Source organism: Falsiroseomonas sp., assembly GCF_041690465.1.
GTDB lineage: Bacteria > Pseudomonadota > Alphaproteobacteria > Acetobacterales > Acetobacteraceae > Falsiroseomonas.
In genome coordinates this window covers 110727-166025 of the sequence record NZ_JAWLHG010000002.1, presented here as the reverse complement: position 1 = coordinate 166025, position 55299 = coordinate 110727, and the positions used below count along the sequence as shown (strand labels likewise).

The window sequence follows — 55299 nt, the reverse complement described above, 5'->3', positions numbered from 1 at the left end:
AGCCCTGCCATCCCGCGCCCTCGCGCCGGCGCAGCACGAACCCCATGCTCTCGATCTTCGCCGGATCGAGCCGCGGCCGCCCCGGCAGGTCGCAGCATGCTTCCAGCAGGATCAGCTGGAAGCGGCGATGCACGGGCTGATGCAGTTCCAGCACACGATCCGCGCCCCGCCGCCGCCCCCGCCGCGCCGCCAGCCGCGCGCGCGCATCCGGCGCCGCCGCATCCGCCAGCATGGCGTCGAGGAAGCTCTCCTCGCTGGCGGTGAGGATCAGCGCAGCCTCGCCCTCGCCGCCCCAGGGGCGCAGCAGCACGTCATGCGGCGCCTCCGGCTCCCCCTGCGGCAGGATGCGGCGGCGGACCGCCGGATGCAGCGTGACGGCGCTCACCAGATGTTCCCCGCGCCCGGCGTGTAGCTGGTGGAGACGACGCTGTTGGTGATCAGCGTGTCGCATTGCACCACGCCGCTGAACTGGCTCATGCCCGCATTCACCTTCACCATGCCGGCCGAGACCTCGACCTGCGCGGCGCTCACCTTCACCTTCGCCGCGGCCTCCACCGTCACGCCCTGCGTGTCCATCGTGACGGTGTTGCCGGCGGCCTCCAGCCTGATGCTGCCGCCCGATGCATCGGTCAGCGTCGCCTTCACGCCGCCAGGCGTCTCGATCTCCACCTTCTCCTGGCCGCTCGATTCCTCGACGATGGCGATGCGCGTGCCGGCCTTGCCGGTGATGGTCCATCGGTCCACCGCATCGCCCGGCAGCGTCTCGGGCGGTGCCTGCGCGCCGTTCCACAGCCCGCCGATGACGATCGGGGCACGCGCCGCGCCGCCGGCGAAGACCACCAGCACCTCGTCATCCACATCCGGGATGAAGAAGGCGCCGCGGTTGTTGCCGGCGAACGGCGCCGCCACGCGCGCCCAGAGCAGCGCCTCCGCCTCCGCATCGGGCGAGAGCACCTGCACCTGCACGCGCGCCAGCCCTTCGGGATCCTGCACCGAAGCCACACGAGCCAAATGCGCGCCGTGCAGCCACCAGGCAGGCGTGGCGAAGGGGCCGATCGCGTTCATGCCGGCACCCCGAGATAGGCGCCCTCGGCCATGAAATCCGTCAGATAGCCGGTCGCCTGGTCGAAGCGGTGCGTCGCCTCCACCACCGTGTAGTCGTTCTCGAAGAACGGATTGACGCCCGAGATCGTCACCTGCGTGCCGACGCGGATCGCGGGATCGCCGCTGGCCGTCGCGTCCACGCGCACGAAGCGCCGCGCGCGACGGCCGTACTCCGCTTCCGCCAGCGTCTGCGCTTCCTGCTGCGTCATCGGGCCGTGATGCCCGAGATGCTCGCGCACCTCCCCGGCCACGTCGCGGAGGAGCGCCGCGCCATCGCGCCCGGCACCGGGACCCATGCGGCCGCTGGATGCCTCCGCCGAGACCGCCTCGCCGCTCGCCGGATCATGGCTGCCGAGGCGCAGCGCGGTGACCTGCTCCGCCAGGTCGGCGGTGAGGCGCGCGCGCAGCAGCGTGCGGCCGAGCGTCAGCGCCACCGTCGCGCGCGGCGCATCGGCCACCGGCCCGGCCTGCAGCCGCTCGCCCACGACCAGCAGGTCCGCATCGAGCGGTGCCAGGATGCGGCGCAGGAAGCCGAGGTCGCTCTCGTTCATCTGCACCCAATCCGTCACCGGCGCATCGAGCCCGCGGATCTCCGGCGTCAGCCCGTGATCGCCGGCCACGGCGCGCAGCACTTCGGCGGGCGACATCTGCTCGAACAGCCGCGACCGGCGCTTGCGGCGTGCGGCGAACAGCCGGTCCTCGGCGATCAGGGTGAACAGCGGCGCGGTCTGCGTGCCCGCCTCCGCCTCCAGCGCGGTCACCTGGCCGGCGAAGATCTCCTGCGGCGCTTCCGTGCGCCCGGCAAAGATCGCAAGCTGCGCACCGAGCCGGATCGGCGATCCGGGCGTGGCGCCATACCCCGCGCCGCCACCGGCGAAGGAGAGCACATCGGCCAGCGTCAGCTCGCAGGAGGACAGCCCGCCCTGCGCCTCGCGCAGGCGGAAGCGCGTGATGTTCGCCGAGAGCAGCGGCAGCTCCTGGCCGTCCAGCCGGATGGTGGGCCGTGCGCTCGGGACGATGTTCATGCCATCGGCCATGGGCTCAATCCGTCCAGAGCCGTTCGCGGCGCGACAGCTCGCGGCGCAGCGCGACCATGATCGCCTCGATGTCCGGAGGCGGCTGGCGCTGTGGCGGCGTGGGCTCGGGCGCGGAGGGCGGAGCCTCCACCGTCTCCAGCGTCACGTCCTCGATCGTCACGGGCATGGCACGCTCCTCACCCGAACCGCACGCGCGGCGTGATGCCGGCATCGAGCTGCGCCGAGAGCCCGGTGGAGGAGGGCGCGCTCACCTTGCCCGTCACGTCGAAGCTCGCGCCGCTGCCGACCGAGGGTGGCGCCGGCGGCAGCAGCCGCGCGGCATCGAGCCGCACCGGCGCCGCGAAGGTCTTGGACGCGCCCAGCCCCGCGAAGGCCCCCGAACCCGCCGAGACGCCTGCCGAGGCGCTGGCGCCGAAGCCCGCGCCGGCCGATGCCGAGGCACCGATCCCCGCGCCCGCGGATGCGCCGATCCCGAACCCTGCGCCACCGCCCGCGCTCGCCGAGGCCCCGACGCCGAATCCCGCGCCCGCTCCCGCGCCAACCGAGGCGCCCGCCGAGAAGGATGCCGCCGCGCGCAGCGTGACCGACGCCGAGACCGAGACCGAGCCGCCGGCGGACATCCGCATATCCTCGATCCCGTTCGCCGCCGCCACCGCGCGCCCGGCATTCGGATCGCCCGCGCGCGAGGCCGCGCCCGTCGCGCCCGTGCCGCCGGCGGCAACCGGCGCCAGCGCCGCCGAAGCCGGCGCGCCCGCCGCGGTGCTGTCCAGCCGGAGGCCCTGCATCGTCACCTGCAGCGTCGCGCGCAGCGGCACGCCCTCGGAGGACCAGAAGTCCAGCGTCTCGTTCAGCGATTCGATCGCGCCGGTGAAGCTGAAGCGGCCCCAGCGGAACTCAACCTGCGGCGGCCGCGGATGCGGACCCTCGGGCGCCAGCGCCAGCGCCTTCACGCGGCCACTGAGGTCGCGCACATCGGTGCCGAGCTCCGTGGTGTCGAAGACCAGCTCCGTCTCCAGCTTCGTGGTGCTGACGCGGGTGGCCTGCCGCGCCTGGCCGTTGCCGCCCTGCTCCTCGTCCTGGAGCCGATTGGTCAGGCTGACCTTCAGCGAGGCCGGGTTGAACGTCACCGTCGCGACCGTGTCGTCGCGCCCCGCTTGGCGGAAGGTGGCGAGTGCGGGCGCGGTCATGCCATGGGCTCCATGCGCAGCCCTTCGTGCACCAAGTGCAGCTCCTCGATCGCCACGTCGGTGGCGCGCGCGCTGAGGTCGCCGGCGCGGAACTTCACCGGCATGGCGCGCATCAGCTTCCAGCCGAGCACCGGCGTGCGGCCGCGCAGCATGGCGATGGTGACGGTGCAGCGGTTCACCGCGCGCCAATCGCCGTTCGGCGCGCCATCCGCGCCGGTGAACAGCGCCCACCAGCGCCAGAGATGGCGGCTCTCCACCAGCCCGCGCTTGAGCACGACGGTGGCGAAGCTCACCGGCCCGGGAAGCTGGATGGCGCCGTGGTTGCGCCCGCCCACCTTCACCGCCTTCGCCTCCATCGAGGCTTCCAGGCCCGACACATCGGAGAAGCCGCCGGTCAGCGCGGTGTCGAGATCGGCGAAGGGCGGGAAGGCGCCGCCGCCATCGGCGGCGAAATGCACATGGAAAGCGAAGCCGGGCAGCGGCGTCAGCGCATCCTGGCCTCCGGGCACGGGTACCGGCATCAGGCCGCCCTCCCCCGCAGCGCCAGGCCGGCCTCGGCGAGCGCCAACGTGACCGTGATGCGCTCGACCGGATAGGCCGGCTGGAAGGCGAGCGTTGCGATCACGCGGCCATTGTCGAGATCGGCCTGCGTCATCGTGCTGCGGTCGCAGCGCACGGTGTAGGCCGCGGCGGGCGTCGGGCCATCCAGCGCGCCGGCGCCGCGCAGCCGTTCCAGCAGCGCCTCCAGCTCCAGCCGCAGCTCGGCCCAGAGCGCCGGGCCGGAGCTGTCGAAGATGCGCTCCTGCCCGAGCGTCCGCGCGGCGCGCAGCAGGATGCCCATCAGCCGCGAGACCCCGCCCGGCCGCCAGGACGCGTCGGCCGACATGGTGGCATCCGAAAGCAGCCCGAACCCCTCCACCCGCCGCGCCACCAGCGAGAGCCGCGCGCCGAGCCAATCCGCCGCGTCGCTGTCCGGCAGCCCGCGCCGCAGCGCGCCGGTGCCGAGTTCCGGCAGCGTGCGGTGCACCGCAGGCAGGGCGCTTCCCGCCGCGGAGCGGAAGGCGCCGAGCCGCAGCGAGCCGGCTGCGATGGTGCCGGCCAGCACGCCCTCCGGCGCCTCCACGCCTTCCGGCAGCGCGGCGGAGGCATCCGTCTCCACCCAGGGATAGCCGAGCTGCAGCCGCGCGCTGCCCAGCCCCGCCGCATCGCGCAGCCTGACGCCGGGCGCCGGGATTCCCGCCTCGTCGAGCAGCGCCAGCGGCCACGCCTCGGCCTCCGCCGGCGCGGCATCGCGCGCCGTCTGCGGCAGCGGCAGGCTGGAGATCAGCGTCACGTCGCGCCGATGCGCGGCGCCACGCGGCGTGGCCAGCATGCGCAGCACCTGCGCCAGCGCCTGCGACCACAGCCTGTAGCCGTCGCGGTCGAGCCGCGGCGCGGTGAAGGCCAGCCGCACGCGCTGCTGCGGCGGTGCACTGTCCTGCACAGGCGGCGCGCAGGGCCGGAAGGCCTCCGGCACCGGCGGCGGGCCGGGCGGCGCCGGCAGGGGCCGCGGCACGCCGCCGGCAAGCTCGGCGAGGTCCGGCAGCAGCAGCATCGCCGCTTCCTCCACGCCCCAGGCATGCCCGACGCCGCGCCAGGTGGCGGGCGCGGTGGGGTCCGGCTCGTTGCCAAGCCCGTTCAGCCCGCCGATCAGCGGCACGCGCTGCGCCGCATCCGGCGGCGGCGCGGCCGGCGCCCAGGCGAGCAGGCGCGCATTCTGCGCCGCGATGGCGGCCGAGGATCCGCGCCGCAGCAGCGGGAGCGGGTCGCCGCAGCGCACCACCCAGGCACGCACGCCGCCGGCCGCGAAGAAGCTGCGCACCGCGAGCGCCAGCGGACAGGGTATGCGCCGCTCGTCCCCGGCCTCGACCAGCCGCCCGTCCCAGTCGAACAGCTCCTCGAAGGCGCCCCAGCCCTCCACCGCCACCGGCATGTCGAGCAGGGCCTCTACCTGCGCATCCGGCCGCGCGAAGCTGCCGGCGCCCGCCCAGCCCGCGGCTTCCAGCGCGGCGCGGATCGCGTGCGGCAGCGGCGCGTCGCGGCGCGGCACCAGCCCGACGAACAGCGCGACATCGGCACGCGCGGACAGCCCGGAAGCCGGCGCCGGCGCCTCGCGCAGCAGGAGCTCGGGGAAGGGCATGGCCCGCGCCGCCTCAGACCTCGCCGAACTCGAAGCCCTCGGCGGAGACGACGAGCTCCTCCATCGCCACCTCGCTGCCGCCCTTCCCGGCCAGGTTCGGCCCGGTCCACTTCATCGGCCGGGCGTTGAGCAGCTTCCAGCGCAGCACCGGATTGCCCTGCTCGTCATTCAGCGTGATCTCGATGTTGCGCTGCGTGTTCGGGCTGGTGCGCGTCTCCGACACCCAGGTCCAGAAGTTGGTGGTGCCCATGATGCCGCGCTTGAAGGTGACGTCGGCCGCCTTGTGCAGGCCGGGCACCTTGCGCACGCGGTTCTCGCGGTCGTTGCCCTGGCGGTACTCCATCAGGGTGATCTCGGTGCCGAGTCCGGTCACGTCCGAGAAGCCGCCGAGCGCGCTGGTGGCGGAGGTGCCGTCGTTGAACTCGACGAGGAAGTTGAAGGCGCCATAGGGCGTGTCGCGCGTGGGCATCTGCTGTCTCCTGCGCTCAATCGCGGCTGTCGGCCGTCTTCTGGCCGATGCGGAAGATGACGAACTCGGCGGGCTTCAGCGCGGCGACGCCGACCAGGCAGACCAGCCGCCCGTTGTCGAGGTCGTTCTGCGTCATCGTGGTGCGGTCGCAGCGCACGAAGAACGCCTCCTTCGGCGTCGCGCCCAGCAGCGCACCGCCCACCCATTCGTTGTAGAGGAAGTCGGAGACGGTGCTGCGGATGTTGGCCCAGAGCCGCTCGCCATTCGGCTCGAACACCGCCCATTGCGTGCCGCGGTCTATGGATGCTTCCAGATAGAGGAAGTAGCGGCGGACATTGACGTATTTCCATTCCGGATCGGAGGAGATGGTCCGCGCGCCCCAGACGCGGATGCCGCGTCCCGGCAAGGTGCGGATGCAGTTGATGCCGAGCGGGTTCAGCACCTCCTGCTCGCCGAAGCGCACTTCCCGCTGCAGGCCGAGCGCGCCGGTGACGGTCTCGTTCGCCGGTGCCTTGTGCACGCCGCGCTGGATATCGTTGCGGGCGTAGATGCCGCAGACGAAGCCCGATGGCGGCAGGTCGATCTCGCGCGGCGCCAGCGGATCGGTGCCGGCGATCGGGTTCGCCACGCGGATCCACGGATAGTAGAGTGCGGCATACTTCGAATCGATGCGCGACTTGAGCGTGCGCACGCCATCCGGCTCCAGCCGCGGCGGCGTGTCCAGCACGGCGATGCGATAGGCGCGCCGCGTCTCCGCATGGCCGATCAGCAGCTGGTTCACCGCCGCCGGCGTCGGGTCCGCGAAGGAGGAGGAACCGGGCGCGGCGACGATCGAGACATCCTCCAGCGCCAGCAGACGTTCCAGCGCCGTGCTCCACTCGGTGTCGCCCGGCGCGCCGGTGCCGTCGTTGCCGCCGGCGACGGTCACCGTCCGCTCCGTCGCGGCGCCGAGCAGCGCGGCGCGCAGCTCGAAATGGTCCACGTTCGGGCCGGCGGCGATCATCAGCGGCGCCGCAAGCTGCTCGGCGGCGGAGGGCGGCGTTTCGCCGAGCACCACCAGCGCGTAGCGCGGATGCCGCGGATGGAAGCCGAGCCCCGCATATTCCGCCAGCAGCCCGGAGGCGTCGGAGACCTCGACGCGCAGCGTGACCACCGTCACCCCCGCATCGTCCGCCAGCCCGTTCCAGCCGGTCAGGTTCGCCGCAGTGGTCAGGATCGGGTCGGTGCCCATGATGAAATGGTCGGTGCCGACGCGCACCAGCGTGCCGGCCGGCTGCCGCAGCGCCAGCGCCTTGGTGGTGGCCAGCGCCTCCGACATCAGGCGCACCGTGAGCGTCGCGCCGCCGACCGAGCGTGCGCGCAGCCGCACCTCCTCCGCCGCATTGCCCGGCGCGGGATCGTTCAGCACCGCGCTCTGCGCCACCGCCGCGCCGGTGCCCGCCACGCGCGCCACGTAGAGCCGCCCGCCGCCATTGGCGAAGAAGGCGCGCGCGGCATGCGCCACATGGTTCAGCGCGCGCGCGCCATTGATGGCGAGATCATCGAGCCCGCCATAGATGCGCTCGAAGTCCACGAAGGAGGTCAGCAGCGGCGGCGTGATGCCGCCGCCGCCGGAGCTCAGCGGCCCACGTCGCGTCATGCCGACGAAGGAGGCCGTGCTGGTGCCCACGCCCTCGATGGATTTCGACCGGAAGCTCGTCTCCTCCACATAGACGGCTGGCGCGAGATACTCGGGCATCAGGGGCCTCCTGCGGGGATGACGGGGCGGTTCATGGGGTCCAGCTCAGGCTTGCCTTGCGCAGCCGGCCGGCGGCGATGCGCAAGGGCGTGGCGGGCGTCGCGGCGCCGGCGAGCCGCGCCTCGATATCGTCGGGGTCGAGGAAGCCGTCGCGGCGGCGGCGCGCCGTATCGCGCGCAACGTCCAGCTCCTCCTCGCGGTGGAAGCGCACCAGCGCAGGGTCCACGATGGCCGAGAGCGTCGCGCCGAGATCCGGCAGAACCGTCGCCGCCGGCCCCGGCACCGAGACCGGCACGCCGGGGATCAGCAGCATCGCCTCGCCGGCCGCATCGGTCAGCGCACGCGCGATGGGGCGGCCGCCGTCCGGCGCGCAGCGGATCAGCGCGCCCTCGATCCGCCGCCCATCCAGCCCGTGACGCAGCGTGACGGACACCGCCGCGACAAGCCCGGTCGGCGTCGCGCCCGGCGCGGGCAGCAGGGGGATTTCCACCGGCCGGAACAGGCTGTCCGCCGGCAGCGGATCGGAGATCGCCGGATCGCGCGGCAGGCGCAGCAGGAATCGCCGCGCACCGAGGCCACGCGCAGCCGGCCGGATGTCGAGCGGCACCGCCACCGCACCGACGGAAGGCGCACCGGGCGGCGCCTCGAACACGTCATGCGCCTCGAGGCCCGTCGCACCCATCACCACCAGCTCGCCCGGCCGCTTGCGCAGCAATCGCAGTCCCGGCGCAGACACCTCCACCGGCGCCTGCACGCGCGCGCCGAGCGCATCCACGAAGACCAGCGCGGCGAGCGCGCGGCGGTCCTGGTATTCCCAGCGCAGGCCGCTCATCCGCCGCCCCTTTCGGCCAGCGGATCGGCATCGGCATGGCCGAAGCGCGTGGCGACCACCGGCAGCGCATCCTGCCCGGGCTCCAGCCCGATGCGGATGACGCGGGCGCGGAAGGTGATGCTGAGCCGCAGCTTCTGCTGCAGCGAATCCCACACGCGGAACAGCGCATCCTCGCTCTGGCGGTCGAGCACCACCTGCACCGTCTCGTCGCGTTCCCACACCCCGGTGCCGAGCAGCAGCGAACGGTCCAGCACCGGATGGCCGGCAAGCTCCAGCATCGCCCAGCCGAGCAGTGCCTGCTCGTCCGCGCCGGTCGGCGACCAGGCGGCGAGCAGGTAATGCAGCTCCAGCGCCAGCATCGCGGGCGAGGTCGCGGCGCGCGGCGTCTGGTGCTCCGACAACGCGACGCGGTACGGCGTGAGCGTCAGCCCCGCGGTCGGCGTCGCTGCGGAAGCCAGCCGCGCCAGGGAGACATGCGCGATCTCCACCGCCGGCGGCACCGGGCCGAGCCGCCCCTCCGCACCCAGCAGGTCGCGCCGCGCGCGCAGCAGCGCGACGAGGCTCTCGCCCACCTGGTTGATGGCGCCGAGCCCGGCCATGCTCAGCCCCCGCCATCGGGAATCTGTCCGAAGCGCGCCTCGTAGCGCGCGATGGTGGCCTGGATGACGCGGCCGAAGGTGGCCAGGTGCACCGGGCTGGTGGTGATGCGGCTGTGCACCACCGGCGCGCCGCCGCTCGCCGAAAGCTGGCCGAAGCGCAGCTCGCAGGTCGAGAGCGTGACCTCGACGGCGAGGTCGTTGGCATAGCGCGGCGCGGGCATCTCGCCCTCTGCGTCGCCCTCGCCGCCGGATCCTGACGCCATGCCGCCTGCTCCCTGTCGCGGGAGGGTTCAGCACATGCCGTGCCAGATGCAGGAATGCCGTGGAATCAGCCGCTTGGCTGCATCGCGCCGGCCGGTGTCACGCCTCGCGTGACAGTGTGCGTGACACCGCCTGTGACACGCCGTGTGACACCACCTGCGACGCCTCCTCCGCCACCAGCCCGCAGCGCGCGAGCCGCCGGTAGAGCGTCATCCGCGAGCAGTTCAGCGCCTGCGCCGCCAGCTTCTTGTTGCCGCCGCAGCGGACCAGCGTCGCGCGCAACCGCTCGCGTTCCTCGACCGCCTCGTCGCGCGGCTTCGGCGGCGCGATCGCGGCGGGCATGGCGCTCAGGTCGCCGGCGCGGATGCAACCGCCATCGCTGGTGACCAGCGCGACCTCCAGCACGTTGCGCAGTTCGCGCACATTGCCGGGCCAGGGATGCGCCTCCAGCCGGCGCAGCGCCGCCGCATCCAGCCGCGGCGGCGCGCGGCCCGGCCCGGCGAGCTCGGCCAGGATGTGCCGTGCGATCGGCGCGATATCCTCCGGCCGCTCGCGCAGCGGCGGCATGCGCACCTGCGCCACCGCGATGCGGTAGAAAAGGTCCAGCCGGAAGCGGCCCGCCTGCGTCTCCGCCATCAGGTCGCGGTTGGTCGCCGCGACGATGCGCACGTCGAAGCGCGTCGGGCTGCGCGCGCCCAGCCGCCAGGCCTCCCGCGTCTCGATGGCCCGCAGGATCTTGGCCTGGCCGGTGAGGCTCAGCTCACCGATCTCGTCGAGGAACAGCGTGCCGCCATCGGCCAGCTTCAGGCGGCCGGGAAAGGCCGAGAGCGCGCCGGAGAACGCGCCGCGCTCATAGCCGAACAGCTCGCCTTCCAGCAGCGCCTCGGGAATGGCGGCGCAGTTCAGCGCGACCAGCGGGCCGGCGGCGCGGCTGCCGAGGCGGTGCAGCAGCAGTGCCGCGCAATCCTTGCCGGTGCCGGTTTCGCCGCTGACCAGCACGGTGGCGTTGCTCGGCGCCACGCGGCGGATCAGCTCGCGCAGCTCGCGCATCGGGCGGCTGCTGCCGACCAGCCCGCCCTGATCCTCCTCGGCCGGTGCCGGCGCGCCGAGCAGCCCGCCGAGCAGCCCGCCAAGCTCGGCATCCGCCGCGCCAAGCCAGAGGAAATCATCGGCGCCGGCGCGGAAGGCGCGCACCGCCGCCTCCTGCGAGCGGTCGGAAGCACCGGCCACCACCGCGGCGCGCGGGAAGGCCAGACGGAGGCTCGCCACCTCCGCCGCGCAGGCGCCGGCGAGGGTCAGCACGACGCCCACCGCAGGGTCCGGTGTCGCAGGCGTGGCGGCATAGGGATGGCAGCGCAGGCCGAGCGCACCGACCCGCGACGCCATCTGCGCACGCCGCTGCGCATCGGGGTCGAGCAGCGCAACTGAAGGTGAGGGTCTTGCCGTCATGGCCACTCCCCAGCCCTGCGGCGTCCCGGCCGCCCGCCGGAGGCTGCGGCGCCGGCTTGCCGTCGTCCGGCGGAGCCTATTCAAAAGCGCGTGCCGGTGTCCACCGCCGCAACTTCCACGCGTGCACTCCGGCCGCCATGCTGCGCTCCGCGTTAGCCGATGGTTGCTCCCGCGAAAGCGATGAAACGCGGGCGCTTTGCGCGGCATGTCATCCCGACGTCATGCCGCAGCACGCCGCGCGTACACGCGGTTGTGACCACGGCCGCCGCTACTGGAAGCCGCCATCCACGCCGAGGAACTGCCCGGTGATGGAGCGCGCCGCGTCGGAGGCGAGGAACAATACCAGCGCTGCGATCTCCTCCGGCTCCACGAAGCGGCCGGTCGCCTGGCGCGCGAGGTAGCGCGCCTCTGCCGCCTCGGGCGTGAGGTCGTTCGCCGCGGCATAGGCGGCGAGCACCGCCTCGATGCGCGCGCCGCGCACGGACCCCGGCAGGATCGCGTTCACCCGGATGCCCTGCGCGCCGACCTCGCGCGCCAGCGTCGCCGTCAGGCCGAGCAGGCCCCATTTCGAGGCGACATAGGGGCTGCGCTCCGCATGGCCGATGCGCGCAGCGACCGAGGCCATGTTGACGATCACGCCACCGCCCGCCGCCTGCATGCGCGGCACCACGGCGCGGCTGAGCAGGAAGGGCGCCGTCAGGTTCACCGCCAGCACCTCTTCCCACGCCTCGGGCGGCATGGCGGCGACCGGCAGCGTCGGGCCGGCGATGCCGCCATTGTTGACGAGCAGGAAGACGTCGCCCGCCGCCACGGCCAGCGCCTCGATCTGCGTGGCATCGCGCAGGTCGCAGGCGACCCATTCGGCATCGAGTTCCGCCGCGCGCGCAGCGCCCTCGCTCGCCGCCAGGTCGGACAGCACCACCTGCCAGCCGGCCGCGCGCAGCGCCCGCACGATGGCAAGACCGATGCCCGACGCGGCGGCGGTGACCAGCGCGCGGCGCGGCATTCAGCCCCCCATCAGGTTGGGCAGGAACAGCACCAGCCCGGGCAGCGCGATGATGAGGATGACCCGCGCGATGTCGGCGACCACGAAAGGGATGATGCCGCGATAGATCGTGGAGAGCCGCACGTCGCGGATCACGCCCTGGATCACGAAGAGGTTCAGGCCGAGCGGCGGCGTGATCAGGCTGAGCTCCGTCGCCATCACCACGAAGACGCCGAACCACACGGGATCGAAGCCCAGCGCGCTGACCACCGGGAACAGCACCGGCACCGTCAGCAGGATCATGGACAGGCTCTCCATGAAGCAGCCGAGCACCAGATACACCGCGAAGATCAGCAGGATCACCGCCAGCGGCGGGAGGCCCGCACCGGTTACCAGCTCCTCCAGCGCGCGCGGCAGGCCGATCAGGTTCATGAAGTTGGAGAACACCAGCGCGCCGATCAGCACGACGAACAGCGTCGCCGTGGTGCGCACCGTCTCCAGCAGGCAGGAGAGGAACAGGCGCGGCGTCAGGCTGCGCCGCCACAGCGCGAAGAGCAGCGCGCCCGCCGCGCCCACGCCGGCGGCTTCGGTCGGCGTGAAGATGCCGGCATAGATGCCGCCGATGATCAGCACGAACAGCGCCAGCACCGGCCCGATGGTCAGCAGCCGCGCAAAGCGCTGGCCCATGGGCACTGCCTCCGCCGCCGGACCGGCGGCCGGATTGCGCCGCACCACCCAGCCGACGGCGAGCAGGTAGAACAGGATCGCCACGATGCCCGGTGCGATGCCGGCGATGAACAGCCGGCCGATATCGGTGCCGGTGGCGATGCCGTACAGCACCATGATGACGGAAGGCGGGATGAGGATGCCGAGCGTGCCGCCCGCCGCGATGGAGGCCGCCGCCAGCCCGTCCGCGTAGCGGTAGCGCCGCATCTCCGGCATCGCCACCTTCGCCATCGTCGCCGCCGTGGCGATGGAAGAGCCGGAGACCGCCGCGAAGCCGCCGCAGGCCGCGACGGTGGCCATCGCCAGCCCGCCGCGCCGATGGCCGAGGAAGCCGTGGCAGAGCCGGTAGAGATCTTCCGACATGCCCGCCCGCGTCACCAGCGCGCCCATCAGCAGGAACATCGGCACGACGGAGAGCTCGTAGGACATGGTCGCGGTGAAGGGGATCTGGCCGATGATGCCGAAGGTGGCGCGCTCGCCCACGGTCAGCCACAGGCCCGCGGTGCCGACCGCCAGCATCGCGAAGGCGATCGGCAGGCCGAGCATCATCAGCCCGAACAGCGCCGCGAAGCCGAGCCCCGCGCTTTCCCAGACGCCCATCAGCCCCCCAGCGCCGCCGCGCCGCGGCCGCGCAGCGCGGCGATGCCGTCCAGCAGGAAGGCGAGCGCCGCCACCCAGAGCAGCCAGGACATGGCGGTGGCGATGCCGCCGCGCGGTATGCGCAATTCCAGCGTCACCTCGCCGACATTCAGCAGCCGCTCGCCATAGAGGCCGACGCGCCAGGCCAGCAGCCCGCAGAGGCCGGCGCAGACCAGGCCGAACAGCAGCGCGGCGCCGCGCTTCAGCCACTCCGGCAGGAGGTGGTCGAACATCGTCACCGTGATGTGCTCGCGGCGCCGCGTCGCCAGCGGCAGCGCGAGGAAGACCATCAGCCCCATCATCACCTCGGTCGCCTCGAAGGCGCCGTGCAGGGGCCGGTTGAGAAAGGTGCGGCCGCCGACATCCACCGTGGTGACCAGCATCATCGCCGCCGCCAGCACGCCGGCGACGATGCCGAGCACCGCGAAGAGGCGGTCCGCCCAGCTCACCGCACGTTCACCCGCCGCTCCGCCGTGTAGAGCCGCGCCATGGTGCGGGCGTAGTCGAGGATTTCCTGGCCGGGCAGGTTCTTGCGCTGCGCCTCGGCCAGCCATTCGGTCTCCAGCACCTTGAGCAGGTCCTTGGCCTTGGCCACTTCCGCCTCGGGCAGGGTGTTGAAGCGCACGTTGCGCGCCTCCAGCCCCTGCTGGCCGACGCGGTCGCCCATGGTCCAGGCCCAGCCGGACTGCAGCGCGATGCCGAGGCCGGAATGCTTGTCCACCGCCGCGCGCTGCGCATCCGTCAGCCCCTGCCAGGACCGCTCGTTGAAGGCGACCCAGAAGGTGTCGGTGTAGAGGCCGCCCGGGATCAGCGTGGTGGAGCGGATCACCGGCGTGATGTTGAAGAAGGCGATGGATTCGATCGGGAAGGTGATGCCGTCCGCCACGCCGCGCGCCATCGCCTGCTGCGCCTCGGTCGGCGGCAGCTGCACCGGCGTGCCGCCGAGCGCGGTGACGATGCGGCCCGTGACGTTGCCGCCGACGCGCACGCGGCGGCCCTGCATGTCCTCCAGCTTCGTGATCGGCTCGCCGCGCCAGTGCAGCGCGGGCACGGAGTGCACGAACAGGCCGGCGACATGCGCGCCGCGATGCTCGTTGTAGCGCGAGCCGTAGCGCTGGTAGGTGAGCCAGGCGGCCGCGGCGCCGGCCCAGGGGTCGGGCGACATGAAGGGCAGGTCCATCACCTGCGTCATGGTGAAGCGGCCGGGATTGTGGCCCGAGACGCCATAGCCGACATCGAAGGCGCCATCGAGCAGCAGGTCGAAGGTCTGCGGCGGCGGGCCGAGCGCGCTGGACATGATCTCGAACTTCAGCGAGCCGCCAGTTTCCGCCTCGATTGCGCGCGCCCAGGGCTCGATGATGCCGCGCGGGATCAGGTGGTGGCCGGGCAGCCAGTTGCCGATGCGCAGCGTCTTGGTCTGCGCCTGTGCGCGGCCGGTGAGGGCGGGCAGCGCCAGCACGGCGGCGGTGCCGGCCATCAGCATGCGGCGGGTGGTCATGGTTGTTCTCTCCCCTGCGGTTCGGTCAGCGTGAAGATGCGCAACGCGTCGGCCTCCTCGCCTTCGCGCGCGATCAACATGCGAAAGGTCTCGGCGGCCAGCGAGGCCATGGGCAGCGGGCTGCCCTTCTGCATGGCCAGCAGCCGCGCCGTGTCGAGGTCCTTCAGCATGGTATAGGCGTGGCCGAGCGGCGGGTCGTAGGTGCCGCTGACCATGCGCGGCACGCAGATCTGCATCGGCTTGGAATCCGCCCAGCCGCCGGCAAGCGCTTCCGGCAGTCGCGCAGCCTCGATGCCGGCATTGGTGGCGAGCCGCGTCGCTTCCGCCAGCACGCACATCAGGCTGCCGACGATCACCTGGTTGCAAAGCTTCGTCGTCTGCCCTGCGCCGGAAGGCCCCATCAGCGTGAAGCGCTGCGCCATGGCGCGCACATAGGGCTCGGCGCGCGCGAAGGCCGCGGCATCGCCGCCGGCCATCACCGCGAGCGTGCCCGCCTCCGCGCCCGGCACGCCGCCGGAGACCGGCGCATCGAGCCAATGCGCGCCGCGCTCGGCGAGCAATCGCGCGGCGAAGTCGCGCGTCGCCTCCGGCGCCATGGAGGAGAAATCCACCAGCACGGCGTCGCGCGCGATTCCCTCGGCGATGCCGTCCTTGCCGAACACCGCCGATTCCACCGCCTTCGTGTCGGTCAGGCACATGAACACGATGGCCGCGCCGCGCGCTGCCTCCGCCGCGCTGCCAGCAAGCGTCGCGCCCGCCTCCACCGCCGGCGCGCATTTCGCGGCAGTGCGGTTCCACACCGCCACGCGATGCCCCGCCGCAAGCAGGCGCTTCGCCATCGGCAGGCCCATCAGGCCCATGCCGACATAGGCGAGTTGATCGCTCATCGTGCCTGCCGCCCATCCGGGAAGCGGCCGCCGCCCTGATGCGTCACCGCGCCTTCGTTCGCCTGGCCGACCAGCTTCGCGTATTTCGCCAGCGCGCCGGAGACATGCGGCGTGGGGCGCGGCGTCCAGGCGGCGCGGCGGGCGGCGAGTTCCGCCTCGTCCACCAGCAGCGCGATGCTGCCCGCGCTGCCGTCAATGCGAATGCGGTCGCCATTCTTCACCAGCGCCAGCGGGCCGCCCACCGCGGCCTCCGGCGCCGCATAGCCGATGCACATGCCGCGCGTGGCGCCGGAGAAGCGGCCATCGGTGAGCAATGCCACCTGCTCGCCCATGCCCTGGCCGTAGATCAGCGCGGTGAGGCCCAGCATCTCCTGCATGCCCGGCCCGCCGACCGGGCCTTCGTAGCGCACGATCAGCACCTCGCCTGCGCGGTAGCCACGCGCGGCGACGCAGGCGACGGCCTCGCCCTCGCTGTCGAAGACGCGGGCAGTGCCTTCGAAGAGTGTGTTCTTCAGGCCGGCGACCTTCAGCAGCGCACCATCCGGGCAGAGATTGCCCTTCAGCACCACCACGCCGCCGGTGGGCAGGATGGCACGCGCGACCGGGCGGATGACCTCGCCATCGGGCGCCGGCGCATCGGCGTAGGTCTCGGCCAGGGTGCGGCCGGTGACGGCGAGGATGTCGCCGTGCAGATGGCCGCTCTCGATCAGCGCGCGGATCACCACGCCGGCGCCGCCGATCTCGTGCACCTCCGCAGCATGATAGGCGCCGCCGGGGCGGAGGTTGCCGATCAGTGGCGTGCGCGCCATCACCACCGCGGCGTCGTCCATGGTGAAGCGGATGCCGCCCTCGTTGGCGATGGCGCAGAGATGCATCGCGGCGTTGGTGGAGCCGCCGGTCGCCGCCACAATGGCACAACCGTTCTCGATCGCCTGGCGCGTGACGATCCGGCGCGGCGTGGGGCCGTTGCCGGCGATCATCGCCATCACCAGCGCGCCGGCACGGCGGCAGAGCGCGGCGCGCTGGGAATGCACTGCCGGCATCATCGCGGAGCCGGGCACCGCCATGCCGATGGCCTCGGCGACCATCGCCATGGTGTTGGCGGTGAACTGGCCGGCGCAGGCGCCGACGGTGGGGTTGCAGGCGAGCTCCAGCTCCCGCAGCTCGGCTTCCGTCATGGTGCCGGCCATGACCGCGCCGACGCCCTCATAGGCGTCCAGCACCGAGACGCTCTTCCCGCGCCAGCGGCCCGGCAATGCGCTGCCGCCGTAGACGAAGACGGAGGGGACGTCGCAGCGCAGCATGGCCATCAGCACGCCGGGCAGCGTCTTGTCGCAGCCGCCGAAGCCGACCAGGCCGTCATGGGCGTGGTTGTGCACCACGGCCTCGATCGAATCGGCGATGATCTCGCGCGAGACGAGGGAGAACTTCATGCCCTCATGCGCCATGCCGAGCCCGTCGGAGGCGGAGATGGTGGTGAACTCGCGGGGCGTGCCGCCGGCTTCGGCGATGCCCTGCTTCGCCGCCTCGGCCTGCCAGCCATGGCTCATGTTGCAGGGCGTCGTCTCGCCCTTCATGGAGACCACGCCGACCATCGGCCTGGCGATGGCTTCGTCGTCGAGGCCCATGGCGCGCAGGAAGGCGCGATGCGGCGTGCGGTCCAGCCCGTCCGTGGTGATCCGCGACCGCCACGGCCGCGCGCCCTCTGCCGACAACCGACGCCCTCCCGCGGATTGCACTGGAACGGGGATACCCTAGAGCAGATCCTGCGCTGGCAAAATCGGGGGGGAGCGATGCGGATCGCGGCGAACATCTCCATGCTGTTCACGGAGCTGGCGCTGCCGCAGCGCTTCGCGGCCGCGCGCGAGGCCGGGTTCGACGGGGTGGAGATCCAGTTTCCCTACGAGCACGAGGCCGAGGCGCTGGCCGCGGCGGCGCGCGCCGCCGGCATGCCGGTGGTGCTGATCAACGTCCCGGCCGGCGACCTGGCGGCGGGGGATGTGGGCCTGGGCGCGCTGCCGGGCCGGCGGGCCGAGTTCCGCGCGGCGGTCGCGCGCTGCATCCCCTATGCGCGGGCGCTGGGGGTGCGGCGGGTGAACGTGCTGGCGGGGCGGCCGGGCCCGGCGGCCGATCCCGCGGCCTGCCATGCCGCGCTGGTCGGGAACCTGCGCCACGCGGCCGAGTGCCTGGCGCCGTCCGGCATCCGCGTGATGGTCGAGCCGGTGAACCCGCATGACGTGCCGGGCTTCTTCCTCGACAGGCTGGCGCCGGCGGTCCGTGCGGTGCGGGAGGCGGGGCATCCCGGCCTCGGCGTGCAGTTCGACCTCTACCACATGGCACGCACCGAGCCCGACCTGGGGGCGGCGATCGCCGAGGCGGGCGGGCTGATCGGCCATGTGCAGTTCGCCGACACGCCGGGGCGGCACGAGCCGTTCACGGGCGGGATCGACTTCGCCGGCGCCCTCGCGGCGCTGGCACGGGCCGGCTACGCGGATTGGCTGGCGGCGGAGTATCGCCCGGCGGGCCGCACGCAGGACGGGCTGGGCTGGCTGCCCCGGCTGCGCGCCGCGATTCAGGGCGCCGGCAGCGGGAATTCGCGCAGCTCGGCCATGTAGTCCGGCTCGACCTCGATGCGGGCGACGGTCAGGAAGCGGGAGAGGCCGACATAGAAGGCGGCGATGAGCAGCAGCTCGGTCAGCGCCGCCTCGTCGAGATGGCGGCGCAGCGCGGCCACGGCTTCGTCCGGCAGGTCGCCGCGGAGCGTGATGGCCTCGGCGGCGCGGAGCACCTCGGCGCCGGCCGGGTCCAGCCGGTCGGGCGCGCCGGCGACGATGGCGCGCAGATCGGCATCGGAGACGCCGAACTGCCGGCCGATGCGCACGTGGTGCGACCATTCATAGGCGGAGCGGGCGGTCCAGGCGACCTGCAGGATGGCCAGCTCGCGCAGCCGCGGATCGAGCCGGCTGTCGTGGCGGATGTGGTTGGCGAGGCCGAGGAAGGCGCGGGTGATGCCGGGGCTGTTCACCATGGCGCGGTAGAGATGGACGGGCCGCGCCAGCAGCTCGCGATCCGCGGGGTCGAGCTCCTCCGCGCTGCGATAGGTCAGTCGTGCCATGGCTTGCTCCTCCGGGGCGGCACTGTGCCACGGCGGGCGGCGGCTTCCAGCCGTGTTACGGGAAGGAGGCGCGCAGTGCGCGTTTCGGACAAATTGCCGCCTTCCCGGATGGGGTGACCTGGCGGTCGGGGAATGGCGGGGCGGCGGAATTCACCGGCCGAGGGGTCGGGGAATGCGGGCGCCTTGGCCGCGGTGGGCGTGGGGGCGGATGGACAGGCTGAAAGAGCGCGTGCCCGCCGGGGCGAGAGGCACATATTCCTAACGTAGCCGGGATGGAGTGCGCGTGTCCAGCGCGATGCGGCGCGGGGCGCGGTCAGGTGCCGGGGGGCGGGCCCCAATGGGGCGGCCAGGTGGCGCGGACGAGCGGCAGGGCCTCCATGCGCGCCATCCAGTCGGCGAGGCGCGGGCCGGTGAGCTCGCCCTCGACCAGGCCGGGGTTGCGGGCGGCGATGCGGCGGGCGAGGGCGATCAGCGGGAAGAGGGTGAGGTCGGCGGCGGAGAGGGTGCCGGCGAGGAATTCGCCCTCGATCAGCGTCTCCCACAGGGCGAGCTCGGCGCGCAGGCAGGATTGGGCGGCGGCGATGGCATGGGGGTCGCGCTGGTCGGGCGGGGTGAAGAGGACGGATTCGACCAGGTGTTCGAGGTGGGTGGCGACGTACTGGTCGGCCTCCCGGACCATGCGGCGCTGGATGGCGCGGCGGCGCGGATCGGCGGCGAGGAGCGGCGGGTCGGGGGCGATGTCCTCGAGGTATTCGAGGATGGCGGCGGATTCGTAGAGGGTGAAGTCGTCTTCCGTGATGACGGGCACGCGACGGCGGGGGTTGAGGGCGGCGAAGTCCGGGCTGCGGAAGTCGCCGGCATCGTAGGACATGGGGCGGAGCACGTGGGGGATGCGCTTGTGCGCCAGCGCCATGTGGACGCGCCAAGTGTAGGGGGAGCCGGAGAGGTAGTGCAGCGTGAGCGGCATGGGGGGGCCTCGGCGTGCTGCGGGGTGTGTCTAGCGTTGAAGCAGTGCCACGACACCACCCTAGAGCTACTAGCGGTCCCCGTGCATAGTGGAAACGCAGTGTAGGACTGGGGGCTTCTGGCCGTTCTCGATGACACAACACACTTGGCGTCTCACCCGACGAGCCGGCACTCTCAAAAAGGTATTCAGCGACCAGGCACTGGAAACTGTCTGGTCGAAATACGTCAAGAAGGGGCTCCGCAAGCAAATTATCGACGATCTACATGATTACAACGATATAAATAATTTACGCAGAGTAGAATTTGCGCTACTTCAGGCAGATATTGTCAATGGGCGGTATACTCCAAGCCAAGGCTACATATATACGCAAGAAAAAAGCAATGGCGTATGTCGTCATGTTCTGATTCCATCAGTGCGAGATGCAGTTTTCCTTCAAGCTATCGTCGAGTTCATGGCGCCAGATCTACTAGCGAGGCAGCCATCTACAAATTCATTTTTTAGTCGATCTCACAGCGCCCCGAAGACTGATTTCGCATTGGCGCGCGAAGATCCAATATACCCCTGGTTCATCGCCTGGAAGCGCTTTTCTAAGAAGCGAGAATTGGTCGTTTCCTCGCACGATTACATCGCAATTACTGATATAACCAATTATTTTGATAGTATTCGACTTGATCAACTTAGAAACATCGTTTCATCGGTATACAGAAACAAAAGATCTCAAGTCAGCGAGGTAGTTCTCGATCTTGTTATTGAAGCGTTCAACGCACTTACATGGGTTCCAGACTACCTACCGCGGCGCCACATCGGACTTACTCAAGTAAATTTTGATGCGCCCCGCCTATTCGCACACGTTTATTTATACGAAATCGATGCCTTCTTACAGTCTGCCAATAAAGGCCTTTTCCTGCGATGGGTCGATGATATTTCTTTCCCCGGCAGCAATAAAGAACAAATGAAACACATCCTTGGGCAGCTTGATGACTTATTGTATGCGCGCGGATGCCGCCTAAATCTCTCGAAAACTAAAATCCTTTCCGCTAAGGAGGCTCACAGATACTTCCAGTACTCAGCGAACGCTCAGCTGGAGCGCCTTGAAGGGTCGCGCAGGCTATCGCCGTCTCAGACGATAGCCGTGAAAAAACTCATCGACCGAATGGAAAAGGAACGGCGCGGTCACTGGGACAAAGTCTGCGCGCGCGCGATTAGACTTTTGACAAATCGCAATGTGCATCTGGGAGACGGCCGGTCGGCGAAACTCCTTCGTGAGAATTCTTATTTACGTCCAGCAATATTCCAAAATATGGTTCAGATGGGGTATGCGCCATCGCAGCTGAAGATAATATTCGATTTCCTCCATTCTCCTGCGCAGCGATGTGACGCCTCAATTTTCTTGGCTTGGAGTGTGATAAGCGACTGGACGAATGTCGGTCTCCGCAGAGTCAGTACATTCCGACACGCCGTGCAAAGACTATGCACACCGTCGGCCATCTTGCGCAGCCCAGCCTACTTTATAGGAAGTCTGCGTTATACTATTCTGTACGAAGATTCCCACATGTTACATCGCTCTTGCGTAAGCGGCCTCAAACACTTCGGACATATAGATTTCGTAGTGCGCCAAGTAGCTGGCGCTCTCGCCGCCCTCCCTCCTTCGGCGTTGGAGAGGCAAGATCTTGATCAGCTATTAAGGAAAAAGTATAGTAACGCCTCTTCGTCCATTCTGCAAAATCTTGCCCTGATCGACTCAGAAGCCCTCGGCAATAACCACATCAAGGGTTATGTTGTCCCGACATCGTTGCGTAGCGGTTATGGCATTGAGCGGTTTCTAATAGCGCTTGCGTGCGCTAGGTCCCCAAACTGCTCCAGCGCACAGAGAGAAAAGATTGGGCGTACGATTAAGGCGCATACCGCTCACGAGCGAATTTTGCACATCTGGGACAGAGAGTTCGGTATCGCGCCGCTTACACCAAGTATTCCGATTATTATCGCAGCGCCGGCTCGCACCTCGGCCAGTTCAACGGCAGCGCCTACGCCAAGCTCCGCCGCACCCGGTCCATAGGGCGGCGTCCTTCCCTCTTCCCCATTCGGCGCGCTCCGCCTTGCCCTCCCCTCCCCCTCGTTGTATCCGCGCCCCACTCCGCACAACGACCGACGCTAGGACACCCGCCCCCATGGCGAAGATGCAGGCCAACCAGATGCGTGCCGGCATGGTCATCGAGTTCGAAGGCCAGCGCTACACCATCCTCAAGCAGAACATCATGATCCCCGGCAAGGGCGCGGCCGTGATCCAGGTGGAGATGCGCAACATCAAGTCCGGCGCAAAGAAGGACCAGCGCTGGCGCACCGCGGACACGGTGGAACGCCTCACCACCGAGGACAAGGAATTCACCTTCTCCTACGCCGACGGCGACATGCTGGTGCTGATGGACCCGCAGACCTACGAGCAGACCCAGGTGCCGAAGGAGATCCTCGGCGACCGCCTGCCCTTCCTGCAGGAGAACATGACCGTCAGCGTCCGGCTGATCGAGGGCGATCCGGTCGCGATGGACATCCCGGAGACGGTCACGCTGGAAGTGGTCGAGGCCGATCCGGTGGTGAAGGGGCAGACGGCGGCCAGCTCCTACAAGCCGGCGGTGCTGTCGAACGGGGTGAAGGTGATGGTGCCGCCGTTCATCACCGTGGGCGAGCGGATCGTGGTGAAGACGGAAGACTCCTCGTACTACGAGCGCGCGAAGGGCTGACGCCCTTCGCGCCTCAGGCGCCGGGCGGCCGGCATCCGCCGGCCTTGGCCCAGGCGCCCACGCGCTGTCGTGTCTCGCCCAGAGGTCGCCCTGCGCGGGTGCCCCCCTCTCCATGGCGCCCACGGATGCAGGGGTCCGGGGACCAGCGGGTCCCCGGCGGGGCGCGGGGCCCCCCCCCCCCACTCTTCCATTGTGTTCCCAGGCCGGCGGCGGCATGCCTCCGGCCTTCGCTCTTTCAGGACCAGCCCATCCCATGGCCGTCTCGCCGCGTCTTTCGCCTGCCATGAACGTGCTGCACCAGGCGGTGCAGAAGGCGGGGCGTCGCCTGCTCCGCGATTTCGGGGAGGTCGAGAACCTCCAGGTCTCGTCCAAGGGGCCGGGGGATTTCGTCTCCCAGGCGGACCTCCGGGCCGAGCAGACGCTGAAGGAGGAACTCGCCAGGGCAAGGCCGGGCTGGGCCTTCCTCGGCGAGGAGGGCGGGCAGACGGAGGGGGCGGGCGCGGCGGATGGCGCGTGGGAATGGCGCTGGGTGGTGGATCCGCTCGACGGGACCACGAACTTCCTGCACGGCATCCCGCATTGGGCGATTTCGGTCGGTGTCGAGAAGCGCATCGCGGAGGACAAGACGGAGCTGGTCGCGGGGTGCATCTACAACCCGGCGGCGAACGAGCTGTTCTGGGCGGAGAAGGGCATGGGCGCCTTCCTCAACGACCGGCGGCTGCGCGTCTCCGGCCGGCGGGAGATGGTGAACGCGGTGTTCGCCACCGGCATCCCCTTCGCCAAGGTGCAGCGCAAGGTGGAGTTCAGCATGACGCTGGCGAAGCTGATGCCGCAGGTGGCTGGCATCCGGCGGTTCGGCTCGGCGGCGCTCGACCTCGCCTGGGTGGCGGCGGGGCGGTACGATGGCTACTGGGAGCTGGGGCTGCATCGCTGGGACATCGCGGCGGGGCTGGTGATGGTGCGGGAGGCCGGGGGGATCGTCACCGATCCGGCGGGCGGCGAGGGGTTCTATGAGGCCGGGCATGTCGTCTGCGGCAATCCGGCGCTGCAGCCGAAGCTGCGCGAGGTGGTGGCCGAGGGCATCGCCGCCGCCGAGGCCGCGCGCGCGGCGCAGCGGGAGTAGCGGCGCGGCGGCGGTGCCGGCGGTCGATTCGGCGGGCAGCGGATTCAAGGGCTTCGCGGGCGGGAACTTCGCCTGTGGACGTTTCGCATCGGGCGTTCCGGGCGGTCCGGTACTGCTGTAGGTTGCCCGGCGATGATCCGTCGCCGGAGTCTCGTTGCGCTGCCGCTGTCTGCCCTCGCCGTTCCGGTGCGGGCCGGGGGGCCGCTCGCCGTGCTGCCGCGGGGCGGCTGGCGGCTGGTGTTTCCTCGGGGCGAGACGCGGCTGCCGCCGGGCGCCGAGGCGGCGCTGGCGGAGCTGGCGCGGGAGCTGGCGCGGCAGCCGGCGGGCAGCGGGCGCATCACGGTGGAAGGCCAGGCGAGCGGGCCGGCGAACGATGCCTCCGCGGCGCGCCGGCTTTCGCTGGCGCGTGCCAATGCGGTGCGGGCGGCGCTGGCGGAGGCGGGGCTTGCCAGCACGCGGGTGGATGTGCGCCCGCTCGGCCGCACGGAGGCGGCGCTGGACGCGGCGGACATCCTCCCCCCAGAGGCGCCGCGCAGCGGCCAGTCGAGATAAGGCGCGCGCATGACCAGCCCCACCCTGTTCCTCTGGCGGATGCTCGCCTTCCTCACCGCGGTGGCGGTGCTGGTCGGGCTGCTCTCGGGCGAGCTGGCGCGGGCGTTCGCGGCGAATGTGATGCTGAACGGCGTGATCGTCCTCGTGCTGCTGCTCGGCATCGCGTGGAACATCCGCCAGGTGCTGGTGCTGACGCGCGAGGTCGAATGGATCGAGGCGTTCCGCAACCCGAAGCCGGGGGCGCCGCCGGGCAAGCCGCCACGGCTGCTGGCGCCGATGGCGAGCATGCTGTCGAGCCGGCGGTCGGAACGGCTTTCGCTCTCGGCCATGGCGATGCGCAGCGTGCTGGACGGCATCGCCTCGCGCCTCGATGAGACGCGGGAGATGTCGCGCTATGCGACGGGGCTGCTGATCTTCCTCGGCCTGCTCGGCACCTTCTGGGGGCTGCTGCTGACGATCGGCAGCGTGTCCGAGGTGATCAACAACATGTCGGTGGGCACCGGCGACATCAACGCGCTGTTCAACCAGCTGAAGGCGGGGCTGGCGGACCCGCTGCGGGGGATGTCGGTGGCGTTCTCCTCATCGATGCTCGGCCTGGCGGGGGCGCTGGTGCTGGGGTTCATGGACCTGCAGGCGGGGCAGGCGCAGAACCGCTTCTACGGCGAGCTGGAAGATTGGCTGGCGGGGGCGACGCGGCTTTCGTCGGGCGCGCTCGGGCAGGATGGCGAGGGCTCGATGCCCGCCTATGTCCAGGCGCTGCTGGAGCAGTCGGCGGAGAACATGGACGAGTTGCAGCGCGTGATGGCGCGCAACGAGGAAGGCCGCGCGACGGGCAACCAGGCGCTGATGACGCTGACCGAGCGGCTCTCGGTGCTGGCCGACCAGATGCGCGCGGCGCAGGTGCTGATGAGCCGCATGGCGGAGGCGCAGGCGCAGCTGCAACCCACCCTCGCACGGATGGCGGATGCCGCCGGCAGCGGGGCGATCGACGATGCGACGCGGGCGCATATCCGCAACCTCGAGCTCTACCTGGCGCGGATCCTGGAGGAGATGACGCAGGGGCGGATGCAGGCGACGACGGAGATCCGCAACGAGATCAAGGTGCTCGCACGGACCATCGCGGCGCTGGCGGAAGAGCCGCGGCAGTGATGCCCGCACGCGATGACCGCAGGGCGCAGCGGCGGCAAGCCGCGAGCGCCGGAGGTCTGAATCGCGTGCGTCACAAGCTGGCTGGCTGACCGATGGCGATCGGGCGCGGCAGGCGGGACCGCGGGGGGATCGATGCATGGCCGGGCTATGTGGACGCGCTGTCCACGCTGCTCATGGTCATCATCTTCGTCCTGCTGGTGTTCGTGCTGTCGCAGGGCTTCCTCTCCGTCGCGCTGTCCTCGCGCGACCGGGCGCTGGACAGGCTCAACCGGCAGGTGGCGGAACTCGGCGAGCTGCTGTCGCTGGAACGCGGGCAGGCGGAGGAGCTGCGCACCGCGCTCGGCCGGGCCGGCGAGGAACTGCGCGCCGCCACCACCGCGCGCGACGAGGCGCAGCGCAGCCTCTCCCTGCTGCGCGACGAGCGCGACCGGCTGGCCGCCGACCGCGACAGCACGCGCGGGGAGCGTGACCGGCTGGCGGCGCGCATCGCCGACCTGGAAGCCGCCTCGCGCGGCGGCGCGGCGCGGATCGTGGAGCTGGAATCGCGGCTGGCGGAGGCGCAGGCGCGCGTCGAGGCGGTCGGCACCGACGCCGCGCGCACCGCGGGCACCCTGACCGAGGCGCAGCGCCTGCTGGCGGCCGAGCGCGCGGCGCTGGAAGCCACCCGGCGCAACCTGCAAGGCGCGCAGGAGCAGGTGACGGCACTCGGCCGCGACCTCGAGACCGAACGGCAGGCGCTGGCGGCGCGGGAGCAACTGCTGGCGGCGCGCGAGCGGGAGCTGGCGACGGCGCTGGAACGCGGGCAGGCGCTGGACCGCGACCTCGCCGCGCTGCAGCAGCGCCAGCAGGCGACGGCGCAGCTTCTGGCGGAAAGCCAGGCGCAGGCGCAGGCGCTGACGCGCGACCTGGCCGAGACGCGCAGCGCGCGCGACACCGCCGCGCAGGAACGCGACCTGACCCGGCAGGAGCTGGAAGCGCGTCGGCAGGAAGCCGCCACGCTGGCACGCGACCTCGCCGCGCTGCGGGAGGCACGCGATGCGCTGCAACAGGAACTCGGCCAGACCCGCACCGCGCGCGATGCCGCGACGCAGGAACGCGACCTCACCCGGCAGGAGCTGGAAGAACGCCGGCAGGAAGCGGCGAGGCTGGCCCGCGACCTCGCCGCGCTGCGCCAGGCGCGCGATGCGCTGGAGCAGGAGCTCGGCCAGACCCGCACCGCGCGCGATGCCGCGACGCAGGAACGCGACCTCACCCGGCAGGAGCTGGAAGCGCGGCGGCAGGAAGCCGCGGCGCTGGCGCGCGACCTGGCGGCGGCGCGGCAATCGCTGGAGGGCGCGCGGCGCGACCTCGCGGCGCTGCGCGACGAGGCGGCGCGGCTCGACCGCACGGTGCAGGCCGACCGCGCGACGATCGAGGCGCGGCTGTCGGACATCGCGGCGCTCAGCCAGCAGGTGCAGGCGCTGGAGGCGCTGCGCGACCAGCTGGAACGCAACGCCGCCGAGGCGCTGGCCCGCGCCGGCGCGGCCGAACAGTTGCAGAGCGCCGCCGAACAGGCCCGCGCCGCGGCCGAGGCGTTGGTCGCCGAGGCCACCGGGCGGGCCACCCAGGCCGAGCGCGAGGCCGCCGAGGCGGCGCGCCAGCGCCAGGCGGCGGCGACGCTCGCCGCCGATGCCACCGCCCGCGCCGCCGAGGAGGAACGCCGCCGCCAGGCCGCGGAGGCGCGCGCGGGCGAGTTCGGGCGGCTCTCGGAAAGCGCGCGCGCGCAGGTGGCGCTGCTGAACCGGCAGCTGGCGGAGCTGCGCTCGGAGATCTCGCGGCTTTCGGCAGCGCTCGACCTTGCCGAGGCCGGCACGCAGGAGCGGGACGCGCAGATCGCCCTCCTCGGCCAGCGGCTGAATGCGGCGCTGGCGGCGCGGGTGGAGGAGCTGCAGAGCTACCGCTCGGACTTCTTCGGCCGGCTCAGGCGCGTGCTGGGCGAGCGGCCGGAGGTGCGCATCGTCGGCGACCGCTTCGTCTTCCAGTCCGAGGTGCTGTTCCCGGTGGGCAGCGCGGAGCTCTCGCCGGCCGGCCAGCAGCAGATCCGCGACCTGGCGCAGGTGCTGCTGGAGATCGCGCGGCAATTCCCGCAGGACCTGAACTGGGTGCTGCGGGTGGACGGCCATGCCGACCGCAGCCCGATCCGCGGCGGCGGCCGCTTCGCCAACAACTGGGAGCTCTCGGCCGCACGCTCCATCGCGGTGGCGCAGCTGCTGATCCAGGAGGGCTTGCCGCGCAACCGGGTCGCCGCGGCCGCCTTCGGCGACACCCAGCCGCTGGATGAGCGCGACACGCCCGAGGCCTATGCGCGCAACCGCCGCATCGAGCTGCGGCTCGAGGCCGCGCCGGCGCCGGCGCCGCCCGAGCCCGCCCAGGCGCCCTCCCCCGCATCCAGCCCTGCCCCCGCCGCCACGCCCGCCGCCACGCCCGCCGCCACCTTGGCCAGCCTCCGCGAGGCCGCGCGTGGGTTGGATTGCGCCCGGCTGCAGGTGGCGGCGGGCCCGGGCGGTGCGGCGGTGGTCAGCGGCGTCGGCCGGCGCGGCACGGAAGCCCGGCTGCTCGGCGCGCTGCGGGGCGGCGCGCTGCCGGCCGGCACGCAGCCGGTCCTGGCCGTCGCCGAGTTCGAGGCGCCCTATTGCGGCCTGCTGGAGGCGCTGCGGCCGACCGAGCCGGGCGGGTTGCGGCTCGACCTGGTCGGCGATGCGCCGCTGACCCAGGGCAGCCTGCTGCAAGTGGATCTTGGCCTGCCCGACTGGCCGGCGCATCTGCTGCTCGCCTTCGTCGCCAATGACGGCCAGGTGGTACAGCTGCGGCGGCTGGACCGGCAGGCGGCGGGCGCCGGGCTGCGCCTCGGCGAACCGCGCGAGGGCTTCGCCGGCTGGGCGGTGGACGAACCCTTCGGGACCGACCTGGTGGTGGCGATCGCCTCCGAGGGTCCGCTGTTTTCCCAGCCGCGGCCGGAAAGCGAGAGCGTCGAGGATTTCGTCAATGCGCTGCGCCCGGCGCTGGCGGTGGCGCGGCAGGCCGGGCGGCGCGTGGCGGCGCGGGTTCTGCCGGTGGAGGTGGTGGCGCGCTGAGCCTGCTGGTCGCGCGCCAGCGGGCACGCACCAGTGGCGGAAGGGCCGATTCCCCGGCACAAGATGGGGCCGTTCCAGCCCGTCCCGGATGCCGCCCGATGGCCGACCTGCATGTCTCCGACCACGCGCTGCTCAGCCACCGGATGGCGGAGCTGCGCGACGTGGCGACGCCCTCGCCGCGGTTCCGCCGCCTGCTCGCCGAGATCGGCGCCATCCTGACCATCGAGGCGACGCGCGACCTGCCCTCGCGGACGGCGAAGGTCACCACGCCGCTGAGCGCCATGGACCACCGCGTGCTGGCCGGGCCCGAACCTGTGCTCGTCGCGGTGCTGCGCGCCGGGCTGGGGCTGATGGAAGGCGGGATGCAGGTGCTGCCGGAGGCACCCGTCGGCCATGTCGGCCTGGTGCGGGACGAGCACACGCTGAAGCCCAGCCAGTACCTGCTGCGCATGCCGCCGGAGGTGGTGACGCGGGGTGCGATCCTGTTCGACCCGATGCTGGCCACCGGCGGCAGCGCCATCGCCGCGATCGCGCGGGTGAAGGAGGCCGGCGCGCCGCATCTGCGCTTCGTCTGCGCGGTCGCCGCGCCGGAAGGTGTCGCGGCGCTGCGCGCGGCGCATCCGGACGTGCCGATCCATGCCGCGGCGCTGGACGAGCGGCTGAACGAGCGCGGCTTCATCGTGCCGGGGCTGGGCGACGCCGGCGACCGCTGCTTCGGGACGGAGGGGTAGCACAGCCAGTTTGGAGCACCGCCAGGATGGATGCACAGCGACAGCGACCAGGTTCCGCTCCACGGCCCCCTCGCCGGAAGCTGCCCGCGCCCGAGAACCATGCGGCGTCGCACAGGTCCGGCCGCCGGCTGGTGATCGGCGGCATCGGCGCGATCGGCGCCCTCCTCGCCGGGCTCACGGTCGGCATCCCGGCGCTGTTTCCCGAGGCGGAGCGGAAGCAGCGCTTCGACAACCGCCGCATCATCCCCCCGCTGCTCCGCGCGCGCATGGAGCTTCGCCAGCCCGCCGGGCGGGAGGCCGACCCGCGCGGGACGCTGCCCGGCGATCTCGGGGCGGAGGAAGCGCTGCTCGTGCTGAGCCGCGTCGAGATGCGCGACTGGGATGTCCCGCTCGAGACTCCGGCGCAACGCGAGATGCTGGAGGTCACCTCCTACCTGGCCGACGACATCTGGCGGGCGGCGCAGGTGCGGGTCGCCGTGGTCCCGACGGGCGGCGCGCCGGATGCACGGCTGATCGCGGCCCAGGGCGACACGGCCTGGGTCTGGGCCGACCAGCTCGTCGCGGCCGGGCCGGGCTGGATGGGCCGCACGATGGACCAGGCGGAGCTCATGCGCCTCAATCCCGATCTCGGCCTGGACCGGCCGGGGCTGCGCGGGCGGCTCAGCCTCGCGGAGGCGCTGATCGTCGATGGCGCGTCGTCGGGTCGCGGCGGCTTCGCCTTCGATCCGGACGCGCGCATTGCCGCACCGCGCGGCGCGCCGCGCGCCGAGCCCTGGCCGCCGCTCTACCCCGCCCCTGCCTTCGCCGGCCCCGCGCTGGCGCGGGAGGGACGGATCGGCGCGGCCTGGTTCGGGCTGCTGCCCGCGGAGATGGCGATCACCGGGGCGGTCGGAGTGCAGGATGAAGGCGGTGCCTTCCTGCCGCCGATGCCGCAGGCCGGTCCCTCCCGGCTCTGGCGCGGGCGGGTGCGCGATGCGGAGGGCGGCGGCGGCGTGCTGGAGGTGGCCGAGCCGGTGCCGGGCGTCGCGCCGGTGCCGGCCGGCGGGCTGCTGGTGGCGGGGCCGGGCCGGCTGCTCGGGCTGGAGGACCCGCCCTCAATCCTGCTGGCGCAGGTCGGGCAGGTGAGCGGCATGGACGAATGGGTGCGCCGGCTGCGGCTGGACGGGACGACGCTGTGGGAAACCCCGCTTCCCACGGCGGAACACATCGCCTTCGCCATGGTCGAGCCGGGGCGTCTCTGGCTGGTCGCGACCCCGGACCGCATGAGCCAGGATCTGCATGCGATCGCGCTGGCGGATGGGCGCATCATCCGGACGCGGCACGTGGCGTGATGAGACAGGAGCCGATGATGGGCAGCATGCAGGATCCGGCGGCTTCGGGCGCGCGGCGCGAGGCCTTCCGCGCGCTGCATACGGAAGGCTGCTTCGTGCTGCCGAATCCGTGGGACGTCGGCACGGCGAAGTATCTCGCGGCGCAGGGGTTCCGCGCGCTGGCGACGACCAGTGCCGGCGCGGCCTGGTCGCGGGGGCTCGCCGATGGCGCGATGGATCTCCACGCGGTGTTGGCGCATGTGGCGGAGATCGTCGGCGCGACGTCCCTGCCGGTGAACGCCGATTTCGGCCATGGCTACGGCGCCGATGACGAGGGCGTGGGGCGCGCCGTCGCGCGCTGCCTGGAGACGGGCGTGGCCGCGCTCTCGGTGGAGGATGCGACGGGCGATCCCGCGCGGCCATTGTTTCCGCTGGCCGAGGCGGTGGCGCGGATGAAGGCGGCGCGCGCTGCCTGCGATGCGGCGCCGGGGCGCGGCATCCTGGTCGGGCGGGCGGAATGCTTCCTGACGGGCCACCCTGATCCGCTGGCGGAATCGCTGAAGCGCATCGCGGCCTATGCGGAGGCGGGGGCGGAGGTGCTCTACGTCCCCGGCCTCACGACGCCGGATCAGATCGCGGCGGTTGTGCGGTCGGCGGCGCCGCGCCCGGTGAACCTCCTGTTGAGCCGGCCGATCGGGCTGACGCTGGATGAGATCGCCGCACTCGGCGTGCGGCGGGTCAGCCTGGGCGGTGCGCTGGCCGGCGTCGCCTGGGGGGCGGTGGCGCGGGCGGTGGCGGAGCTGAAGGCGGGACGCTTCGACGCGCTCGGCGGGCGGCTGCCGGGGGGCGAGCTGAACCGGCTGTTCGGCGGATAGCGGGCCGGCGCATCGCGGCTTCGGGATCGCGGGACCGTTGTCCGTTCCGGGCACGGCCAGGTAGAATCTTCCACGGCCCGGACACGGCATGATTGCCGACCCGGCATGATGGAGGGCGGCCGCGCGATGCTCGCCGAGGACCAGTTCGCCTTCTTCGCGCGCAACGGCTTCCTCCGCCTGAACGCGCTGGAGCCGCAGAGCTGCGCGCGGCTCATGGAGCAATGCTGGAGCCGCCTGCCGCCGGAATGGGCGCGCGACGATCCGGCCAGCTGGCGGGGAGAGGTCACGGATTCCTGCCACTCCGCCGGCCTCGCCTACCGGCGCGGGCATCTCAAGTTCCAGAAGGGCGCGCTGCAATCGGACGCGGTGGCGATCGCCGCCGCCGGTCCCGCCTCGCCGCTCGCCGCAGCCGCGCGCGAGCTGCTGGGGCATGACGTCGCGGTGCGCTACCGCGGGCTGTACCTGATCGCGCCCTTCGCGGAATCGCGGCAGGTGGCGCGCTTCTGCAAGCCGCATGTCGAGGCGCATCCGGTGCACCTGATCGCCACCGGCTATCTGCACGATGTGCCGGCGGGCGCAGGCGGGCTGCTGGTCTGGCCGGGCAGCCACCGGGCGCTCTTCCCGACCTTCGGATCGCGGCTGGAATTCATGGCCGGGCCGGACTACGAGCGCCTGGCGGCGGAATACGCGCAGCAGGAGCCGCTGGAACTGACGGGCCGGGCCGGCGACGTGTTCCTGATCCATCACCGGCTGCTGCATGCGCCGAGCCTCAATTTCAGCGACCGGATCAGGATGGCGCTGTTCTGCGACTATATCCGCAGCGACCACGCGCGCCTGGCGCAGCAGCGGCCAGGCGCCGGGATGTGGGAGGACTGGTCGCCGCGCCTGGCGGCGCTGCCGGCGGAGAAGCCGGATTTCGCGCTCCGCCCGGCCAGCCTCGGCGACCGGGTGGGCATGGCGCCGGCGGCGGCCAACCACACCACCGAGAACAAGCGCGATGCGAGCCGGCTGATCCGGCTGATCGGCGAAGGCGAGCTGTGGGTGACGGTCTCCACCGCGCCGGCACTGGCCGGGACCGCACGGATCGAGCCCTGCGGCGCGGCGCAGGTGGCGCGGCTGGCGCGGGTGAGCGCGGGCGGGGCGCGGCTGCGCTCGGAGGCGAAGAACGACATCGTCGCGAAGCTGCCCGAGGGCGCCCGGGAATTCGCCGTGTCGCGGCGCTGGCTGCCCTGGCGCCGGCCGGTGCCGCTCTGGATCCGGGTGATCCGGGTGCGGCTGCCCTTTGCCCGCAGCGAGTTGCTGGCGGAAGCGCGGCTGGATGCGGCGGCGCCGGCCTGGCAATGGGCGCTGCCGGCCGCGCCGGATGCACTTCCGCCGGGCGCTGCGGTGGTCGGCGGCGGGGCTACAGGATCTTCGCCTCGAAGGGCGGCTTGAAGTCCGGCGCTTCGAATTCGACCACCCAGAGGTCGGGGTCGCGCTTCACCTGGCGCTCGATATAGGCGTCGGCGGCCTGTTCCTCGACCGGAGCGGGGCCGGTGGCGCGCAGCCAGGCGGGGCGGCCCTCGGCGTCGCGGACCTGGGAGAGGACGACCAGGCCCTCGCGTCCGCGCAGCACGCAGAGGATGCCCCCGGCATCGGGGTCGCCCTTGCGGATCACCGCCGCCGGGCGGCCGGCGATGTCGGAGAGGCGGGTGGCCATGCTCACCCAGATGCCGGCCTTCACACGCGGTTCCATGGGCAGAGTCTCGGCGGCGTTGCGACGTCGCGCAAGCCCTTGCCCGACGACGCGCGCCGGTCCATTCACCGGCAGTTTCTGTTTGCGGATCGGATTCACGCTGCGGGGCGGCGCCGCCCCTCCGCGACCCGATCCGGAGGACCCTTCCCATGAGCAAGCACCAGGACCTCACCGAAGGCCAGCGCGCCTACGAGGCGCGGCGCGCCGCCAAGGCCGGCATGTCGCTGGAGAAGTGGCTGGCCGAGAAGGACAAGCGCGCCCGCGCGGAAGCCGCCGAGGCGGCGAAGGAGGCACGCGCGGCGGCCACCGCGGCGCCGGAAAAGAAGGGCTGGTTCGGCCGGCTGCTGGAGAAGGCGCAGCAGCCGCTCAAGTAGAGGTGCGCAGCCGGCGGCGCGGGGCGGCGGCACCGAGGGCGAGCAGGCCGGTCGCGAGCAGCAGCAGGCCGGAGGGCTCCGGGACTGCAATGCCGCCACCGCCGCCGGTGGTGCCGAGAGCAGTGACGTTGTCGACCCCGAGCTGCGCGATGACGGGCACGGCGACGCTCGGACCCGTGAAGGCGGCGGTCGGCGCGTGGACGATGCGCAGCAGCGACAGGCCGCCGAGCGCGTCCCCGGCAGCGCCGAGCAGGGCGGTGAGGTCGGGTGACGCCAGGCTGAACGAGACGTTGGTCCAACCGCCTCCGGCCGGCAGCAGCGCCGCCACGCTGGTGATGATGCGGTCGTCCGGGATGCGCAGCAGTTCCAGCCGGATCGCAAGGTCGGATGTGCCGAAGTTGCGCAGGTCGAGCGCGATGCCGGTGATCCCGGCGGCCAGGTAGTTTCCGGCCCATTGGGTGTCGTTCTGTGCGACGAGGCGGCTGCCCGGCCCGCTTCCGCCGGTCGCGGTGACGAGCATGAAGGCATCGCCGGCGCCGGCCGGCCCGCCGCTGGCGGTCACCGCGGGCGGCACGGCAGGCGTCGCCACGAACGCCCCGCCACCGGCGAACCAGCCGCTCAAGGTGAGATCCTGGAAGGTGTCGGTCTGGCCGATGACGGCAGCATGCGCGGCCGCGATGGGTGTCACGGCGAGAGCAAGCGCCAGGGCGCCGGGTCGCAGCGGGGCAGGCATCCTGGTCCTCCCTTTGGCCGGGTGAACCCCGGCAAGGCCTTCAAGGCACCTCACAGCATCCGCAGCAGCGTGCCGTCCTTGCGCAGCGCGTGGTGGTAGATCGCGCCGCCGATATGCGCCGCCAGCAGGAAGGGCAGCGACCAGCCGATGAGGCTGTGCGCCCAATGCAGCACCGTCGCCAGTGTCTCGTTCGCCTCCATGAACTTCGGCAGGTCGATGAAGCCGAGGAAGGCGGTCTCGCCCTGCAGGGGGAAGCCATAGGCGTTGGTGGTGAAGAAGCCGAGCAAGGGCTGGATGATCAGCGCGGCATAGAGCGCGTGGTGCACGCCGTTCGCCGCGCGGCGGATGTTGGCCGGGATGTGCTCCGGCAGCAGCGGCGGCGTGGAGAAGCCGCGCCAGGACAGCCGCGCGATCGAGATGAACAGGATGATCAGCCCCGTGCTCTCGTGCAGGGCGTAGAAGTCCATCTTCGGCTCGTCCTTGATGAAGCGGATGACGAGACCGGTGGCGATCGCCAGGAACAGCAGCGGCACGGTGGTCCAGTGGAAGACCTTGGCGAGCCGCGAATACTGGCCGTCCGGGTGCAGCGTATCCTGCCCGCGGATCGGCTCGGGCGCCGACATGACGGGCGGCGGTGTGGTGGCCTGGTCCATCTCTCGCGTCTCCCGTCGCTCGCGCCATTATGGCATGAGCGAACCCACAAGATGGAAGCGAAAGCGGCATGAGCGAGGTCCCCGACTGGCCGGATTTCCGGGCCGACCATCCCGGCGCGCGCCCGACCGAGTGGCTGCGCAGCGCCGCGGAGCCCGACTGGAGCGCGGCGGTCGGGCATCGCTTCGCGATCGCCTGCAACGAGGGCCGCGTGCCGGCGGAGGTGATGCGGCGCTACCTGGTGCAGGACTACCAGTTCATCGGCGCCTTCTGCGCGCTGCTCGGCCGCGCCATCCATACCGCGCCGGACCTGGCGGCGCGGCTGCCGCTCGGGCGGTTCATGGGGCTGCTCTGCTCGGAGGAGAACACCTATTTCGTGCGCAGCTTCGACGCGCTGGGCGTGCCGGAGCCGCTGCGGCGCGATCCGCCGCTGTCGGAGGCGGCGCAGGGCTTCCGGGCGCTGATGGTGGAAGCGGCGGAGAGCCCTCGCCATGCCGAGCAGCTCGCCGTGCTCTGCGTGGCGGAGTGGGTGTATCTGAGCTGGGCGCGGCCGGCGCGCGACAGCAGGCCGCCGGAGCCCTTCTGGTGCGCCGAATGGGTGGACCTGCATGGGAGCCCCTATTTCGAGGGCTTCGTGGAGGGGCTGCGGGCGGCGCTGGACCGGGAGGTGATGGCGCTCGATGCCGGCGCGCGGGCGCGGGTGCGGGCGCTGTTCACGCGCGCGGCCAGGCTGGAGCGGGCGTTCTTCGACTCGGCGTATGACGAGGCGTTGCCGGCCGGGTGATGCTCGCCGCGCATGCGGATTGGAGCGTCGACCCGCGCAAGCGCTGGATGGCGCTGGCGCGCCGCGGCGCGGGCGGCTGGATGGCGGAGGCGCCGCGCCCCGTCGGCGACACCGCGAAGCTGCTGCCGTCGCTGCTGGCGGAGGGGATGCCGGTGGCGCTCGGGCTCGACCTGCCGCTCGGCGTGCCGCGGGGCTGGGCGGCGGCGCGCGGCGAGCGGGACTTCCCGGCGATGCTCGCCGGCCTGGCGCGCGAGCCCGGCTTCTTCGAGCCGAGCTCGACGTTGGAGACGGTGTCGCCGGCGCGGCCCTTCTATCCCGCGCGCGGCATCAGGGGGATGACGCGGGCGGCGCATGCGGCCGCACTCGGGCTCGATTCGGCGCGCGGCCTGTCGCGGCTCTGCGACCGCGCCACCGCCACGCGGCCGGCGGGCGCACCGGTATTCTGGACGCTCGGCGCCAACCAGTCGGGCAAGGCGGCGATCGCGGCCTGGCGGGACTGGCTGGCGCCGGCGCTGGCAGCGGGCGCGCCGATCGCACTCTGGCCCTTCGCCGGGGCGGTGCACGGGCTGCGGGCGCCGGGGCGCGCGGTGCTGGCGGAGGTCTATCCGGCGGAGGCGCTGCGCCAGCTCGGCCTGCGCATGACGGGCAGCAAGCGGGCGCAGCCGCCGCGCCTGGCGCTGGCCGGGGCGCTGCGCGACGCGATGGCGCGGCTGCGCGTGGCGCCCTCCCCTGCCCTGGCGGAGGCGGTCGCCGAGGGGTTCGGCGCGGATGCGACCGGCGAGGACCGGCTGGACTGCGTGCTCGGGCTGCTGTGTCTTGTTGCGGTGCTGGATGGGATTCGGCCGGACCATGTGCCGGACGATCCCTGGATCCGCCGCTGGGAGGGATGGGTGCTCGGACAGACCGACATGCCGAAGGATATGGCGTGACCTTCGACGACGACGATGCGCTGGCGGCGCATGTGCAGGCGTTGCTCGATGCGACGCTGCCGAAGGCGCGCTGGACTCATGCCGGGCATCTGGCCGCCACGGCCGGGCTGATCCTGCTGCGGCCCGAGATCGCGCCGGACACGGCGCTGCCGGCGCTGATCCGGCGGCTGAACGAGCGCCACGGCGTGCCGAACAGCGACACGCGCGGCTACCACGAGACGATCACGCTGTTCTTCCTCGCCGCGATCCGCCATGCGCTGGCGCGGGACGACTTCACGCGCCCGGCGCATGCGCGCGTCAATGCGCTGCTCGCGGGGCCGCTCGCGGGCGGCAAGGCGGTGATGGCGCGGCACTGGTCGGATGCCGTGCTGTTCTCGGCGGAGGCGCGGCGCGGCTGGGTGCCGCCGGATCTGAAGCCGATCCCCTATCCCATCGGCGGGTAGAGGCCCTTCGCGCGCGCCACCTGCTTCACCAGCGCGACCAGCAGGTCGAGCTGCGGCGTCGGCACGTCGGCCAGCCGGGCGAGCTTCAGCGGCAGGGCGAGAAGGCTGTCGATCTCCATCGGGCGGCCGAGCTCGAGGTCCTGCAGCATCGAGGGCTTGTGCAGCATGTTGTTCGCCGCGACGCGGTCCACCGCGCTGTCCGGCAGTGCGCGGCCCAGCGCGCGGGCGATCGCCAGGCCTTCCTCCGCGCTGCGGCGCGCGGCGGCGCGGATCACCGGATCGGCGAAGGCGTCGCGCACGCCCATGCCGCTCAGCACGCAGAGCGGCCCGGTGCCGAGATTGCCGAGCAGCTTCGACCAGACCTCGAAGCGGATGTCGGGCGAAACCGGGCAGGGCATCCCGCCGGCGGCGATGACCGCGGCGATGGCCTGCGCGCGTTCGCTGATGCGGCCATCGATCTCGCCGAGGATGACGCGGATGTTGCCGTGCTCGGACTTCACCACGCCCGGCGCGATGACCTCGGTGGCGGAATAGACCACGCCGCCGATGGTGCGCGCGACGCCGACCGCCTCGCGCACCGCGTCGCCGGGATCGGCCTCGGCCAGGCGCAGGCCGTCATGCGGGCCGCCGTGCTGGTCGAAATACCACCAGGGTATGCCGTTCATCACGAAGGCGACCGGCGTATCGGCCCGCAGCAGCGGCGCGATGCCGGCGGCGACGGAGGGCAGCGCGGGCGATTTCACGGTGACGATCACCGCATCCTGCGGGCCGAGCTCGCGCGGGTCGGCGCTGGCCTGCGGGCGGGAATGGTGCGTGCCGTCATGGGCGTGCACGGTGAGGCCGTTCGCCTGAATGGCGGCGAGATGCGCGCCGCGCGCGACGAGCGACACCTCGGCGCCGCCACGCGCAAGGCGGGCGGCGATGTGGCCGCCGATGGCGCCGGCACCATAGACGCAGATCTTCATAGTCTCGTCCTCAAGCCCCGGCGCGCGCTCCGCGCGCTTGGCGTCGTGCCCAAGGCACGCCTCCGGTGCGACGCGCAGGCCACTGTTGCGCTTGCGGCAAATCCTGTCTGTGCGCGGGCCGCATTCGCGGCCTCAGCCGGCTGAGCCGGCTGCCAGCGACAGTTCACGCCAACATCTCCACCGCCGCGCGGCTCAGCGCCTGGACGCCGAGGGCGATGCAGCGCTCGTCGGGCTGGTACTGCGCATTGTGCAGGCGGTCGGCGCGGCCGGGCGCGCCGCTGCCGATGCGCAGATGCGCAGCCGGCGCCAGCGCGGCGAAGGCGGAGAAGTCCTCGCTGCCCATGGAAGGCTCGCCTTCCTCGATCAGCTCGCCGAACTGCGCGCGCACCGCGCCCAGCACCGGGCGCAGCACGCGCTCGTCGTTGACCAGCGGCGGCACCATGCGCTGGTAGTCGAGCGCGCATTGCACGCGCATCGTCGTCTCGAGGCCAGTTGCCAGGCGGCGGATCGCGGCCTCCGCCAGCTCGCGCGCTTCCGCGTGCAGCGTGCGCACGGTGCCCTTCAGCGCCGCGCGCTCGGGGATGATGTTGTAGGTCGCGCCGCCCTGGAAGCTGCCGATGGTGACCACCGCGGGATGGATCGGGCGGATCTCCCGGCTCACCACGGTCTGCGCCTGCGCGACGAAGGCGGCGGCGGCGACGATCGGGTCCACCGCGGCATGCGGATGCGCCGCATGGCCGGACTTCCCGCGGATCACCAGGTCGAAGCGGTCCGAGGCGGCGAGGCAGGCGCCGGGGGCGAAGCCGAAGCGCCCCACCGCGATGTCCGGCTGGTTGTGGAATCCCAGCGCGAGGTCGATGCCCTCCGCCGCGCCATCGGCGATCATCGCGGCGGCGCCCTGCAGCACCTCCTCGGCCGGCTGGAACACCAGCAGCACGCGGCCGGCGAGCATCGGCGCCAGATCCTTCAGCACCTCGGCCACGCCGAGCAGGGTCGCGGTGTGGATGTCGTGGCCGCAGGCATGCATCTTACCGGCAACGGTGGAGGCATAGGGCAGGCCGGTTTCCTCGGCGATCGGCAGCGCATCCATGTCGGCGCGGATGGCCAGCGTGGGACCGCGACGCCCGCCCTCGATCACGCCGAGCACGCCGGTGCCGCCGAGCCCGGTGCGGTGGGCGATGCCGAGCCGGGCGAGCTCGGCGGCGACGATGCCGGCCGTGCGCACCTCCTCGAAGGCGAGCTCGGGATGGGCGTGGATGTCACGACGGATGGCGACGAGGCGGGCCTCGATCGCGGCGGCGGCATCGCGGATGCGACGGGAGGGATCGTTTGCGGTCATGCGGCCGCATGTTCGAGTGAAGATGTGGTCATTGGCAAGGCGGGCGGCTTGCAGGCGCCAGAAAGCACGTGCAATAGGCTGGTCAAACTCCGGGAGGGGGATGTCGAAGAAGATGCGTGGAGACGTTCGGAACAACGACGCGCGGGCAACGGTTTCCCGCCGTGTGCTGCTGGGCGCAGCGGCAACGACCCTGGCGGTGCCGGGCATGGCGCGCGCGCAGTCCTGGCCGAACGGGCCGATCCGCCTCGTGGTGCCCTTCGCGCCCGGCGGCAGCACGGACATCTCCGCCCGCTTCCTCGCCGAGGGCCTCGGCCAGCGCCTCGGTGTCTCCGTGGTGGTGGAGAACCGGCCCGGTGCCGGCGCGACCACCGGCAGCCAGGTCGTCGCGGATGCCGCGCCGGATGGGCAGACGCTGGTGATGAGCAACATCGCCAGCCATGGCATCAGCCCCACCCTCTACGGCCGGCGCGTCCGCTACGACCCGGTGCAATCCTTCACCCATGTCGCGATGGTAATCACCAACCCCTCGACCTGGGTGGTGAACAAGGACAGCGGCATCAGCAGCCTGGCCGACATCGTGCGGATGGCGAAGGAGCGCCAGGGCGGGCTGGACATGGCCTCCTCCGGGGCCGGCTCCTCGAACCACCTGCTGATCGTCCGCTTCTCGCAGCTTGCGGGCATCCCGTTCACGCATGTGCCGTTCCGCGGCGCCGGGCCGGCGATGCAGGCGGTGATCGCGGGCCAGGTGCCGATGATGTCGGACAGCCTGCCCTCCTCCGCCGGCCACATCCGGCAGGGCAGCGTGCGCGCCGTCGCGATGAGCAGCGCGGAGCGCCATCCCTCCTTCCCCGAAGTGCCGACCTTCCGCGAGCAGGGCTTCGACCTGGTCAGCACCTCCTGGTTCGCGCTGTCCGGTCCGGCCGGCATGCCGCCGGCGATCGTCGAGCGGCTGCACCGGGAGGTGATGGCGGTGATCTCCAGCCCGACCGCGAGGGCGCGCTTCGCCGAGCTTGGCGGCTCGCCCGGCGACATGACGCCGGTGGAATTCAGCAGCTTCGTCGCTGCGGAAGTCGAGCGCTGGGCGCCGGTGGTCCGCGCCTCGGGCGCGGCGGTGGACTGAACCGGGCGGCGCCCGGCGGATGAGCCGGGTGTGACTTTTTTCGCCGCTCACGATTGCGTGCCGGGCGGTGTGGTGCATAGGGTTGGGGCGCGGAGCGGAGAGGTGACGGCAGATCACCAGGCGCTCCGATGTCCCGCCGGTCCGCCAAGGGTTCGGCGGCGTTACGTGTTTGTGGAACGGGTCGGGGCGCGGCGGCGGGCCGGGCAGGAACGAGGTGGCGATGAAGATAAACACGAAGGACCTGTTGGCAGGCGGGATCTTCATCCTGCTTGCGATCATCGGTCTCTGGCTGAACACCGATCACACACTGGGCGACGCGCGCCGGATGGGCCCCGGCTACATGCCGATGCTGGCCTTCCTGGTTCTGGGGGGGCTCGGGATCGCGGTGATCGTTGCCGGGCTGTTCAGCGGGCCCGACCCGCTCGCCAGCTGGACGCGCCTCGAGATGTTGGCGGTTCCGATCGGCATCGTGACCTTCTTCCTCGGCTATTATGCCTCCGAGGCGACCGGCCTGTTCACCGGCTGGTATTCGCTGGGCTGGGGGGCCCTGGCGGGTTGCCTCGGCCTGTCCGTCGCGCCGGGATGGCGGCCGGTGGGTCTGGTCCATGCCGGCCTGGCGGTGTTCGGCCTGATGCTGGAGGACCTGGGGCTGATGGCCTCCATTGCCGGCTGCACGGCGGTCGCCGCGCTGGCCGAGACACAGCACCGGGTGAAGGGCGTGATCGGGATGATCCTGTTCCTCGCCGTGCTCTGCTACCTGGTGTTCATCGCCTATCTCGACATCCGGGTCCCGGTCTGGCCCGTGTTCCTCACGCAGTGACGCGCGCAGCCGGAGATCACCCTCATGATTCAAGAACTCCTCGGCAATCTTGCGTTCGGCCTCAGCGTCGCGCTGACCTTCGAGAACATCCTGTTCTGCTTCATCGGCTGCGTGATCGGCACCGCCATCGGCGTGTTGCCGGGCATCGGGCCGGTGGCCACCATCTCCCTGCTGCTGCCGATCACCTTCGGCCAGCCGGCGACGACGGCGATCATCATGCTCGCCGGCATCTATTACGGCTCGCAGTACGGCGGCTCGACCACGGCGATCCTGCTGAACTTGCCAGGCGAGGTCTCGGCCGTCGTCACCACCATTGAAGGCTACAAGATGGCCCGGCGCGGACGCGCCGGCGCGGCGCTGGCCACCGCGGCGATCGGCTCCTTCTTCGCCGGGACGGTCGCCACCATCTTCGTCGCCGCGTCGGGGCCGCTGCTGACGGAGGTCGCGCTCTCCTTCGGACCGGCCGACTACTTCTCGCTGATGCTGCTCGGCCTGATCATCTCCGCGGTGCTCGCGCAGGGCTCCGTGATGAAGGCGATCGGCATGGTGACCGTCGGCGTCTCGCTCGGCCTGGTGGGCACCGATGTGCAGACCGGGCAGCAGCGCTTCACCTTCGGCGTGCCGGAACTCTCGGACGGGCTCAGCTTCGCCTCGCTCGCCATGGGCCTGTTCGGCATCTCCGAGATCATCCTCAACCTCGAACGGCCGGAGAGCCGCAACGCGCTGTCCTCCAAGGTCGGCAGCCTGTGGTTGACCAAGGCGGAGTGGAAGCGCGCGATCCCGTCCATCCTGCGCGGCACGATGCTCGGCTCGGCGCTGGGCATCCTGCCCGGCGGCGGCGCCGCGCTCTCGGCCTTCGGCTCCTACATGATGGAGCGCCGCCTCTCGAAGTACAAGCACGAGTTCGGCACCGGCGCGATCGAGGGCGTGGCGGGGCCGGAGAGCGCGAACAACGCGGCCTCGCAGACCAGCTTCATCCCGCTGCTGACGCTCGGCATCCCGGGCAACGCGGTGATGGCGCTGATGGTGGGCGCGCTGATCATCCAGGGCATCCAGCCCGGGCCGCGCATGGTGGAGGCGCAGCCCGAGCTGTTCTGGGGCCTGATCGCCTCGATGTGGGTCGGCAACCTGATGCTGCTGGTCATCAACCTGCCGATGATCGGCATCTGGGTGAAGCTGCTGCAGGTGCCCTACAAGTTCATGTATCCGTCGATCCTGGTGTTCATCGCGATCGGCTCATACTCGATCAACAACAACGTCTTCGACGTCTATCAGGTGCTGGCCTTCGGCATCCTCGGCTACCTGTTCTCCAAGCTCAGGATGGAGCCGGCGCCGCTGCTGATCGGCTTCGTGCTCGGCCCGATGATGGAGGAGCATCTGCGCCGCGCCATGCTGCTGTCGCGCGGCGATGTGCTGGTGTTCGTGGAGCGGCCGATCTCGGCCACGCTGCTGGCCATCGCCGCACTCGCGCTGATCACCATGCTGCTGCCGAACATCCGCAAGAAGAAGGATGCGGCGCTGGCCGAATAGGAGCTGCGCGCCGCCTTCCATCGAGGGGCCGCTCCCGCGAGGGGGCGGCCCCTTTCGTTTGCGCGCGCGGCGTCGCACCCTGCGCACCGACACGCCGGAGGAGGAATGCGATGGACCTGCAGCTTCAGGGCAAGGTGGCACTGGTCACCGGCGCCTCGGCCGGGCTTGGCCGCTGCATCGCGCGGCTGCTGGCCCAGGAAGGATGCAAGCTCGCGCTGCTGGCCCGGCGGCGGCCGCTGCTGGAGGAGCTTGCCGCCAGCCTGCCCGCCAGCGCGGAGCCGCTGCTGATCGTCGAGGACTTCACCAGCCAGGGTGCGGCGGAGCGCACGCGGGATGCGGTGCTCGGCCGCTTCGGGCGCTGCGACATCCTGGTCAACAATGCCGGCGGCAGCCGCCCGCAGACCGACCTCGGCAGCGACGAGGTCTGGATGGAGGCGATGGAGATCAACTTCCACGCGGGAAGGCGCATGGCGCATGCGATCATCCCTTCGATGCGCGCGAACAAGTGGGGCCGGATCGTGAACCTCACCGGCTCCGACGAGCCGCACATCATCAACGCGGCGAATGCGCCCAACGGGGCGGTGCACATCTGGGCCAAGGCGCTGTCCCGCCAGCTCGGCCGCGACGGCATCACGGTGAACAGCGTGCCGCCCGGCCGCATCCGCTCGGAGCAGATCGACGCCCGGATCCTGCCGACCGAGGAAGCGCGGCGCGACTGGGCGGAGAAGGAAGTGCCGGTCGGCTTCATCGGCGAGCCGGAGGACCTCGGCGTGCTGGTGACCTTCCTCTGCTCGCCGCGCGCGCGCTACATCACCGGCCAGGTGATCCATGTGGATGGCGGCACGCTGCGTTCGAGCCACTGAGCCTTCACGGGAGCGGGCGCGATGATCGGCTGGGCCATACGCGGGCTGCTGGTCGCGGCGGGCGCCATCGCGGCGCTGTTCGTGGCGCGCGAGGCGGAGAACTTCACCATCGTACAGGGCATGGTGGCGGTGGCACTGGTCGCGGCGGTGGTGCTCCTGGTCGCGCTGGTCCGCCGGAAATAGCCGGGCGCCGGACGCGGTTCAGGGCGCCGCCGCCGAGCTCCCGAGCTCGGGCGCGAGCGGGCAGGCCAGGGCGGCGCCGGATGCCGACCCTGGCGCAGCGGCAGCGCCGGGCGATGCGGGCAGCGGCATGACCAGGCGGAAACGCAGCCCCTCGGGCGCGTAGTCCGCGGTGACCGTGGCGCCGAGATCGCGGGCCAGGGCGCGCTCGATCAGGGCGGTTCCGAAGCCCCTGCGACGCGGCGGCATGACCGGGGGGCCGCCGGATTCCACCCAGTCCAGCACGAGCTGCGGAAGGCCGTCGCCGGTCGCCGGCGGTTCCACCCGCCAAGCGACCGCGATGCGTCCCTCGCTGCGGGAGAGCGCGCCGTACTTGGTGGCGTTGGTGGTGAGCTCATGCACCAGCATGCCGAAGGAGGCAGCCTGCCGGGCGGCCAGCGTGACCGGCGGCCCGTCCAGCCGCAACCGCCCGGCGCGCCCCGTGTCGTGCGCCGCGAGCTCGCTGCGCAGCACCTCGGCCAGCGCCGCCCCGGCGCCATGCGTGCCGGCGAGCAGCACGTGCGTCTGGGCCAGGGCGCGGATCCGCTCGGAGAGGCGCGCCTCGTAGTCGGGGACCCCCTTCGCGTGGCGTGCGGTCAGGCGCACCAGCGCATCCACCATGGCCAGCGTGTTGCGCACGCGGTGGTTCAGCTCGTGCAGCATGAGCTTGTGGCGCGTGGCGGCGGCAGCCAGGGCATCACCGACCTCGTTCACCTCGCGCACGGCGCTCTCCGGCGGCGTCGCCGGCTGCCCGCCCTCGAGCGCCTCCCCATAGGCGGTGAGCGCGCCGATCGTGCGGGCGAGGTGGCGGCCGAAGAACCACGCACCGGCCAGGGCGAGCGCCAGCAGGGCGCCACCCGCGGCCGCGGCGGTCCAGAGCGCACCGCGGAGCGGCACGAGCACCGTCGCGACCGGCACGCCGACGCCGACATACCAGCCGGCGCTGGGCAGCCGGCGGAGGGCGGCGAAGACCTCCTGCCCGCTCCGGCTGGTACGGCGCCATACCGTCTCGTCGTCCGTCTCCCGCGGCACCTCGGCTGTGCCGCCCACTGCCTGCTCGTGGAGCTCGCGGCGGGCGAGTATCACCCGCTGACTGTCGAGGATGGCGACCTGGGCCCCTTCCGGCACACGGGCGGCGAGCAGGATGTCGCGCAGCCGTCTTGTGTCGAAGCTTGCATGCAGCAGCCAGGCGATCTCGCCGTCGCGCTTCACGGGGACGACGATGGCATAGCTGTGCACGCCGCCCGTGATGCCGACATAGTGGCCGGTCACCACCGGCTGCCCGCTGGACAGCACCTGCGGATCCCAGGGCAGAAGCGAGCTGCGGGCGGGGAGCGTCTCACCCCAGGCGTAGAAGGTTGAGACGAGCTGCCGGCCCCGCGGGCTGCGCAGGATCACATTCGCGCCGAGGACGTCGCGCACGGCCCTGGCCTGTTCGTGGAAGGCGGCGAGGTTGCCGCTCTGCAGCGCCTGCGAGGTGGCGAGCGCACGCAGCACGGCGATGCTCGCGCTGAGGTCACGCTCCACCGCGAGCGCGGCGGCGAAGGTCGAGTCACGCACCGCACGCTCGAACCGCTCCGTCTCCGCTGCGACGAAGCGCACCGCGAGCAGGGCGGCCAGGCCGAGCAGGGGCAGCACGGCGGCAAGCGTGATGCAGAGGACGTAGAGGCGGACCGGCACACCCGGAGGTCGCCGCGCCGTGGCACCCCGCTGCACTGCGAAGATCGTCATCGGCACGCGGAACTCGACACGCGGAACTCTGCTCGCAGTTTCGCTGACCTTGGCGGGATGGCCGCGGCAGGGCCGGAACACTATCCCCCGCCCGCGAAGCCGTTGGCAACACGTCAGCGTCAGAGGCTTGCCCCGGCGCAGCCGGCGCATGGTGTGGCAGCGCTCGCCATGGGACTCGCCGCCTCCGGGCGCCGGACGCTCCGTGATGCCGACGAGCTCGTATCGCAACCCGTCCATATATTAGCTTTGACTAATTTAGCAGACCGATTTATGCGGATCGTCGTCCGAAGGACGTTCTGCCCAACCTTCATCGAGAGAACGAGCGTATGGCGAAGTCTGAACATGCACGCGGCGCCACGCAGCCCGCCGGCGGCACAAGCGAGGATCTCAGCGCGGAGGAGATCGCGACCCTTCTCTTTGCGATCGAGGAGGAGAAGCTCGCGGGCGACGTGTACGAGGCCTTTGCGGATCTGTACGACGCAAGGATCTTCGACCAGATAGCCGGCTCCGAGGACCGGCATCTGGACGCGCTGCTCCGTCAGGCGGACCGCCTCGGCGTGGACACCAGCGAGCTGCCGACCGGGACGGGCGAGTTCCTCGATGCCGAGTTGCAGGAACTTTATGAGACCCTGCTCGCCAAGGGCAGCCTCTCCTATGAGGACGCGCTGGAGGTCGGCATCCACATCGAGAACGAGGACCTCCTGACCCTGCAGGCGGCGCAGGATGAAACGGACGATCCGGGCCTCGACCGCGCCTACGCCTCGCTCGAGGACGGATCGGAGAACCACCTCGCCGCCTTCACCGCGGCATACGAGCTGCTCGGCTGAGCCCGGCCGACCCTGCCGCTTCGCACCGGGCGGACAGATGCCCGCCCGGTGCGGGTGCGGCAGGCCAAGCGACGAGGCGCGCGCGGCCGCGACGCCATGGCGGCCGGCCCGCGGGTCCTACAGACGCGGCCCCGGCGCGTTCGGCGCATAGCCGAGCGCGGCGGCGCTCGTCATGGGCTTCGCCAGCTCGATCCTGAGCCCGTTCAGCGCGCCGGAGGCCTCGAAGCGCGCGAAGACCTGCTCGCCGAGCTTCTGCAGACCGGCGATTGTCGGCGCCGCCACGTCGTCCATGGTGAAGGCGGGGGGCGGCGGATCGAGCGCGAGCTGCAGGCGGAAATAGGCCAGCTCGTCGCGCGCCTGGCGCAGCATCAGCTCATGCTCGGCGAGCGCCGAGGCGCCGTCCATGAACACGTCGATCAGGCCGGGCAGCCAGCCGGCGAAGCCATAGTGGCAGGCCTTGTCGCCGTCGATCCGGTTGATCCGCGCGCCGGTGCCGAGCGACACCACCACCGCGCGGTCCGCCAGCGGGAACAGCCGCCGCGCCTCGGCGAGTGCCAGCGCGGCGGGGTCGTTGGCGAAGACGCCGCCATCCACCAGCGCATGGCGGCGCTGGTCCTTGGGGTAGTTGGCGTCGAGCGAGTGCACGATCGCCGGCGGGAAATAGGTCGGCGCGGCGGAGGTGGCGCGCGCCACGTCGCGCAGCCGGAAATCCTCCGACGAGGTGAGGCGCGCGCGCCAGGAGCAGAACAGCTTGGGCCGCGCGCGTTCGAGGTCCCAGGCGGTGACCATCAGCTCCGGCTTCGCCTCGGACAGCTGCAGTTCGCCCAGGCGCGACAGCAGCACCCTTTCCAGCGGCGCGGGATCGTATTTGCACTCGGTGATCGGGTTGCGGCGCCCCCAGGCGCCGGGCGGGAAGATGGTGGTGCCATGCGCGGTGTAGAGCTCGGCGAGTTCCGCCGGCCCGTGGCGATTGCCCCCCGGCGCGCAGAGCCCGGCGGCCATGATGCCGCCGGTGGAGGTGCCGGCGACGAGGTGGAAGCTGTCGGCCAGCGCCTTGCCCGGGATGTTCAGCGCCGCGGCGATGCGGCCGAGCGCGACGGCCGGGATCAGCCCGCGGATGCCGCCGCCATCGAGCGAAAGGATCCGCACCGTGCCGGGCATGTCGCGCCTCCGTCCATCGTGATCGAAGCGTAGCGGGAGGAGGGGTAGCGGTGCAAACCGGCGCGGCGCGCCGGTACGGCCCGTTCGGAGATGACGGAGGATGGCGGCGTGCATCCCGACCCGGACGAAGTTGCGCTCCGCGGCGTTGCAGGCTCGGACGAACCTCCCACCCCGTGCCGGAGCCCCGATGTCCCGAAAGATTGAACTCAGCCTGGCACCCGAACTGCGCGTGCGGATCATGCAGCGCCTCCAGGAGATGCCGGGGGTCGCGAGCGTGACCCTGCAGGTCGGCGCATCGGTGAGCCCGCCGGGTGACGTCGTCAGCATCGACGCGACGAACGAGGCGGCCCTCGCGATCCTGGGGATGCTGGACGAGGCCGGCGTGTTCGAGGAGGGCTCCGTCACGCTGGGCGAGCCGACCGCCATCATCGCGCCCCGACATCTGCAGGAGCTCGATCGGCAGGGCAACGAGGCCGCCTGGGAGGAGATGGGCGAGCAGCTGCGGCGCGACACCAACGTGACGCGCAACTTCCTCCTGCTGATGGGGACATCGGGGGCGGTGGCGGCCTTCGGACTGGTGTCGGACACGCTGCACATCGTGCTCGGGGCGATGCTGATCGCGCCGGGATTCGAGCCGCTGCTGCGCGTCCTGTTCGGGATCATGGGCCATCGGCACGCCGCGGGAGCAGGGCTGCGGTCGAGCCTCGCCGGCTATCTTGCGATGGCGGCCGGGGCGGCGGCGGCGTTGCCGCTCGCCCTCCTCCTGCAGGGGCGCGCAGCCGCGGACCTGCCGGGGCTGCACTGGGCCGGGTACTGGTCGAGCGTCCAGGCGAGCGGCATCGCCGTTTCGCTGGTGGCCGGCGTGGCGGGCGCCACCATCGTGAGCGCCCGGCTGACGGTGTTCGCCACCGGCGTCATGGTCGCGCTCGCACTGGTGCCGAGCATGGCGTTGGTCGGCGTGGGGCTTGCCTCGGGCAATCCGGGGCTCGCCCTTGGCGGCCTGCTGCGGTGGGGCGTCGAGGTGCTGTGCGTGCTGCTCGCCGGCGGCACGGTCCTGGCCCTGAAGCGCCGGTTCCTGCATCACCGGCGGGTGTTCGACTGAGCCGGCGCCTCCCGGCCGGCGCTGCTATCCCCGCTCCTCCGGCGTGACCGTCAGGCGGCGGAGGTCGCCGCGGCGGAGCAGGAGGAGTTCCGCCGCCGCGCCGACGCGCTCGCCGGAGAGCCAGCGCAGCAGCGAATCCACGCCGAGCATCCTCTCGCCGCCGGCCGAGAGCAGCAGGTCGCCGCGCTCCACGCCGGCGCGGTCGGCCGGGCTGCCGCGCTGCACCTCCGTCACCAGCACGGCCGTTGCCTGGACGAGGCCGTGCAGGCGCGCGAAGCGGCGGGGCACGGCTTCGAGCTGGCCGGAGAGGCCGAGGCGCGCACGACGCACGCGCCCGAACCGCACGAGCTGGCCGAGGACGAGGCGCGCGGTGTTGGCGGCGACCGCGAAGCAGATGCCCTGCGCGCCACCGATCATCGCGGTGTTGATGCCGACCACCTCGCCCCGGCTGTCCACCAGCGCGCCGCCGGAATTGCCGGGATTGAGCGAGGCGTCGGTCTGGATCAGATCCTCGATCGGCCGGCCCGTCGCGCCGCGCAGGGTCCGCCCCAGCGCGCTGACCACGCCCGCCGTGACCGTCGAGGAGAAGCCGAGCGGGTTGCCGATGGCGATCGCCAGCTGCCCCGGCCGCAGCGCCGCGGAATCGCCGAGGCTGGCGGATGCCAGCGCCGCGTCGGTCTCGGCGCGCAGCAGGGCAAGGTCGGTGTCGGGATCGTCGCCGAGCAAGCGGGCGGGGAAGCGGCGCCCCTCGGCGGTGGCCACCAGCATCGCCTCGGCGCCGGCGACGACATGGCTGTTGGTCAGGATCAGCCCGTCCGGCGAGACCACCACGCCGGAGCCGGCGCCGCCGCCACGGGCGCCGCGCACGGCGACGTTGACCACGGCCGGGCCGGCGCGCTCGACCGCGGCGGTGACGGCGGCGGAATAGGCGTCCAGCAGGGCGGCATCGGGCGCCAGGTCAGGGGGCACGGGGGCATCGAGCATCGGAAGTCCTTTCGCCTTCCCAAAATGGGAAGTGGCGCCCCGCGCCCCAAGAGCGCCCCCGCAACCGAGACTTCCCGCCGCGCCGGCAACGCATTACCGGGAGGCCATGGACGAAGTGACCCTCGCCGCCAGGCTCGAGGAGGCCCGAAGCGGCCTGCTCGATCTCTCCACCCGCAACCGGCTGCTGGCCCTGCCGAAGCCGGGGCGATCGCGCGGCGTGGTGATGCTGGAGGACGAGGATGCCGATTTCGTCCTCGCCGAGCTGCTGGACGGCAAGGCCTTCGGCTTCGAGGCGGTGGGCGAGGCCCCTCCCCCGGCACCCGCCCTGGCGCCGCCTGCCGCGGAGGGCGCGCGCCCGGCGCGGCGCCGCGCCGCCCGCCCGAAGAAGGCCGAGGGCGTCGCGGCCGCCGCGGCCGACAAGACGCGCGAGGCCTGGCGCACGGACTACCTGCTGCGCGCCCGCGTGACGCCGGAGGAGTTCGCGCGCCGCCTGCGCAACCTGATGACCGATGCCCGCACCGCGCGCGAGGAGACCGGCATCGCCACCCTCTCGCTCGGCCTCGGCACGCTTGCCTGGCGCGACCCGGCCACGCCCGGCACCGAGCGGCTGGCGCCGCTCGCGCTGCTGCCGGTGACGCTGGAACGCGCCGGCGTGTCGCAGGCCTTCCGCCTGCGCGCGGCGGGGCTGGAGGTGCAGGAGAACCTCTCGCTGCGCCAGAAGCTCGCCGCCGAGTTCCGCGTGGAGCTGCCGGCGTTCGACGCCGAGGCCTACGACCCCACGGCATGGGCCGAGGCGGTGCGGGCGGCGGTCGGCGCGCGGGAGGGCTGGGCGGTGGATCCGGATGGGCTGGCGCTCGGCCTGTTCTCCTTCGCGAAGTTCCTGATGTGGCGGGACCTGGATCCGGCAGCCAATCCGGGCCTGCTGGAGCATCCGGTGATCCGCGTGCTGGTGGGCGGCGGGATGCTGGCCGCCCCGCCGCCCTTCGCGGACGACGCCGATGTGGATGCCGAGATCAAGGTCGAGCGGCTGGACCAGGTGATCGACGCCGATGGCAGCCAGGCGCTGGCGGCCGAGGCCGTCAGGCGCGGCGGCCATACGGTGATCCAGGGGCCGCCCGGCACGGGCAAGAGCCAGACGATCATGAACATCATCGCCCAGGCGGTGCTGGATGGCCGCCGCGTGCTGTTCGTCGCGGAGAAGCTGGCGGCGCTGGAGGTGGTGCAGCGGCGGCTCGGCACGGTGGGGCTCGGCGCCGCCTGCCTGGAGCTGCATTCGGAGAAGCAGTCGAAGCGCGCGGTGCTGGACGAGCTGCGCGCCACCCTCGCCATGCCGCCGGTGCCGAAGCCGGAGCGGGAGGCGGTGGTGAAGCGGCTGGGCGCGCTGCGGGCGCGGCTGAACGGCCATGCGGCGGCGATGGCGGGCGAGGTCGGCGAGAGCGGCAGGCCGCTGCATGCCGTGGTCGGCAGCCTGGTTGCGCTGCGCGCGCGGGAGGTGCAGGCGCCCGACTTCACCCTGCCCGCCGCCGGCTGGGACGCGGCGCGGCTGGCCGAGGCGGAGCATGCGGTGGGCGAGCTGGTGGCCCGCGCGGCGGCGGGCGGATCGAGCACCCCCATGCGCAGCGCCTGGCGCGGCGTGACGGCCGCGCTGCCGCCGACCGACCAGGAAAGGCTGCTGGCGCGGCTGCCGGGGCTGATCCGCGCGCTGGCGGCCGGCGCGGCAGCACTGGCGCCGACGGCGCGCGCGCTCGGGCGCGAGGCGCCGGGGCCGGAGGCGGCGCGCGGGGTGCTGGCGCTCTCGCGCGCCGTGGCGGCGGCGCCGGCGCATGATCCCGCGGCGATGGCGCATCCCGCCTGGCGGTCCGACACGGCGCCGCTGAGCACGCTGGCCGCCGCGGCCGCCGCGGTGGCCGCGGCGGAGCGCGATCCTCGGCTGCTGCCGGGGGCGCTGCGGGTGGACGGCGTGGCCGAGGCGCGCGCGGCGCTGGCCGAGGGTGGCGGCTTCTTCGGCTTCCTCTCCGGCACGCAGCGCGCGGCGAAGGCGGTGGCGGCGCGGATCGCGGCGGATCCGTCGGCGCCGCTCTCCGCGCTGGAGGCAGCGATGGAGGGCCAGGAGGCGCTGCGCCGGCTGCGCGAGGGAGATGCCCTCGGCCGTGGTGCCTTCGGGGCGCTCTGGGGCGGCGATCCGGCGGCGCTGGCAGCGCTGGTGGCGTGGCGGGAGGCGCATGGCGCTGAGGCGGCCGCGGCGCTGGCGAAGCGGCTGCCGGCGCCCGACGAGACGGTGGCGAGGACAGCGCTGGACGCGTGGGACGAGGTGGTGGCGCTCACCGGGCTCGACGCCGCGCTGGCCTTCGGCACGGCGGACCCGCCGCTCGGCGACGTCGTCGCGCGGCTCGGCGACTGGGCGGCGGCGCCGGAGGGGCTCTCGCCCTGGCTCGGCTGGCAGCGCGCGGTGCAGGCCGCCGGCGCGGAGTTGGCGCCGATCGCGGAGCGGCTGGCCGATGGAAGGCTGGCGCCGGAGGCGGCGGGCGAGGCCTTCGCCTATGCGCGCGACGAGGCGCTGCTGAAGGCGGCGATGCGCGCGCGGCCGGAGCTTGCCGCCTTCGAGGGCGCGGCCTTCGACCGGCTGGTCGCCGACTTCGCCGAGGCCGACCGCGCACGGATCGAGCTGACGCGGCGCGAATGCGCCTTCGCCCATGCCGAGGCGCTGGCGCGGGTGCGCGCGGGCATGCCCGGCTATGCGCTGCTGCGCGGCGAGTTCGAGAAGAAGCGCGGCCATCTGCCGGTGCGCGAGCTGCTGCTGCGGGCGGGGCCGGCGATCCAGGCGGCGAAGCCGGTCTTCATGATGTCACCGCTGAGCGTGGCACAGTTCCTGGCGCCGCCCGGCGGCATGCGGCCGGCACCAACCTTCGACCTGCTCGTCATCGACGAGGCCTCGCAGGTGGAGCCGGTGGATGCGCTCGGCGCGATCGCGCGCTGCCGCCAGGTGGTGGTGGTCGGCGATGACCGGCAGATGCCGCCGACCCGCTTTTTCCAGCGCATGACCAGCGAGGATGACGAGGCGGAGGACGAGTACGCCGAAGGCCCGGTGGCGGCGCGCGAGGTGGAAAGCATCCTCGGCCTGGCGAATGCCCGCGGCGTGCCGAACGTGATGCTGCGCTGGCACTACCGCAGCCGGCACGAGAGCCTGATCGCGACCTCCAACGCCGAGTTCTACGACAGCCGGCTGATGGTGCTGCCCTCGCCGAAGGCGCGTTCGCCGAGCCTCGGCCTTTCGCTGGTGCGCGTGGACGGGCGGTGGGAACAGGGCGCCGGCGTCAACCGCATCGAGGCGGAGGCGGTCGCGCGGGCGGTGATGGCGCATGCGAAGGAGACGCCGGGCGATTCGCTCGGCGTCGCCGCCTTCTCGCTGAAGCAGCGCGACGCGATCCTCGATGCGGTCGAGGCGCTGCGGCGCGATAACCCGGAGACCGAGGGGTTCTTCACCGCACATGCGCACGAGCCCTTCTTCGTGAAGAACCTCGAGAACGTGCAGGGCGATGAGCGCGACGCGATGCTGATCAGCGTCGGCTATGCCCGCGATGCGGAGGGAAAGCTCGCCATGCGTTTCGGCCCGCTCTCGGCCGATGGCGGGGAGCGGCGGCTGAACGTGCTGATCACCCGCGCGAAGAAGCGCTGCGTGGTGTTCAGCGCGCTGACCGCGGAGGATATCGACCTGGAGCGTGCCTCCGGCCGTGGCGTCGCCGCGCTCAAGGCCTTCCTCCGCTTCGCTGCCGCCGGCGACAGGCGAAGCGCGGAAGGCGAGGACGCCGTCGCGCCGCTGACGCGCGTCATCGCGGCGGAGATCCGCGCCGCCGGCAAACAGGCGCTGGCACGCATCGGCACCTCCGGCCTGTTCCTGGATGTGGCCGCCAAGGAGGGTGCGGATTTCGTGCTCGGCGTGGAGGCGGATGCCGGCGACTGGACCAGCGTGCGCGCCGCGCGCGACCGCGAACGCGGGCGGCCCGGTGCGCTCGGCATGATGGGGTGGAAGCTGCACCGCGCCTGGTCGCTCGCCTGGCTGGCGCGGCCCGAGGGCGAGCGCGCGAAGCTGCGTGCCGCACTCGGCGCGGAGCCGGCGGCGGCCGAGGCACCGGCTGCCGGCCCCGATCCTGGCCTGGCGCAACCCTACGCGGAGGCCGTGCCGGAGCTGCCGGATGGCACCGCCATCCCCGACATGCCCTTCGCGCGCCTCTCCGACATCCTGGCGCAGATCATCCGCACCGAGCAGCCGGTGCACACGGATGCGGTGCTGGAGCGCGCGCGACTGCTCTGGCAGCGCGAGGCGCTGGATGCGGCGGAGCGCGCGGCGCTGCAACAGGCGCTGCGCCTGGCCGGGCAGTTGCAGGGTGTCGCGGAGCGCAACGGCTTCTGGAGCGCGGAGGCCGCGCCGCCGCCTGTCCCGCGTGACCGCCGCGCCGCCGCGCCGCATCTGCGCCGCGCGGCGATGGTGGCGCCGGCGGAGATCGAGGCCGCCTGCCAGGCACTGCTAGCCGCCATGGCGGTGGCGACGGAGGAGGAGCTGGCATCCGGCGTGGTGCGGCTGCTCGGCCTGGAGGCCAATGCCACGCCGGCCATCGCCGCCCGCGTCGCCGCGCTGGCCGGCGCCGGGCGCATCGCGCTCAGGGGCTGAAGCCGCCGGCGCCGCCCGCGGGGCTCGCCCGTTCACGCGCGCGTGACGGCCGGTGCCCGGCTTCCATCCTCAAGACGCAACCTTCCGAGCCTTGGGGGCGTTCGGAAGGGGCAGAACCGCCGGGCATGCGACCTGCGGTGGCCGAGACAGCCGAGGAGCGAAGCGATGAAGAGCAGGATTATGGGTGCGGTGGCCTTGGGGCTGCTGACCGCGGCTTGCGGCACGACGCCGCAGGAGAGGACCACGGGCGGCGCGGCCGCCGGCGCCGCGACCGGTGCAGGGATCGGTGCGCTCGGCGGGCCGGGCGGCGCGCTGGCGGGTGCGGCGATCGGCGGCGGTGTCGGTGCGGTGACGGGCGCGGTGACGGAGCCGAGCACGGTCAACCTCGGCGAGCCGCCGTGGAACAACCCGCAGGCACGCGTGCCGGGCGTGGACCTCAACGGCAGCACGAGCGCCAGCGCCTCCGGCTCGGCCACTTCCGCCGATCCGCGGACGCGCCAGCTGCAGCAGGCGCTGGACCAGCGCGGCTATGATCCGGGCCCGATCGACGGCATCTACGGCCCGCGTACCCGCGCCGCAGTGCGTGAGTGGCAGCGTGCCAACAACATGCAGGCGACCGGTACGCCGACGCAGCAGATGCTGAGCGACCTCAATATCTCGTCTGGCAGCGGGACGGCCGGTACGGGCGGAATGCAGCGCCGCCAGGACCGCGCGACTGGCGGCAACACGGGCACCATGGGCAGCGGGGCGGCCGGCGCCGGCAGCTTCGGGCAGACGGGCACCGGCGCGGTGGACCGCAACCCGATGACGCCGCCGCCCGGCGGCGGCAGCCAGCAGAACCCGTTCATCAACAGCAACCGCAACCCCGGCAACGAAGGCACCGGCAACACCGGTGGCCAGGGTAGCGCCACCCAGTAGCAGCGAATGGCCAGGGTAGCGCCACCCAGTAGCAGCGAATGGGCAGGGGCGGGCACGCCGCGCCCGCCCTTGCCGGACGCGACCTTTGCGCCGGACATGCGTAGTCCTGCCGTTGCGGGGCTATGCATGTCGCGTTTTC

The 55299-nt window shown here is 72.2% G+C and carries 53 protein-coding genes (1 of these 53 cut by a window edge); 24 read left to right on the top strand and 29 right to left on the bottom strand.

From position 1 onward, the window contains the following. The 19 genes from ACESM1_RS02940 to ilvD form a co-directional block, all read right to left on the bottom strand. Nucleotides 1–385, bottom strand: partial view of a hypothetical protein gene (locus ACESM1_RS02940; RefSeq protein ID WP_372617567.1) — the start only. 1193 nt of this gene lie to the left of the window's left edge; the window shows 385 of its 1578 coding nt (coding positions 1–385); it begins with the start codon at nt 383–385; its stop codon lies beyond the left edge, outside the window. Further along, entirely contained in the window at nt 382–1065 is a 684-nt protein-coding gene (locus tag ACESM1_RS02935; protein WP_372617565.1) for a phage baseplate assembly protein V, read from the bottom strand. The genes ACESM1_RS02940 and ACESM1_RS02935 overlap by 4 nt, the downstream gene beginning before the upstream one ends. Continuing rightward, the gene (locus tag ACESM1_RS02930; protein WP_372617563.1) at nt 1062–2141 is read right to left on the bottom strand and encodes a phage late control D family protein; all 1080 of its coding nucleotides are present in this window, start codon (nt 2139–2141) and stop codon (nt 1062–1064) included. Before ACESM1_RS02930 ends, ACESM1_RS02935 begins: the two co-directional genes overlap by 4 nt. Before the next feature lie 4 nt (nt 2142–2145). After that, on the bottom strand, nt 2146–2307 hold the full coding sequence (locus ACESM1_RS02925) for a hypothetical protein (RefSeq protein WP_372617561.1): 162 nt from the start codon (nt 2305–2307) through the stop codon (nt 2146–2148). A gap of 10 nt (nt 2308–2317) precedes the next feature. Then, nucleotides 2318–3328 (bottom strand): hypothetical protein, encoded by a 1011-nt coding sequence (locus ACESM1_RS02920; RefSeq protein WP_372617559.1) that lies wholly within the window; start codon nt 3326–3328, stop codon nt 2318–2320. Continuing rightward, on the bottom strand, nt 3325–3849 hold the full coding sequence (locus tag ACESM1_RS02915; protein WP_372617557.1) for a phage tail protein: 525 nt from the start codon (nt 3847–3849) through the stop codon (nt 3325–3327). Before ACESM1_RS02915 ends, ACESM1_RS02920 begins: the two co-directional genes overlap by 4 nt. After that, nucleotides 3849–5507, bottom strand: coding sequence for a phage tail sheath C-terminal domain-containing protein (locus tag ACESM1_RS02910; RefSeq protein ID WP_372617555.1), 1659 nt, complete (start codon nt 5505–5507; stop codon nt 3849–3851). Before ACESM1_RS02910 ends, ACESM1_RS02915 begins: the two co-directional genes overlap by 1 nt. 13 nt (nt 5508–5520) lie before the next feature. Beyond that, nucleotides 5521–5976 (bottom strand): phage tail protein, encoded by a 456-nt coding sequence (locus ACESM1_RS02905; protein WP_372617554.1) that lies wholly within the window; start codon nt 5974–5976, stop codon nt 5521–5523. A gap of 16 nt (nt 5977–5992) precedes the next feature. Next, nucleotides 5993–7714, bottom strand: a complete 1722-nt coding sequence (locus tag ACESM1_RS02900; RefSeq protein ID WP_372617552.1) for a phage tail sheath family protein — start codon at nt 7712–7714, stop codon at nt 5993–5995. A 31-nt stretch (nt 7715–7745) separates the two neighbouring features. Continuing rightward, nucleotides 7746–8546 carry a hypothetical protein gene (locus ACESM1_RS02895; RefSeq protein WP_372617551.1) on the bottom strand — a complete coding sequence of 267 codons (801 nt, stop codon included), beginning with the start codon at nt 8544–8546 and terminating at the stop codon, nt 7746–7748. Next, a complete protein-coding gene (locus tag ACESM1_RS02890) occupies nt 8543–9145 on the bottom strand; it encodes a DUF4255 domain-containing protein (protein ID WP_372617550.1) in 603 nt (200 codons plus the stop codon). The genes ACESM1_RS02895 and ACESM1_RS02890 overlap by 4 nt, the downstream gene beginning before the upstream one ends. Nucleotides 9146–9147: 2 nt before the next feature. Further along, nucleotides 9148–9408: a DUF3467 domain-containing protein gene (locus ACESM1_RS02885; RefSeq protein WP_372617548.1), complete on the bottom strand. Its 261-nt coding sequence runs from the start codon at nt 9406–9408 to the stop codon at nt 9148–9150. 97 nt (nt 9409–9505) lie between these two features. Continuing rightward, nucleotides 9506–10855 (bottom strand): sigma-54 interaction domain-containing protein, encoded by a 1350-nt coding sequence (locus ACESM1_RS02880; protein ID WP_372617546.1) that lies wholly within the window; start codon nt 10853–10855, stop codon nt 9506–9508. 268 nt (nt 10856–11123) lie between these two features. After that, nucleotides 11124–11861, bottom strand: coding sequence for an SDR family NAD(P)-dependent oxidoreductase (locus tag ACESM1_RS02875; protein ID WP_372617545.1), 738 nt, complete (start codon nt 11859–11861; stop codon nt 11124–11126). Beyond that, a complete protein-coding gene (locus tag ACESM1_RS02870) occupies nt 11862–13166 on the bottom strand; it encodes a TRAP transporter large permease (protein ID WP_372617543.1) in 1305 nt (434 codons plus the stop codon). Beyond that, a complete protein-coding gene (locus ACESM1_RS02865; RefSeq protein WP_372617541.1) occupies nt 13166–13654 on the bottom strand; it encodes a TRAP transporter small permease in 489 nt (162 codons plus the stop codon). The genes ACESM1_RS02870 and ACESM1_RS02865 overlap by 1 nt, the downstream gene beginning before the upstream one ends. Continuing rightward, a complete protein-coding gene (locus ACESM1_RS02860) occupies nt 13651–14703 on the bottom strand; it encodes a TRAP transporter substrate-binding protein (RefSeq protein ID WP_372617539.1) in 1053 nt (350 codons plus the stop codon). The genes ACESM1_RS02865 and ACESM1_RS02860 overlap by 4 nt, the downstream gene beginning before the upstream one ends. Next, nucleotides 14700–15590 carry an NAD(P)-dependent oxidoreductase gene (locus ACESM1_RS02855; RefSeq protein WP_372617538.1) on the bottom strand — a complete coding sequence of 297 codons (891 nt, stop codon included), beginning with the start codon at nt 15588–15590 and terminating at the stop codon, nt 14700–14702. The genes ACESM1_RS02860 and ACESM1_RS02855 overlap by 4 nt, the downstream gene beginning before the upstream one ends. Further along, a complete protein-coding gene (gene ilvD / locus ACESM1_RS02850; protein WP_372617536.1) occupies nt 15587–17305 on the bottom strand; it encodes a dihydroxy-acid dehydratase in 1719 nt (572 codons plus the stop codon). Before ilvD ends, ACESM1_RS02855 begins: the two co-directional genes overlap by 4 nt. Before the next feature lie 78 nt (nt 17306–17383). Here ilvD and ACESM1_RS02845 point away from each other — a divergent pair, with 78 nt between their 5' ends. After that, the gene (locus ACESM1_RS02845; protein ID WP_372617535.1) at nt 17384–18205 is read left to right on the top strand and encodes a hydroxypyruvate isomerase family protein; all 822 of its coding nucleotides are present in this window, start codon (nt 17384–17386) and stop codon (nt 18203–18205) included. Here ACESM1_RS02845 and ACESM1_RS02840 read toward each other — a convergent pair. Both ACESM1_RS02840 and ACESM1_RS02835 read right to left on the bottom strand, forming a co-directional pair. Next, nucleotides 18163–18705, bottom strand: coding sequence for a carboxymuconolactone decarboxylase family protein (locus tag ACESM1_RS02840; RefSeq protein WP_372617533.1), 543 nt, complete (start codon nt 18703–18705; stop codon nt 18163–18165). The two genes, ACESM1_RS02845 and ACESM1_RS02840, sit on opposite strands and share 43 nt — an antisense overlap. A 313-nt stretch (nt 18706–19018) precedes the next feature. Further along, nucleotides 19019–19672, bottom strand: a complete 654-nt coding sequence (locus ACESM1_RS02835; protein WP_372617531.1) for a glutathione S-transferase family protein — start codon at nt 19670–19672, stop codon at nt 19019–19021. A 130-nt stretch (nt 19673–19802) separates the two neighbouring features. Between ACESM1_RS02835 and ACESM1_RS02830 the strand changes: the two genes are divergently transcribed. The 10 genes from ACESM1_RS02830 to ACESM1_RS02785 all read left to right on the top strand — a co-directional run bounded on the left by ACESM1_RS02830 (nt 19803) and on the right by ACESM1_RS02785 (nt 32697). Continuing rightward, nucleotides 19803–21728, top strand: a complete 1926-nt coding sequence (locus tag ACESM1_RS02830) for an RNA-directed DNA polymerase (protein WP_372617529.1) — start codon at nt 19803–19805, stop codon at nt 21726–21728. A gap of 112 nt (nt 21729–21840) precedes the next feature. Further along, on the top strand, nt 21841–22410 hold the full coding sequence (gene efp, locus ACESM1_RS02825) for an elongation factor P (RefSeq protein ID WP_372617527.1): 570 nt from the start codon (nt 21841–21843) through the stop codon (nt 22408–22410). A 253-nt stretch (nt 22411–22663) separates the two neighbouring features. Next, nucleotides 22664–23533: an inositol monophosphatase family protein gene (locus ACESM1_RS02820; protein ID WP_372617525.1), complete on the top strand. Its 870-nt coding sequence runs from the start codon at nt 22664–22666 to the stop codon at nt 23531–23533. A 132-nt stretch (nt 23534–23665) separates the two neighbouring features. Continuing rightward, nucleotides 23666–24085: an OmpA family protein gene (locus tag ACESM1_RS02815; RefSeq protein ID WP_372617523.1), complete on the top strand. Its 420-nt coding sequence runs from the start codon at nt 23666–23668 to the stop codon at nt 24083–24085. A 9-nt stretch (nt 24086–24094) separates the two neighbouring features. Then, nucleotides 24095–25234, top strand: coding sequence for a flagellar motor protein MotA (locus ACESM1_RS02810; RefSeq protein ID WP_372617522.1), 1140 nt, complete (start codon nt 24095–24097; stop codon nt 25232–25234). 92 nt (nt 25235–25326) lie between these two features. Further along, nucleotides 25327–28347, top strand: coding sequence for a peptidoglycan -binding protein (locus tag ACESM1_RS02805; protein WP_372617520.1), 3021 nt, complete (start codon nt 25327–25329; stop codon nt 28345–28347). Nucleotides 28348–28445: 98 nt separating this feature from the next. Beyond that, the gene (upp, locus tag ACESM1_RS02800; RefSeq protein WP_372617518.1) at nt 28446–29078 is read left to right on the top strand and encodes a uracil phosphoribosyltransferase; all 633 of its coding nucleotides are present in this window, start codon (nt 28446–28448) and stop codon (nt 29076–29078) included. A 131-nt stretch (nt 29079–29209) separates the two neighbouring features. Next, the gene (locus tag ACESM1_RS02795) at nt 29210–30409 is read left to right on the top strand and encodes a hypothetical protein (RefSeq protein ID WP_372617517.1); all 1200 of its coding nucleotides are present in this window, start codon (nt 29210–29212) and stop codon (nt 30407–30409) included. A 17-nt stretch (nt 30410–30426) separates the two neighbouring features. After that, nucleotides 30427–31263, top strand: coding sequence for an oxaloacetate decarboxylase (locus tag ACESM1_RS02790; RefSeq protein WP_372617515.1), 837 nt, complete (start codon nt 30427–30429; stop codon nt 31261–31263). A gap of 105 nt (nt 31264–31368) precedes the next feature. Further along, nucleotides 31369–32697 carry a phytanoyl-CoA dioxygenase family protein gene (locus ACESM1_RS02785; RefSeq protein ID WP_372617514.1) on the top strand — a complete coding sequence of 443 codons (1329 nt, stop codon included), beginning with the start codon at nt 31369–31371 and terminating at the stop codon, nt 32695–32697. Here ACESM1_RS02785 and ACESM1_RS02780 read toward each other — a convergent pair. After that, a complete protein-coding gene (locus tag ACESM1_RS02780; RefSeq protein WP_372617512.1) occupies nt 32666–32998 on the bottom strand; it encodes a DUF1491 family protein in 333 nt (110 codons plus the stop codon). The genes ACESM1_RS02785 and ACESM1_RS02780 overlap by 32 nt on opposite strands. 149 nt (nt 32999–33147) lie before the next feature. Here ACESM1_RS02780 and ACESM1_RS02775 point away from each other — a divergent pair, with 149 nt between their 5' ends. Further along, nucleotides 33148–33372, top strand: a complete 225-nt coding sequence (locus ACESM1_RS02775; RefSeq protein ID WP_372617511.1) for a hypothetical protein — start codon at nt 33148–33150, stop codon at nt 33370–33372. Here ACESM1_RS02775 and ACESM1_RS02770 read toward each other — a convergent pair. Next, nucleotides 33365–34105, bottom strand: a complete 741-nt coding sequence (locus tag ACESM1_RS02770; protein WP_372617509.1) for a PEP-CTERM sorting domain-containing protein — start codon at nt 34103–34105, stop codon at nt 33365–33367. The two genes, ACESM1_RS02775 and ACESM1_RS02770, sit on opposite strands and share 8 nt — an antisense overlap. A 50-nt stretch (nt 34106–34155) precedes the next feature. Further along, a complete protein-coding gene (locus tag ACESM1_RS02765; protein ID WP_372617508.1) occupies nt 34156–34758 on the bottom strand; it encodes a cytochrome b in 603 nt (200 codons plus the stop codon). Nucleotides 34759–34826: 68 nt separating this feature from the next. Between ACESM1_RS02765 and ACESM1_RS02760 the strand changes: the two genes are divergently transcribed. The 3 genes from ACESM1_RS02760 to ACESM1_RS02750 are packed head-to-tail and all read left to right on the top strand — an operon-like array spanning nt 34827 to nt 36912. Continuing rightward, nucleotides 34827–35540: a TenA family protein gene (locus ACESM1_RS02760; protein ID WP_372617506.1), complete on the top strand. Its 714-nt coding sequence runs from the start codon at nt 34827–34829 to the stop codon at nt 35538–35540. Beyond that, nucleotides 35540–36469 (top strand): hypothetical protein, encoded by a 930-nt coding sequence (locus tag ACESM1_RS02755; protein WP_372617899.1) that lies wholly within the window; start codon nt 35540–35542, stop codon nt 36467–36469. Before ACESM1_RS02760 ends, ACESM1_RS02755 begins: the two co-directional genes overlap by 1 nt. Further along, the gene (locus tag ACESM1_RS02750; protein WP_372617504.1) at nt 36466–36912 is read left to right on the top strand and encodes a hypothetical protein; all 447 of its coding nucleotides are present in this window, start codon (nt 36466–36468) and stop codon (nt 36910–36912) included. The genes ACESM1_RS02755 and ACESM1_RS02750 overlap by 4 nt, the downstream gene beginning before the upstream one ends. Here the strand turns inward: ACESM1_RS02750 and ACESM1_RS02745 are convergent. Together ACESM1_RS02745 and ACESM1_RS02740 are read right to left on the bottom strand one after the other, a co-directional pair. Then, on the bottom strand, nt 36894–37877 hold the full coding sequence (locus ACESM1_RS02745) for a ketopantoate reductase family protein (protein ID WP_372617502.1): 984 nt from the start codon (nt 37875–37877) through the stop codon (nt 36894–36896). The two genes, ACESM1_RS02750 and ACESM1_RS02745, sit on opposite strands and share 19 nt — an antisense overlap. Nucleotides 37878–38040: 163 nt before the next feature. After that, on the bottom strand, nt 38041–39216 hold the full coding sequence (locus ACESM1_RS02740) for a M20 family metallopeptidase (RefSeq protein ID WP_372617501.1): 1176 nt from the start codon (nt 39214–39216) through the stop codon (nt 38041–38043). Nucleotides 39217–39328: 112 nt separating this feature from the next. Between ACESM1_RS02740 and ACESM1_RS02735 the strand changes: the two genes are divergently transcribed. The 5 genes from ACESM1_RS02735 (at nt 39329) to ACESM1_RS02715 (ending at nt 43732) form a co-directional block, all read left to right on the top strand. Then, nucleotides 39329–40336: a Bug family tripartite tricarboxylate transporter substrate binding protein gene (locus tag ACESM1_RS02735; protein ID WP_372617500.1), complete on the top strand. Its 1008-nt coding sequence runs from the start codon at nt 39329–39331 to the stop codon at nt 40334–40336. A gap of 220 nt (nt 40337–40556) precedes the next feature. Continuing rightward, entirely contained in the window at nt 40557–41156 is a 600-nt protein-coding gene (locus ACESM1_RS02730; protein ID WP_372617498.1) for a hypothetical protein, read from the top strand. A 24-nt stretch (nt 41157–41180) separates the two neighbouring features. Further along, nucleotides 41181–42686: a tripartite tricarboxylate transporter permease gene (locus tag ACESM1_RS02725; protein ID WP_372617497.1), complete on the top strand. Its 1506-nt coding sequence runs from the start codon at nt 41181–41183 to the stop codon at nt 42684–42686. 110 nt (nt 42687–42796) lie between these two features. Further along, nucleotides 42797–43549 (top strand): SDR family NAD(P)-dependent oxidoreductase, encoded by a 753-nt coding sequence (locus ACESM1_RS02720; RefSeq protein ID WP_372617495.1) that lies wholly within the window; start codon nt 42797–42799, stop codon nt 43547–43549. A gap of 21 nt (nt 43550–43570) precedes the next feature. Continuing rightward, nucleotides 43571–43732: a hypothetical protein gene (locus ACESM1_RS02715; protein ID WP_372617493.1), complete on the top strand. Its 162-nt coding sequence runs from the start codon at nt 43571–43573 to the stop codon at nt 43730–43732. Nucleotides 43733–43750: 18 nt separating this feature from the next. Here the strand turns inward: ACESM1_RS02715 and ACESM1_RS02710 are convergent, their stop codons facing one another. Continuing rightward, nucleotides 43751–45499 (bottom strand): sensor histidine kinase, encoded by a 1749-nt coding sequence (locus tag ACESM1_RS02710; protein ID WP_372617491.1) that lies wholly within the window; start codon nt 45497–45499, stop codon nt 43751–43753. Nucleotides 45500–45825: 326 nt separating this feature from the next. Between ACESM1_RS02710 and ACESM1_RS02705 the strand changes: the two genes are divergently transcribed. Next, nucleotides 45826–46326: a DUF2202 domain-containing protein gene (locus ACESM1_RS02705; RefSeq protein WP_372617490.1), complete on the top strand. Its 501-nt coding sequence runs from the start codon at nt 45826–45828 to the stop codon at nt 46324–46326. A 117-nt stretch (nt 46327–46443) separates the two neighbouring features. Here ACESM1_RS02705 and ACESM1_RS02700 read toward each other — a convergent pair whose 3' ends face one another. Further along, the gene (locus tag ACESM1_RS02700) at nt 46444–47487 is read right to left on the bottom strand and encodes a patatin-like phospholipase family protein (protein ID WP_372617489.1); all 1044 of its coding nucleotides are present in this window, start codon (nt 47485–47487) and stop codon (nt 46444–46446) included. 187 nt (nt 47488–47674) lie between these two features. On the opposite strand from ACESM1_RS02700, the gene ACESM1_RS02695 reads away from it, so the two are divergent. Then, nucleotides 47675–48589 (top strand): DUF389 domain-containing protein, encoded by a 915-nt coding sequence (locus ACESM1_RS02695; RefSeq protein WP_372617487.1) that lies wholly within the window; start codon nt 47675–47677, stop codon nt 48587–48589. A 24-nt stretch (nt 48590–48613) separates the two neighbouring features. Here ACESM1_RS02695 and ACESM1_RS02690 read toward each other — a convergent pair whose 3' ends face one another. Next, nucleotides 48614–49573 carry a S1C family serine protease gene (locus ACESM1_RS02690; RefSeq protein ID WP_372617486.1) on the bottom strand — a complete coding sequence of 320 codons (960 nt, stop codon included), beginning with the start codon at nt 49571–49573 and terminating at the stop codon, nt 48614–48616. 106 nt (nt 49574–49679) lie between these two features. Here ACESM1_RS02690 and ACESM1_RS02685 point away from each other — a divergent pair, with 106 nt between their 5' ends. Both ACESM1_RS02685 and ACESM1_RS02680 read left to right on the top strand, forming a co-directional pair. Next, nucleotides 49680–54242 carry a DUF4011 domain-containing protein gene (locus tag ACESM1_RS02685; RefSeq protein WP_372617484.1) on the top strand — a complete coding sequence of 1521 codons (4563 nt, stop codon included), beginning with the start codon at nt 49680–49682 and terminating at the stop codon, nt 54240–54242. 165 nt (nt 54243–54407) lie between these two features. Beyond that, complete coding sequence (locus ACESM1_RS02680) at nt 54408–55160, top strand: peptidoglycan-binding domain-containing protein (protein WP_372617483.1); 753 nt, start codon at nt 54408–54410, stop codon at nt 55158–55160. Nucleotides 55161–55299 lie beyond the last annotated feature (139 nt).

Bases quoted from the DNA above. Each gene is read 5' to 3' on its own strand.
- ACESM1_RS02935 (WP_372617565.1), bottom strand. From the start codon at position 1,065: ATGAACGCGATCGGCCCCTTCGCCACGCCTGCCTGGTGGCTGCACGGC.
- ACESM1_RS02930 (WP_372617563.1), bottom strand. From the start codon at position 2,141: ATGGCCGATGGCATGAACATCGTCCCGAGCGCACGGCCCACCATCCGG.
- ACESM1_RS02925 (WP_372617561.1), bottom strand. From the start codon at position 2,307: ATGCCCGTGACGATCGAGGACGTGACGCTGGAGACGGTGGAGGCTCCG.
- ACESM1_RS02920 (WP_372617559.1), bottom strand. From the start codon at position 3,328: ATGACCGCGCCCGCACTCGCCACCTTCCGCCAAGCGGGGCGCGACGAC.
- ACESM1_RS02915 (WP_372617557.1), bottom strand. From the start codon at position 3,849: ATGCCGGTACCCGTGCCCGGAGGCCAGGATGCGCTGACGCCGCTGCCC.
- ACESM1_RS02910 (WP_372617555.1), bottom strand. From the start codon at position 5,507: ATGCCCTTCCCCGAGCTCCTGCTGCGCGAGGCGCCGGCGCCGGCTTCC.
- ACESM1_RS02905 (WP_372617554.1), bottom strand. From the start codon at position 5,976: ATGCCCACGCGCGACACGCCCTATGGCGCCTTCAACTTCCTCGTCGAG.
- ACESM1_RS02900 (WP_372617552.1), bottom strand. From the start codon at position 7,714: ATGCCCGAGTATCTCGCGCCAGCCGTCTATGTGGAGGAGACGAGCTTC.
- ACESM1_RS02895 (WP_372617551.1), bottom strand. From the start codon at position 8,546: ATGAGCGGCCTGCGCTGGGAATACCAGGACCGCCGCGCGCTCGCCGCG.
- ACESM1_RS02890 (WP_372617550.1), bottom strand. From the start codon at position 9,145: ATGGCCGGGCTCGGCGCCATCAACCAGGTGGGCGAGAGCCTCGTCGCG.
- ACESM1_RS02885 (WP_372617548.1), bottom strand. From the start codon at position 9,408: ATGGCGTCAGGATCCGGCGGCGAGGGCGACGCAGAGGGCGAGATGCCC.
- ACESM1_RS02880 (WP_372617546.1), bottom strand. From the start codon at position 10,855: ATGACGGCAAGACCCTCACCTTCAGTTGCGCTGCTCGACCCCGATGCG.
- ACESM1_RS02875 (WP_372617545.1), bottom strand. From the start codon at position 11,861: ATGCCGCGCCGCGCGCTGGTCACCGCCGCCGCGTCGGGCATCGGTCTT.
- ACESM1_RS02870 (WP_372617543.1), bottom strand. From the start codon at position 13,166: ATGGGCGTCTGGGAAAGCGCGGGGCTCGGCTTCGCGGCGCTGTTCGGG.
- ACESM1_RS02860 (WP_372617539.1), bottom strand. From the start codon at position 14,703: ATGACCACCCGCCGCATGCTGATGGCCGGCACCGCCGCCGTGCTGGCG.
- ACESM1_RS02855 (WP_372617538.1), bottom strand. From the start codon at position 15,590: ATGAGCGATCAACTCGCCTATGTCGGCATGGGCCTGATGGGCCTGCCG.
- ACESM1_RS02845 (WP_372617535.1), top strand. From the start codon at position 17,384: ATGCGGATCGCGGCGAACATCTCCATGCTGTTCACGGAGCTGGCGCTG.
- ACESM1_RS02840 (WP_372617533.1), bottom strand. From the start codon at position 18,705: ATGGCACGACTGACCTATCGCAGCGCGGAGGAGCTCGACCCCGCGGAT.
- ACESM1_RS02835 (WP_372617531.1), bottom strand. From the start codon at position 19,672: ATGCCGCTCACGCTGCACTACCTCTCCGGCTCCCCCTACACTTGGCGC.
- ACESM1_RS02830 (WP_372617529.1), top strand. From the start codon at position 19,803: ATGACACAACACACTTGGCGTCTCACCCGACGAGCCGGCACTCTCAAA.
- efp (WP_372617527.1), top strand. From the start codon at position 21,841: ATGGCGAAGATGCAGGCCAACCAGATGCGTGCCGGCATGGTCATCGAG.
- ACESM1_RS02820 (WP_372617525.1), top strand. From the start codon at position 22,664: ATGGCCGTCTCGCCGCGTCTTTCGCCTGCCATGAACGTGCTGCACCAG.
- ACESM1_RS02815 (WP_372617523.1), top strand. From the start codon at position 23,666: ATGATCCGTCGCCGGAGTCTCGTTGCGCTGCCGCTGTCTGCCCTCGCC.
- ACESM1_RS02810 (WP_372617522.1), top strand. From the start codon at position 24,095: ATGACCAGCCCCACCCTGTTCCTCTGGCGGATGCTCGCCTTCCTCACC.
- ACESM1_RS02805 (WP_372617520.1), top strand. From the start codon at position 25,327: ATGGCGATCGGGCGCGGCAGGCGGGACCGCGGGGGGATCGATGCATGG.
- upp (WP_372617518.1), top strand. From the start codon at position 28,446: ATGGCCGACCTGCATGTCTCCGACCACGCGCTGCTCAGCCACCGGATG.
- ACESM1_RS02790 (WP_372617515.1), top strand. From the start codon at position 30,427: ATGGGCAGCATGCAGGATCCGGCGGCTTCGGGCGCGCGGCGCGAGGCC.
- ACESM1_RS02785 (WP_372617514.1), top strand. From the start codon at position 31,369: ATGATGGAGGGCGGCCGCGCGATGCTCGCCGAGGACCAGTTCGCCTTC.
- ACESM1_RS02780 (WP_372617512.1), bottom strand. From the start codon at position 32,998: ATGGAACCGCGTGTGAAGGCCGGCATCTGGGTGAGCATGGCCACCCGC.
- ACESM1_RS02775 (WP_372617511.1), top strand. From the start codon at position 33,148: ATGAGCAAGCACCAGGACCTCACCGAAGGCCAGCGCGCCTACGAGGCG.
- ACESM1_RS02770 (WP_372617509.1), bottom strand. From the start codon at position 34,105: ATGCCTGCCCCGCTGCGACCCGGCGCCCTGGCGCTTGCTCTCGCCGTG.
- ACESM1_RS02765 (WP_372617508.1), bottom strand. From the start codon at position 34,758: ATGGACCAGGCCACCACACCGCCGCCCGTCATGTCGGCGCCCGAGCCG.
- ACESM1_RS02760 (WP_372617506.1), top strand. From the start codon at position 34,827: ATGAGCGAGGTCCCCGACTGGCCGGATTTCCGGGCCGACCATCCCGGC.
- ACESM1_RS02755 (WP_372617899.1), top strand. From the start codon at position 35,540: ATGCTCGCCGCGCATGCGGATTGGAGCGTCGACCCGCGCAAGCGCTGG.
- ACESM1_RS02745 (WP_372617502.1), bottom strand. From the start codon at position 37,877: ATGAAGATCTGCGTCTATGGTGCCGGCGCCATCGGCGGCCACATCGCC.
- ACESM1_RS02740 (WP_372617501.1), bottom strand. From the start codon at position 39,216: ATGACCGCAAACGATCCCTCCCGTCGCATCCGCGATGCCGCCGCCGCG.
- ACESM1_RS02735 (WP_372617500.1), top strand. From the start codon at position 39,329: ATGCGTGGAGACGTTCGGAACAACGACGCGCGGGCAACGGTTTCCCGC.
- ACESM1_RS02730 (WP_372617498.1), top strand. From the start codon at position 40,557: ATGAAGATAAACACGAAGGACCTGTTGGCAGGCGGGATCTTCATCCTG.
- ACESM1_RS02725 (WP_372617497.1), top strand. From the start codon at position 41,181: ATGATTCAAGAACTCCTCGGCAATCTTGCGTTCGGCCTCAGCGTCGCG.
- ACESM1_RS02720 (WP_372617495.1), top strand. From the start codon at position 42,797: ATGGACCTGCAGCTTCAGGGCAAGGTGGCACTGGTCACCGGCGCCTCG.
- ACESM1_RS02715 (WP_372617493.1), top strand. From the start codon at position 43,571: ATGATCGGCTGGGCCATACGCGGGCTGCTGGTCGCGGCGGGCGCCATC.
- ACESM1_RS02710 (WP_372617491.1), bottom strand. From the start codon at position 45,499: ATGACGATCTTCGCAGTGCAGCGGGGTGCCACGGCGCGGCGACCTCCG.
- ACESM1_RS02705 (WP_372617490.1), top strand. From the start codon at position 45,826: ATGGCGAAGTCTGAACATGCACGCGGCGCCACGCAGCCCGCCGGCGGC.
- ACESM1_RS02700 (WP_372617489.1), bottom strand. From the start codon at position 47,487: ATGCCCGGCACGGTGCGGATCCTTTCGCTCGATGGCGGCGGCATCCGC.
- ACESM1_RS02695 (WP_372617487.1), top strand. From the start codon at position 47,675: ATGTCCCGAAAGATTGAACTCAGCCTGGCACCCGAACTGCGCGTGCGG.
- ACESM1_RS02690 (WP_372617486.1), bottom strand. From the start codon at position 49,573: ATGCTCGATGCCCCCGTGCCCCCTGACCTGGCGCCCGATGCCGCCCTG.
- ACESM1_RS02685 (WP_372617484.1), top strand. From the start codon at position 49,680: ATGGACGAAGTGACCCTCGCCGCCAGGCTCGAGGAGGCCCGAAGCGGC.
- ACESM1_RS02680 (WP_372617483.1), top strand. From the start codon at position 54,408: ATGAAGAGCAGGATTATGGGTGCGGTGGCCTTGGGGCTGCTGACCGCG.